Source organism: Sphingomonas oligophenolica (assembly GCF_039522915.1).
GTDB lineage: Bacteria > Pseudomonadota > Alphaproteobacteria > Sphingomonadales > Sphingomonadaceae > Sphingomonas > Sphingomonas oligophenolica.
Genome location: NZ_BAAAEH010000013.1, coordinates 56,139 through 109,713, shown reverse-complemented (window position 1 = coordinate 109,713; position 53,575 = coordinate 56,139). Strand labels below are relative to the sequence as shown.

General features: G+C 66.1%; 51 protein-coding genes and 1 pseudogene (1 of these 52 running past the window's edge). 36 read left to right on the top strand and 16 right to left on the bottom strand.

Annotated elements, in window-relative coordinates:
• Window positions 1-520 precede the first annotated feature (520 nt).
• Window positions 521-925, top strand: coding sequence for a PRC-barrel domain-containing protein (locus ABD050_RS08480; RefSeq protein ID WP_343888839.1), 405 nt, complete (start codon window positions 521-523; stop codon window positions 923-925).
• Between the two features lie 53 nt (window positions 926-978).
• Here the strand turns inward: ABD050_RS08480 and ABD050_RS08475 are convergent, their stop codons facing one another.
• The 5 genes from ABD050_RS08475 to ABD050_RS08455 all read right to left on the bottom strand — a co-directional run bounded on the left by ABD050_RS08475 (window position 979) and on the right by ABD050_RS08455 (window position 6,085).
• Entirely contained in the window at window positions 979-3,717 is a 2,739-nt protein-coding gene (locus ABD050_RS08475) for a xanthine dehydrogenase family protein molybdopterin-binding subunit (RefSeq protein ID WP_343888838.1), read from the bottom strand.
• Entirely contained in the window at window positions 3,714-4,187 is a 474-nt protein-coding gene (locus ABD050_RS08470; RefSeq protein WP_343888837.1) for a (2Fe-2S)-binding protein, read from the bottom strand. The genes ABD050_RS08475 and ABD050_RS08470 overlap by 4 nt, the downstream gene beginning before the upstream one ends.
• A complete protein-coding gene (locus tag ABD050_RS08465; protein WP_343888836.1) occupies window positions 4,184-5,053 on the bottom strand; it encodes an FAD binding domain-containing protein in 870 nt (289 codons plus the stop codon). Before ABD050_RS08465 ends, ABD050_RS08470 begins: the two co-directional genes overlap by 4 nt.
• Entirely contained in the window at window positions 5,050-5,700 is a 651-nt protein-coding gene (locus ABD050_RS08460; protein ID WP_343888835.1) for an SRPBCC family protein, read from the bottom strand. The genes ABD050_RS08465 and ABD050_RS08460 overlap by 4 nt, the downstream gene beginning before the upstream one ends.
• 106 nt (window positions 5,701-5,806) lie before the next feature.
• The gene (locus tag ABD050_RS08455; protein ID WP_343888834.1) at window positions 5,807-6,085 is read right to left on the bottom strand and encodes a hypothetical protein; all 279 of its coding nucleotides are present in this window, start codon (window positions 6,083-6,085) and stop codon (window positions 5,807-5,809) included.
• A gap of 238 nt (window positions 6,086-6,323) precedes the next feature.
• Here ABD050_RS08455 and ABD050_RS08450 point away from each other — a divergent pair, with 238 nt between their 5' ends.
• Together ABD050_RS08450 and ABD050_RS08445 are read left to right on the top strand one after the other, a co-directional pair.
• A complete protein-coding gene (locus ABD050_RS08450; protein ID WP_343888833.1) occupies window positions 6,324-6,620 on the top strand; it encodes a hypothetical protein in 297 nt (98 codons plus the stop codon).
• Window positions 6,621-6,622: 2 nt separating this feature from the next.
• Window positions 6,623-9,034 carry a PQQ-dependent dehydrogenase, methanol/ethanol family gene (locus tag ABD050_RS08445; RefSeq protein WP_343888844.1) on the top strand — a complete coding sequence of 804 codons (2,412 nt, stop codon included), beginning with the start codon at window positions 6,623-6,625 and terminating at the stop codon, window positions 9,032-9,034.
• A 188-nt stretch (window positions 9,035-9,222) separates the two neighbouring features.
• Here ABD050_RS08445 and ABD050_RS08440 read toward each other — a convergent pair whose 3' ends face one another.
• Window positions 9,223-11,580 carry a putative bifunctional diguanylate cyclase/phosphodiesterase gene (locus tag ABD050_RS08440; protein ID WP_343888831.1) on the bottom strand — a complete coding sequence of 786 codons (2,358 nt, stop codon included), beginning with the start codon at window positions 11,578-11,580 and terminating at the stop codon, window positions 9,223-9,225.
• A gap of 152 nt (window positions 11,581-11,732) precedes the next feature.
• Window positions 11,733-13,502, bottom strand: coding sequence for a fatty acyl-AMP ligase (locus ABD050_RS08435; RefSeq protein ID WP_343888830.1), 1,770 nt, complete (start codon window positions 13,500-13,502; stop codon window positions 11,733-11,735).
• A gap of 109 nt (window positions 13,503-13,611) precedes the next feature.
• On the opposite strand from ABD050_RS08435, the gene ABD050_RS08430 reads away from it, so the two are divergent.
• From ABD050_RS08430 to ABD050_RS08400, 7 genes and pseudogenes are all read left to right on the top strand, one after another.
• Window positions 13,612-14,172, top strand: a complete 561-nt coding sequence (locus tag ABD050_RS08430; protein ID WP_343888843.1) for a regulatory protein RecX — start codon at window positions 13,612-13,614, stop codon at window positions 14,170-14,172.
• A 68-nt stretch (window positions 14,173-14,240) separates the two neighbouring features.
• Window positions 14,241-14,840 (top strand): cold-shock protein, encoded by a 600-nt coding sequence (locus tag ABD050_RS08425; RefSeq protein ID WP_343888829.1) that lies wholly within the window; start codon window positions 14,241-14,243, stop codon window positions 14,838-14,840.
• 8 nt (window positions 14,841-14,848) lie between these two features.
• Window positions 14,849-15,364 (top strand): DUF192 domain-containing protein, encoded by a 516-nt coding sequence (locus ABD050_RS08420; RefSeq protein WP_343888828.1) that lies wholly within the window; start codon window positions 14,849-14,851, stop codon window positions 15,362-15,364.
• Between the two features lie 99 nt (window positions 15,365-15,463).
• The gene (locus tag ABD050_RS08415) at window positions 15,464-16,474 is read left to right on the top strand and encodes an alpha/beta hydrolase (RefSeq protein WP_343888827.1); all 1,011 of its coding nucleotides are present in this window, start codon (window positions 15,464-15,466) and stop codon (window positions 16,472-16,474) included.
• Between the two features lie 118 nt (window positions 16,475-16,592).
• Entirely contained in the window at window positions 16,593-17,096 is a 504-nt protein-coding gene (locus tag ABD050_RS08410) for a DUF2141 domain-containing protein (protein WP_343888826.1), read from the top strand.
• A gap of 113 nt (window positions 17,097-17,209) precedes the next feature.
• Window positions 17,210-17,602: an NADH:ubiquinone oxidoreductase subunit NDUFA12 gene (locus tag ABD050_RS08405; protein ID WP_343888824.1), complete on the top strand. Its 393-nt coding sequence runs from the start codon at window positions 17,210-17,212 to the stop codon at window positions 17,600-17,602.
• 68 nt (window positions 17,603-17,670) lie between these two features.
• A pseudogene (locus ABD050_RS08400) lies at window positions 17,671-18,048 on the top strand (DUF2155 domain-containing protein); the annotation flags it as partial.
• A 35-nt stretch (window positions 18,049-18,083) separates the two neighbouring features.
• Here ABD050_RS08400 and aat read toward each other — a convergent pair.
• From aat to ABD050_RS08365, 7 genes are all read right to left on the bottom strand, one after another.
• A complete protein-coding gene (aat, locus tag ABD050_RS08395; protein ID WP_343888823.1) occupies window positions 18,084-18,860 on the bottom strand; it encodes a leucyl/phenylalanyl-tRNA--protein transferase in 777 nt (258 codons plus the stop codon).
• 28 nt (window positions 18,861-18,888) lie between these two features.
• Window positions 18,889-19,602, bottom strand: a complete 714-nt coding sequence (locus ABD050_RS08390; protein ID WP_343888822.1) for a ParA family protein — start codon at window positions 19,600-19,602, stop codon at window positions 18,889-18,891.
• A gap of 128 nt (window positions 19,603-19,730) precedes the next feature.
• A complete protein-coding gene (locus ABD050_RS08385; RefSeq protein WP_343888821.1) occupies window positions 19,731-20,114 on the bottom strand; it encodes a hypothetical protein in 384 nt (127 codons plus the stop codon).
• A 115-nt stretch (window positions 20,115-20,229) separates the two neighbouring features.
• On the bottom strand, window positions 20,230-21,531 hold the full coding sequence (locus tag ABD050_RS08380) for a Y-family DNA polymerase (RefSeq protein WP_343888820.1): 1,302 nt from the start codon (window positions 21,529-21,531) through the stop codon (window positions 20,230-20,232).
• Window positions 21,532-21,747: 216 nt separating this feature from the next.
• Window positions 21,748-22,239 carry a DNA-deoxyinosine glycosylase gene (locus ABD050_RS08375; RefSeq protein ID WP_343888819.1) on the bottom strand — a complete coding sequence of 164 codons (492 nt, stop codon included), beginning with the start codon at window positions 22,237-22,239 and terminating at the stop codon, window positions 21,748-21,750.
• A 580-nt stretch (window positions 22,240-22,819) separates the two neighbouring features.
• Window positions 22,820-23,242 carry a hypothetical protein gene (locus ABD050_RS08370; protein ID WP_343888818.1) on the bottom strand — a complete coding sequence of 141 codons (423 nt, stop codon included), beginning with the start codon at window positions 23,240-23,242 and terminating at the stop codon, window positions 22,820-22,822.
• Window positions 23,242-23,748, bottom strand: coding sequence for a DUF1993 domain-containing protein (locus ABD050_RS08365; protein ID WP_343888817.1), 507 nt, complete (start codon window positions 23,746-23,748; stop codon window positions 23,242-23,244). The genes ABD050_RS08370 and ABD050_RS08365 overlap by 1 nt, the downstream gene beginning before the upstream one ends.
• A gap of 181 nt (window positions 23,749-23,929) precedes the next feature.
• Here ABD050_RS08365 and ABD050_RS08360 point away from each other — a divergent pair, with 181 nt between their 5' ends.
• The 3 genes from ABD050_RS08360 to ABD050_RS08350 all read left to right on the top strand — a co-directional run bounded on the left by ABD050_RS08360 (window position 23,930) and on the right by ABD050_RS08350 (window position 25,852).
• Window positions 23,930-24,211, top strand: a complete 282-nt coding sequence (locus ABD050_RS08360) for a type II toxin-antitoxin system RelE/ParE family toxin (RefSeq protein ID WP_343888816.1) — start codon at window positions 23,930-23,932, stop codon at window positions 24,209-24,211.
• Entirely contained in the window at window positions 24,208-24,495 is a 288-nt protein-coding gene (locus ABD050_RS08355; protein WP_343888815.1) for a helix-turn-helix domain-containing protein, read from the top strand. Before ABD050_RS08360 ends, ABD050_RS08355 begins: the two co-directional genes overlap by 4 nt.
• Before the next feature lie 169 nt (window positions 24,496-24,664).
• Window positions 24,665-25,852, top strand: a complete 1,188-nt coding sequence (locus ABD050_RS08350) for an alpha/beta hydrolase-fold protein (RefSeq protein WP_343888814.1) — start codon at window positions 24,665-24,667, stop codon at window positions 25,850-25,852.
• A 32-nt stretch (window positions 25,853-25,884) separates the two neighbouring features.
• Here ABD050_RS08350 and ABD050_RS08345 read toward each other — a convergent pair whose 3' ends face one another.
• Together ABD050_RS08345 and ABD050_RS08340 are read right to left on the bottom strand one after the other, a co-directional pair.
• Window positions 25,885-27,924: an ATP-dependent nuclease gene (locus ABD050_RS08345; protein ID WP_343888813.1), complete on the bottom strand. Its 2,040-nt coding sequence runs from the start codon at window positions 27,922-27,924 to the stop codon at window positions 25,885-25,887.
• A gap of 212 nt (window positions 27,925-28,136) precedes the next feature.
• Complete coding sequence (locus ABD050_RS08340; RefSeq protein WP_343888812.1) at window positions 28,137-29,729, bottom strand: vWA domain-containing protein; 1,593 nt, start codon at window positions 29,727-29,729, stop codon at window positions 28,137-28,139.
• 307 nt (window positions 29,730-30,036) lie between these two features.
• On the opposite strand from ABD050_RS08340, the gene ABD050_RS08335 reads away from it, so the two are divergent.
• The 23 genes from ABD050_RS08335 to ABD050_RS08225 form a co-directional block, all read left to right on the top strand.
• Complete coding sequence (locus ABD050_RS08335; protein WP_343888811.1) at window positions 30,037-30,372, top strand: hypothetical protein; 336 nt, start codon at window positions 30,037-30,039, stop codon at window positions 30,370-30,372.
• A gap of 63 nt (window positions 30,373-30,435) precedes the next feature.
• A complete protein-coding gene (locus ABD050_RS08330) occupies window positions 30,436-30,591 on the top strand; it encodes a hypothetical protein (RefSeq protein ID WP_343888810.1) in 156 nt (51 codons plus the stop codon).
• 210 nt (window positions 30,592-30,801) lie between these two features.
• Entirely contained in the window at window positions 30,802-31,131 is a 330-nt protein-coding gene (locus ABD050_RS08325) for an Mpo1-like protein (RefSeq protein ID WP_343888808.1), read from the top strand.
• Window positions 31,132-31,233: 102 nt separating this feature from the next.
• Window positions 31,234-32,226 (top strand): cysteine synthase A, encoded by a 993-nt coding sequence (locus tag ABD050_RS08320; RefSeq protein WP_343888807.1) that lies wholly within the window; start codon window positions 31,234-31,236, stop codon window positions 32,224-32,226.
• Window positions 32,227-32,309: 83 nt separating this feature from the next.
• Window positions 32,310-32,609 carry a hypothetical protein gene (locus tag ABD050_RS08315; RefSeq protein WP_343888806.1) on the top strand — a complete coding sequence of 100 codons (300 nt, stop codon included), beginning with the start codon at window positions 32,310-32,312 and terminating at the stop codon, window positions 32,607-32,609.
• 343 nt (window positions 32,610-32,952) lie between these two features.
• On the top strand, window positions 32,953-33,453 hold the full coding sequence (locus ABD050_RS08310; RefSeq protein WP_343888805.1) for a division/cell wall cluster transcriptional repressor MraZ: 501 nt from the start codon (window positions 32,953-32,955) through the stop codon (window positions 33,451-33,453).
• Entirely contained in the window at window positions 33,450-34,400 is a 951-nt protein-coding gene (rsmH, locus tag ABD050_RS08305) for a 16S rRNA (cytosine(1402)-N(4))-methyltransferase RsmH (protein WP_343888804.1), read from the top strand. Before ABD050_RS08310 ends, rsmH begins: the two co-directional genes overlap by 4 nt.
• A gap of 13 nt (window positions 34,401-34,413) precedes the next feature.
• Window positions 34,414-34,974, top strand: a complete 561-nt coding sequence (locus tag ABD050_RS08300) for a hypothetical protein (protein WP_343888803.1) — start codon at window positions 34,414-34,416, stop codon at window positions 34,972-34,974.
• Window positions 34,971-36,698, top strand: a complete 1,728-nt coding sequence (locus ABD050_RS08295; RefSeq protein ID WP_343888802.1) for a peptidoglycan D,D-transpeptidase FtsI family protein — start codon at window positions 34,971-34,973, stop codon at window positions 36,696-36,698. The genes ABD050_RS08300 and ABD050_RS08295 overlap by 4 nt, the downstream gene beginning before the upstream one ends.
• Window positions 36,695-38,110 (top strand): UDP-N-acetylmuramoyl-L-alanyl-D-glutamate--2,6-diaminopimelate ligase, encoded by a 1,416-nt coding sequence (locus ABD050_RS08290; protein WP_343888801.1) that lies wholly within the window; start codon window positions 36,695-36,697, stop codon window positions 38,108-38,110. The genes ABD050_RS08295 and ABD050_RS08290 overlap by 4 nt, the downstream gene beginning before the upstream one ends.
• Window positions 38,107-39,480, top strand: coding sequence for a UDP-N-acetylmuramoyl-tripeptide--D-alanyl-D-alanine ligase (locus ABD050_RS08285; protein WP_343888800.1), 1,374 nt, complete (start codon window positions 38,107-38,109; stop codon window positions 39,478-39,480). The genes ABD050_RS08290 and ABD050_RS08285 overlap by 4 nt, the downstream gene beginning before the upstream one ends.
• Window positions 39,480-40,550: a phospho-N-acetylmuramoyl-pentapeptide-transferase gene (gene mraY, locus ABD050_RS08280; protein WP_343888799.1), complete on the top strand. Its 1,071-nt coding sequence runs from the start codon at window positions 39,480-39,482 to the stop codon at window positions 40,548-40,550. Before ABD050_RS08285 ends, mraY begins: the two co-directional genes overlap by 1 nt.
• On the top strand, window positions 40,547-41,830 hold the full coding sequence (gene murD, locus ABD050_RS08275; protein ID WP_343888798.1) for a UDP-N-acetylmuramoyl-L-alanine--D-glutamate ligase: 1,284 nt from the start codon (window positions 40,547-40,549) through the stop codon (window positions 41,828-41,830). Before mraY ends, murD begins: the two co-directional genes overlap by 4 nt.
• Complete coding sequence (locus ABD050_RS08270) at window positions 41,827-43,053, top strand: peptidoglycan glycosyltransferase FtsW (RefSeq protein WP_343888797.1); 1,227 nt, start codon at window positions 41,827-41,829, stop codon at window positions 43,051-43,053. Before murD ends, ABD050_RS08270 begins: the two co-directional genes overlap by 4 nt.
• Window positions 43,050-44,210 (top strand): undecaprenyldiphospho-muramoylpentapeptide beta-N-acetylglucosaminyltransferase, encoded by a 1,161-nt coding sequence (gene murG, locus ABD050_RS08265; protein ID WP_343888796.1) that lies wholly within the window; start codon window positions 43,050-43,052, stop codon window positions 44,208-44,210. Before ABD050_RS08270 ends, murG begins: the two co-directional genes overlap by 4 nt.
• Complete coding sequence (gene murC / locus ABD050_RS08260; protein WP_343888795.1) at window positions 44,207-45,625, top strand: UDP-N-acetylmuramate--L-alanine ligase; 1,419 nt, start codon at window positions 44,207-44,209, stop codon at window positions 45,623-45,625. Before murG ends, murC begins: the two co-directional genes overlap by 4 nt.
• The gene (gene murB / locus ABD050_RS08255) at window positions 45,622-46,557 is read left to right on the top strand and encodes a UDP-N-acetylmuramate dehydrogenase (RefSeq protein ID WP_343888794.1); all 936 of its coding nucleotides are present in this window, start codon (window positions 45,622-45,624) and stop codon (window positions 46,555-46,557) included. The genes murC and murB overlap by 4 nt, the downstream gene beginning before the upstream one ends.
• Complete coding sequence (locus tag ABD050_RS08250; protein ID WP_343888793.1) at window positions 46,554-47,486, top strand: D-alanine--D-alanine ligase; 933 nt, start codon at window positions 46,554-46,556, stop codon at window positions 47,484-47,486. Before murB ends, ABD050_RS08250 begins: the two co-directional genes overlap by 4 nt.
• Window positions 47,483-48,433, top strand: coding sequence for a cell division protein FtsQ/DivIB (locus tag ABD050_RS08245; RefSeq protein WP_343888791.1), 951 nt, complete (start codon window positions 47,483-47,485; stop codon window positions 48,431-48,433). The genes ABD050_RS08250 and ABD050_RS08245 overlap by 4 nt, the downstream gene beginning before the upstream one ends.
• Window positions 48,434-48,437: 4 nt before the next feature.
• Complete coding sequence (ftsA, locus tag ABD050_RS08240) at window positions 48,438-49,700, top strand: cell division protein FtsA (protein ID WP_343888789.1); 1,263 nt, start codon at window positions 48,438-48,440, stop codon at window positions 49,698-49,700.
• A 114-nt stretch (window positions 49,701-49,814) separates the two neighbouring features.
• A complete protein-coding gene (ftsZ, locus tag ABD050_RS08235) occupies window positions 49,815-51,269 on the top strand; it encodes a cell division protein FtsZ (protein ID WP_343888787.1) in 1,455 nt (484 codons plus the stop codon).
• A gap of 111 nt (window positions 51,270-51,380) precedes the next feature.
• Entirely contained in the window at window positions 51,381-53,450 is a 2,070-nt protein-coding gene (locus ABD050_RS08230; protein WP_343888786.1) for an SPOR domain-containing protein, read from the top strand.
• On the top strand, window positions 53,447-53,575 hold the 5' portion of the coding sequence (locus tag ABD050_RS08225) for a deoxyguanosinetriphosphate triphosphohydrolase (protein WP_343888785.1). Its footprint extends 1,038 nt past the window's final position; 129 of the gene's 1,167 nt are visible here — the first part of the coding sequence; the start codon lies at window positions 53,447-53,449; the stop codon falls past the right edge of the window. The genes ABD050_RS08230 and ABD050_RS08225 overlap by 4 nt, the downstream gene beginning before the upstream one ends.

Sequence of the window (53,575 nt, the reverse complement as noted above, 5' to 3'; positions counted from 1 at the left end):
CTTCATCAGGGCCATGGCGGCGTAATGTTCAACCGTCCGCCCACACACGGAAATCCTGACAGTCCCGCGCTTCGCCGGACCTTGCCATTGCCGCCTCAGCGTACGTCTTGCCCGCGCGACATCCGCGCATTTCGATCGGGACGGTCAGTCGTCCCGCATGTAACGCTCACCGGCCGATCCGTACCGAACCAGTCAGTCTGGCCGGGTTTCGGAAACCGCCCGCGCCAGCCGGAGAGGTGGATCCGCACATCGACCTCCGCAACGGCCGACGCGAGCAACCGATCTATCCAGTAGCTATCTCCAGCCGATCACGTTACCACGACCCCAAGCTTACTGGACATCATGTTCGGCGCGATCGGCGGTACGATATCACTGTCTCTGATGGTGTCAGCGCACCACCGGCCGGTCCAGTCCGAGGCCGGCACTGGAACGGACGCTCAGGTCCAAGCGTTTTAAACCGCTACTTCGTCCCGGCGAACTGTCCTGATTGCCTCGCGCCGGTCCTGCGGGAGTATTGATCATGAACGAGACATCGGAAGAACTGATCGACCAGCCGGTCCGGTCGGATCACACGCTCATCCTTTCGAGCCGCGTCAACGGCACGCCGGTGTTCGATAGGGCGGGGGAACGAATCGGCCATGTCGACGACCTGTCGATCGCACGGGTCAGCGGCGAGGTGGTTTATGCAATCATGTCGTTTGGCGGCTTCCTCGGCATCGGCGAGAAATTCCATCCCTTGCCCTGGTCGCTACTGGAATATGACCCCGGACGCGGCGGCTATGTTGTCACGCTGGACAAGGCCATATTGAAAGATGCGCCCAATTATGACCGGCTCGAACTCGAGGCGCTCGGCGGCCCCAGCCGGGAGGTCTATGGCACACGGATCCTCGGCTATTACGAAGGCGGCTATGGAATCATTCCATAGGAAAGGCGCGAAAGAGCCGGGTCCAACGCTGCCGCCGCGCTTCCTCAACCCGCTTATAATCTCTCTCCCACCAGTTTGGCGGTGCCAAAGAAGCCCATCTTGACCTTGCCGGTCAGCTTGTCGCCGTTGATCTGCACATCGTATTTGAGCGTGAGCGGGAGCGGCTTAGTGACCTTGAGATCGAATTTGGCGTTGCCGTCTGCGACGGTGCCGGTGAAATCCTGGGGGTCCATCGTGCTGTAGAGCGTGCCGGTCAGCACCGCACCGTCGGTCACGAAATGGCCGGTGAACTCCTGGGGCCCGACCGGTGTGGAAAGCACCATCTTCCAGCGGCCGTCGACCACTGTCTGGGCGGCTGCGGCGTCGTTGTCGCGCGTGCTCTCCGTGCCGGGGAGCGTCGTGTCGCCGACCGGGGGCATCCCGTCGAATGATTCCCGAGCAGTTTCGGGGTCGGGCGCGTGGGGCTCGGCGTGACGGGCGATCGGTCGGCCCTTGATGAGCTCCAGCAGCCGCGCGGGTGACAGCGGCAGCGTGACCGGCACCTCGCCGAACGGCGCCAGCGCGTCGGCGATGGCGTTGACCAGGGTCGGCGGGCCGATGATCGCGCCGCCTTCGCCGACGCCGCGGAAGCCGCCTTCGGACTGGGAAGGGGTGCAGGCATGGACATATTCGACATCGGGCACGTCGCCTATCGCGGGAAGGAGATAGTCCTTGTAGGTGACAGCGGTCGGGTTGCCGCGCGCGTCGTACCCGATCTCCTCGAGCAGCACCGCGCCGATCGCCTGGGCGAGCCCCCCCGCGATCTGGCCCTCCACCACCGCGGGATTGATGATGTTCCCGCAATCCTCGCTGGAGATCCAGCGCCGGATCGTGACGAAGCCGGTCTCGGCATCGACCTCGACGATGCAGGCATGCGCGGCGCTGGTGAAGGTGACCGGCGGCGGGGTATAGCGATATTGCGCTTCGAGCCCCGCCTCCATGCCGGGCGGCAGCCGGTCGGGCTCGCCATAGGCGATTTCGGCGATCTGGCGGAGGCTTCTGCTCATCTCTTCGGCGCCCGCGACATGGATCATGCCGGCCTCGATCCGCACGTCGTCGGGCTGTGCGTTGAGCAGATGGGCGGAGACCCGGCGCACCTTGTCGGCAAGCAGCGCCGCGGCTTTCATCGAGGCACCGCCGCCCGCCACGCCCTGACGGCTGCCCGAAGCGCCGGGGCCGAAGGCGCCGCGGGCGCTGTCGCCCTCGAACACGGCGACATCCTCATAGGCGACGCCGAGCTGATCGGCGATCACCTGCGCCATCGTCGTCTGGGTGCCGTGGCCCTGCGAATGGGTGCTGAGCATCGCGGTGACCTTGCCGGTCGGCTCTATCCTGATCTGCGCGGTCTCGCCGGTCATCACGCCGATGCTGCCGGTCGCAGCGGTCGGCTCGATATAGGTGGCGATGCCCAGGCCGATATAACGGCCCTGCGCGCGCGCCGCCGTCTGCTCCTTGCGGAAGGCGGCGACGTCCAACGTTTGGAGCAACTTGTCGAGGCATTCCACCGGGGTGATGTCGTCGAGCTGGACGCCGAGCGCCGTCGTGCAGGGCTGGTCGGCGAGGTGGACCAGGTTGCGGCGGCGGATCTCGATCGGGTCGATCCCGATCTGCCTTGCGGCCTTGTCAAGCAGGGTCTCGCGCGCCAAGCTTTCCATGCCCCAAGGCCCGCGATAGGCGGCAAGGCCGGCGGTATTGGTGAACCAGCCCTTGGTATGGAAGCCGAAGCGCGGCATCTTGTAGGCCGCCCACATGAACATCTGCACCGCGATGTTGCAGTCGGCACCGTGCGGATAGGCGCCGTTGTTCATGTCGTAATCGGAATGCGAGGCGATCAGCCCGCCTTGGGCGTCGAAGGCGGCGCGGAGCGTAATCTGTTGCTCGCGCGCCTGATTGGCGGCGGTGAGGTTCTCGAGCCGGTCCTCAATCCATTTCACGGGCCGCCGCAACAGCAACGCGGCGGCGATGACGGCCAGCTCCTCGCGCCAGGGCTGGACCTTGAGGCCGAACGAGCCGCCGACATCCCTGGCCAGCACGCGGATGCTCATCTGCGGCAAGCCGAACGCCTGGGAGATATAGCGCGCGACGAGGTGGGGGCTTTGGCACGAGATATGGACGGTCAGCTCCTCGGCGCCTTCGGGCGAGGCGACGACGCCGCGCGTCTCCATCGGCGACTGGGCCAGACGCTGATGGAAGACCTCCTGCGTAACAAGATGCGGCGCGGCGGCGAGGATTTCCTCGAGTTCCTCGTCGTCCTCCTCGCCCATGGCGGCGGCGACGTTGGAGTCGGAATCGGGATGGACGCGCGGGCCGGTCTTGGCGTCGGCAAGGGTGATCACCGCCGGCTCCTCATCATAGTCGACCGTCACCAGCGCGGCGGCATCCTCCGCGAGATAGCGGTTCTGCGCCACGACCAACGCCACCGGATCGCCGACATGGGCGACGCGCCCTGTGGCAAGCAGCGGGATGGCGATCTCGGGCGAGGAGAAATAGAAGCTGAGCAGCGTCACGCCGAAATGCGCGAGGTCTTCGGAGAGGAGCACGGCGTGGACGCCGGGCATCTCACGCGCCATCGACAGGTCTATCGAGCGGATCCGCCCGCGCGCGACGGGGCTGCGGACGAAGGCGGCATGCAGCATGCCGGGCAGCACCACGTCGTCGACATATTGGCCGCGGCCGGTGAGCAGTCGCGCATCTTCCTTGCGCGCGACACGCTGGCCGACGAAGCGGGCGGCGCCGATTCCCGGAGGGTTCATGCCTCCTCTCCTGCCAGCCGGCGCGCGGCGGCGCGGATGCCCTGGTAGCCGGTGCAGCGGCAGACATGGCCGGACAACGCGTCGATCAGCGTATCGGCGTCGGGCCGCTCCGGCCCCGCGGTAAGCGCCGCGAGCGTCATAGCGATGCCCGGCGTGCAGAAGCCGCATTGCAGTCCGTGCGTGTCGCGCAGCGCCTGTTGGACAGGGTGGAGCGTGCCGTCGCTCGCGGCGAGGCCCTCGACGGTGGTGACCCTGGCACCGTCTGCTTGCACCGCCAGCATCAGGCAGGCGCGGACCGCGGCGCCATCGATCAGCACGGTGCATGCCCCGCAGACCCCGTGCTCGCAGCCGACATGCACACCGGTATAGCCAGCCTCTTCGCGTAGAAAATCGGCGAGGTTGAGCCGCGCCTCAACCGTCGCGGCATAGCCACGGCCATTGACGATCAAGTCGATGCGGTGCGCGCTCATGCCGCCGCCTTCAGGGCTAGCGCCTCGCCAAGAGTGCGGGCGAACAGGCTGCGGCCGACCGTGCGGCGATATTCGGCGCTGGTATGATGATCGTCGAATGGATCGGTATCGGCGACCGCGAGATCGGCGATGCCGCGCACGTCGAGCCCGGCAAGGTCGGCGCCGGCAAGCGCCGCCTCGGCTCGTAGCGCGCGCATCGGAGTCGGGCCCATGCCGAACCAGGCCAGCCGCGCGCGCGCGACCTTGCCCTCCGCCACGGTGACCGTGCCGACAAGCCCAATCAGGGCGAAGTCGCCTGGCCTCCGGGCGAGCTCGCGGAAAATCGGGATCGTGCCCTCGTCCCAGTCGGGAATCTCGATGCCGGTTACGATCTCTTCGGGCTCGAGCGCGGTGGCATAGGGCCCTAAATAGAATTGGCCCGCGCCGATCCGGCGCGTGCCGCGCACCGAGCAAACCTCGAGAGACGCGTCGAGTGCCACCGCCATCGCCGGCAGCTCGGCCGCGGGCTCGCCGAATGCGATCGAACCGCCGACGGTGCCGCGGTTGCGGGTTTGGTGGTGGCCGATATGGGCGACGACGGTGGCCAGCACCGGCAGGTGGCTGGCAATCGTGGCATCGGTGATCGCATCGCTCTGGCGCAGCATCGGGCCGATGCGGGTGGCGCCGACGGCGCGCGTCACGCCTCTCAGCGCGGCAACGCGACCGAGATCGACCAGGATGAAGGGCTGGCTCATGCGGAGAGCGAGCAACGGCATCAGCGTCTGGCCACCCGCCAGAATGGTCGCGCCGCCGCCGGCTTCGGCGAGAACGGCGCAGGCTTCCTCGATGCTCTCGGGTGCGACATAGTCGAACGGGGCGGGCTTCATCGGGCTGGCTCGGCGGCGATGCGCGTCAGCAGGTCGCGGTCGAGCACCACGACCGGTCCGGCAGTCTTCTGGCCCGCGACGAAGCCGAGCACAGCTGCCAGCGCCACCGCCAGCACCCAGGCGACCGGGAACCCCGCGCCGCCCGTGCGCATAGCCTGCGGGACCGCAGCGGGGGTGGGAACTGCAGCCGCCAGTGCCGGCGTCGGGCGGCCCTCGACGATGTCGCCGAACCTGGCGAAGAACCTGCCCGCGAGCTGCTTCGCCGTCGCATCGATGATCGGTCCGCCGAGCTGCGCCAGCCGCCCGCCAACTTCGGCGTCGACTGTATAGGACAGGAGCGTGCCGTCGCCGGTTTCGGCCAGCTTCACCTTGGCGTTGCCCTTGGCCATGCCGGCGATGCCGCCATTGCCCTCGCCCGACAGCGTGTAGCCGTTGGGCGGATCAAGGTTGGCGAGTTTGACCGACCCGTTGAAGCGCGCGCCGATCGGACCGATCTTGATTTCGACCGTGGCCTTGAAGCGATCCTCGCCTTGCTTTTCGAGCGACTGACAACCGGGAATGGCGGCGCGCAGAACGGCGGGATCGTTGAGCGCCTCCCACACCCGCTGGCGCGACGCGGCGATCCGCTGCTCCCCGACCAATTGCATCGCCTCATTCCTCCCGACTTTATGATATGTAGTGGCTCGCAACCTGCTCCGCCGCATTGCCGCAGGCAAGCCATGTCAGCCGGCGCGACAGCATTGTCATAGCTCATCAACGGCGCGCGCCAGCCGAGATCAAGCGCACGCTCCAGCTGAATGCCGGCATGCGCATCAGCGCATCGACGAAGACGCGCGTCTCATGCAGCGCCCCCCGCCAGCCCGGACACCTATGGTTGCCGTCGCCGAAGCTCGGGAACGAGCCGTTGCCATTTGCGCAGCGCGACCGATCGTGATCGATCGCATAGGGGCATTCACCCATCGCTCCGGGATCGATGCTGGCGCCGCGGATGTCGCGCGCGATGAGGCATGCACAAGCTGCGGTGGCCGACATACCCTCTCCAAATTGATACACAGTGTATCATAAATGCTTGGACACTTCGGTCAACAGCAAAAAATGCCTCTTTGACTTGGATCGTCGCGGGACTTATGAGCGAATGTAGATCATAAGTGCTCGGGGGGGTGCCATGCGGTTTATAGTGCTGACCTTCGCCACGCCGCTTGGGTCCGCCAGCCGCAAGGCGTGGGGCATATCGGCGTCACGAATGTCCACGCGGGCGAAGGACTGATTCATGTCGCGCCATGCACCGACGGGGCTGTTTCTCCAAAAATCTCCTTATGTCGGCGAATCTCCGGCGCGGCAGGGAACGGTACTGGTCGTCATCCCCGGCATCCCGGCCGAGGGCTTTGCTGCGCAGGGCGATCGCGATCGCGACCAGGCGAACTGCAATTTCATCGGTCTGCCGGCCAAGGGTGTCGGTTCCTCGAATGATGCGAGGACCAGGCCGCGGCACCGCAATTTGTCCGCGCGGCGTTCGATCATGGCGTCGCCGCAGCGTATCACCTTTCGGACGAGGAAATTCCTGTGAGTATGCTGCAAGATGCCGTCCGTGCCGTCCGTGCGATTGGTTTAGCCACGCTGGCGCTGACGCTTGTCTCGTGCGGCGTCAGGGACGCCGCGCCGCCCGAGCCGACGGCGCTGGTCGATGCCGATAATTGGCCCTCGTTCGGGCGTACGCCGGGCGAGCAGCATTACAGCCCGCTCGACCAGATCGATACCGGCAGTGTCGAAAAGCTGGGCCTCGCCTGGCACTACGACTTGCCGGCCGAGAACACGCTGACCGGCCCGATTGCGGCGGACGGCAAGGTCTTCGTCACCTCGGGCCATAGCTATATCCGCGCCTTCGACGCGGCGAGCGGCAAGCTGCTGTGGGAATATGACAGTAAGACCCGTGAGCGCGCCGGGCTTAATCTGCGTCTCGGCTGGGGTCCGAAGGGCATCGCCTATTGGGGCGGGCGAGTCTTCCTGGCGACGCAGGACGGGCATATCGTCTCGCTCGATGCCGATACCGGCAAGGTAGCATGGGACCAGACCGAGTTCGCACCCGGTGAACTGCGCTACATCAACGGCCCGCCGCGCGTGTTCGGCGGCAAGCTGATCATTGGCCATGGCGGCGCCGATGTCAGCGCGATCCGCGGTTATGTCACCGCCTATGACGCGATGACCGGCAAGCGGCTGTGGCGCTTTTATACGGTGCCGGGCAACCCGGCGGTGGACAAGGATGAGACCACCGCGATCGCCGCCAAGAGCTGGACTGGCGAATGGTGGAAGCAGGGCGGCGGCGGAACCGCCTGGAATGCCTTCAGCTATGATCCGGACCTCAAGCTCTTCTATATCGGCGTCGGCAACGGCTTCCCCTATAATCAAGCGCTGCGCAGCCCGGGCGGCGGCGACAATTTGTTCCTCGCCTCGATCGTGGCGGTGCACGCCGAAACCGGCAAATATGCCTGGCACTATCAGGTGTGCCCCGGCGAGCAGTGGGATTGCAACGCGACGCAAGACATGAGTCTCGCGACGCTCACCATCGACGGCAAGCCGCGCAAGGTGTTGATTCAGGCGCCCAAGAACGGCTTTCTCTACGTGCTCGACCGCGCGACCGGCGAACTGCTCTCGGCCAAGCCCTTTGCCGACAAGGTCACCTGGGCGAGCAGCATCGATATCAAGACAGGCCGGCCGGTGGAGAATCCCGGCATCCGCTATCACGGCAAGCCGGGGCTGTTCGAACTGTGGCCGGGTGTGCGCGGCGCGCATAGCTGGCTGCCGCAATCCTTCAGCCCACGCACGGGCCTGGTCTATATCCCGGTGATCGAGGGCGCCGCCTATATCGGCGACGAGGGTGTCGATTTCGGCAAGCAGCCCAAGATCGGCGGCATGGCGGTAAATGTGTTGCCCGACCCCGAGCTCGAGGGCGCACACAAGAGCTTCCTCAAGGCCTGGGATCCGGTGACGCAGACCGAAAAGTGGCGCGTCGAGCTGCCGGGCAACTGGCCGGGCGGCACGATGGCGACGGCGGGGAACCTCGTCTTCCAGGGTCGAATCGACGGCCAGCTCGTCGCCTATGACGCGCGCGACGGCAAGCAATTGTGGAGCTTTGCCACGGGCGCGCCGGTCGTGGCACCGCCGATCACCTACCGTGTCGGCAGCAAGCAATATGTCACGGTGATCACCGGCAGCGGCGCTTCGGGCGGCGGCATCTTCTCGAGCGGCAATGCCAATTACCGTACCGATTACCGCATGCCGCGCCGGGTGCTGACCTTTGCTCTCGACGGCAAGGATCAGCTCCCCAGGGACACAGCCGAGCCGCTCAAGGCGCCCGATGATCCGGGCTACAAGCGCGACCCGGCGCTCGAAACCAAGGGCGCGGTCGCGTTCGGAATGAAGGGCTGCCTAGTGTGCCACGGCTGGAACGCGGTCGGCGGCGGATCGGCACCCGACCTGCGCGGGTCGCCCTATCCGAGCAATGCTGACGGCTTCCGTAAGGTGCTGAAGGACGGCGCGCTGGTCAACTCCGGCATGCCGGCCTTCCCGGACCTGTCCAATTCCGACATCGAGGCGATCCGCCAATATCTGCGCGCCCGAGGGCGGCAACTCACTGACGAGGCCGAGGCGGCAAAGGTCGCGCCGACAAAGGGTCCGTCAGCGAACGCGACTTTCGCCGGCACCTGGGAGGTGGTGATCGATTCCCCCACCGGCAAGCAGCCGGCTATCGGTGTCTATGCGGTGCAGGGCAACGCGATCTCCGGCAAGCAATCGTCCCCGCAAGGCTCGCTCGACGTGACGGGGAGTGTAAGTGGCACGCGCGCGACATGGTCGGGCAAGGCCTATATTCCCTTTCCCGTTACCCTGAGTTTCGAGGTGACGCTACAGAGCGACACGAGCTTCTCGGGCACAGTGAAGAGCGTGTTCGGGACGTTCCCGGTGACGGGGGTGCGAAAAAAATAGGATGCGCGGCGCCTATGGTTTCAGCGAGGAGACCGACGGTGTTCCGGCCGACCGGAAAGCGATTTTAGCGTGTCGTCAGCGGTATCATTATCAGGTTCGAGCATCGCGGCCGCCTGTCCAATCTCATCTTCGTGCCGCCGCGGCAGCCACCAGGAGAGTATCCGTGCCGGGCGCCAACGGGCAAGACGCTATGCCGCTGCCGCCTTGTTCCAGTTGCGGTTTGCGATCGCGCGCGCCTCCTCGACCGGCAATGGCCGGCCGAAATAATAGCCCTGGACCTTGGTACAGCCGAGATCCTGGACCATGCGGTGTTCCTCCTCGGTCTCGACTCCCTCGGCGGTCGTCGCCATGCCAAGGCTCTGCGCCAGCGCGACGACGGCGCGGATGATCGCGATCGCTTCTGGCACGCCCTTGGACGCACCCTGCACGAAGCTGCGGTCGATCTTGATCGACGAGAAGCGTGTCCGGCTGAGATAGCCGAGTGAGGAATAGCCGGTGCCGAAATCGTCGAGGCTGAGCCGGACGCCGAGATCGAGGATTCGCTCGAGTACCTTGGTCGCTCCGGTGCCTTCACGCATGAACACGCTTTCCGTCACTTCGAGCTCGAGCCGTTCGGGCGGCAGGCCGCTGTTCGCCAGCGCCGAGGCGACGACCGAGACGAAGGCCGGATTGTGAAGCTGATCCGGGGAAACATTGACCGCCACACGAACCGGCGAGCTCCAGCGTGCCGCCTCGTCACAGGCAGTCCGCAGCACCCATTCGCCGATCGGCGCGATCAGCCTGGCATCCTCTGCCAGGGGGATGAACTTGACCGGCGAAATATTGCCGAGGACCGGGTGGGTCCAGCGCAGCAGCGCCTCGAAACCGGTCAGGTCGCCGGTGTCGGCCGAGACGACCGGCTGATAGTGCAGGTGCATCTCGTTGTTCTGCACCGCTTTGCGCAGAGCCATCTCGAGCACGCGGCGCTCCTCGGCATCGACATGGAGCTGTGGCTCGTAGCTGCGGAAGGTGCCGCCGCCCGCATCCTTCGAACGGTAAAGCGCCAGATCAGCCGAGCGGATCAGCATCTCGGCAGTGCGCCCGTCGCGCGGCCCCGTCGCGACGCCGACGCTTGCCCCGACATAGAGGGTATGCTGATCGAGATCATAGGGATGCGACAGCGCATCGATGATCGTCTGCGCCAGCTTCTCGACTCGCGCGGTGTCGCTCGCGTCGCGTATCACGACAGCGAACTCGTCCCCGCCGAGCCGGCCGATCACTTCATTGTCAGTCATCAACTGGCCGAGCCGTTCCGAAACCCGGCCGAGCAGCCGGTCGCCGATCTGGTGCCCGAGGGTGTCGTTGACTGCCTTGAAGCGATCGAGATCGATCATCATGAAGGCGCAGCGGCTTCCCCATTTATCGGCATCGACCATTGCCTGGGCGAGCGCCTCGTTGATCAGCAGGCGGTTGGGCAGGCCGGTCAATGTATCGTAGCGCGCCATGCGGTTGATCTTGTCGGCCGAGACGCGCTGTTCGGTCACGTCGGAGCCGACGCCGCGAAAGCCGACAAACACGCCGCGCTCGTCGAAACGAGGGTTGGCGGCGATTTCCCACCAATGTTCCTTGCCGTTCACCTCGACGGGCAGGAGCAGGTCGCGAAAGCCCTCGCGGCTCTTCAGCTTGGCGGCCAGCGTGCGCAGCGCAGCGGAGAAATTGCCGGCCTCCCAGGTCGGGCCGGCGAGCACCTGGAGGAAGGGCATGCCGTTTACCGCAAGCGGATCGAGCCCGACTGAATGCGCGAAGCGCGGCGAGGCGCGGACGATTCGCCGGTTTGCGTCGGTTTCCCACAGCCAGTCGGCGCTGTGATCCTCGAATTCGCGAAGCAGCAGGCTGACCGTCTCGTCGCGTTCCGAGAGCGCGATCTCGCCGGCGCGAATCACGACCAGCGCCTTGCCGCGCATGAAGCAGCCGATCATCAGCAAGGTGGTGAACAGCAGCGCAGTCGAGGCCATCAACGGGCCGCCGACGAAGAACAGCATGATGCTGACCGCCGACCCGAGGATTCCGAGGAACACGAGGGTCGCGAGCGGCAGCGCCGCCATCGCGACCGCCGAGGCGGTCATCAGCAGCGAGACGATGATCCACAAGCCAAAGGCAATGGTCACATCGCTTCTGATCCCGAAGGCAAGTGGCGGCACCGACCAGACCGCGGCAAGTGCGATCCCTTCGAGCACCGTATCGCGGACATCGCGCAATGTTGCGGTCTGCGCGGTGCGCTGGCGCGCGGCAAGCCGACGGAAGGTGATGCTGGCGGCCACAGCCGCGACGACCGAACCCCAGCTCGCCAGCGCCCAGAGCGGCGCGACGGGCTCAAGCACCAGGGCAACGAGCATTGCGCCGACGACATTGGCGCCGAGCAGGAACAAGGCGAGCTGCCCCCCGGCGTTGAGCTGTGCCGCGCGGATCGGCGCCCAATCAGTCGTATCGGCCGGATCGTACAGGCCGAGAAGCGCGCGCACGTCAAGTCGTGGCTTGGCGAATTGGGAGGATGGTTCGATGCTCACATCCCGGCAATAACCCGCCGTTGGTTAGCGGATGGTTAGGCGCAGACCGGATTCAGCTGCCTTTTTTAGCGGATTTCGGCTTCGGCGAGCCAGAAACCCTCTTTTCAAGAGGGAAGAGCCAATCTCAGGCGAATCGTCCGCCGCCGGCCGTCCTAGGCCGCGATGTCGTAAGGCTTGATCTCGCCGTTGAGATAGAGGTTGCGGGCCTTGGCGCGGCTGAGCTTGCCCGAGCTGGTGCGGGGCAGGGTGCGCGGCGGGATCAGTTCGATCACGCAGTTCATGCCCGTGACCGACCGGACGCGCTCGCGGATCTCCTCGCGCAGCCGCACCCGCTCGGCGTCGTCGGAGCTGCGGCACTGGACCAGTACGGCAGGTGTTTCCTCGCCGCCGGGCGTGGTGATCGCGAAGGCGGCGATGTCGCCGGCCTTGAAGCCGGGCAGCTGCTCGACCGCCCATTCTATATCCTGCGGCCAGTGATTGCGGCCGTTGATGATGATCATGTCCTTCGCCCGGCCGACGATATAGACATAGCCGTCCGACAGATATCCCATGTCGCCGGTATCGAGCCAGCCATCGACCATGCAGGCGGCGGTTGCATCGGGATCGCGGAAATAGCCGACCATCACCGAGGGGCCCGAGCACCACAGCTTGCCGATCGCGCGTTCAGGCAGTGGCGTGCCGTCTTCCTCGCGAATCTCGACCTTCATGTCGCGTACCGGCTTGCCGCAATTGACGATCGCGCGGTAGCGCTGCGGGCGGTCGCGCCCGGCGGCGACGCCCGAGAGCTGCGTTTCCTCGACCAGCTCGACTCGGATGCCCTCGCCCGGCGGCATGATCGACACCGCAAGCGTCGCTTCGGCGAGCCCGTAGCTCGGCAGGAAGGCAGTCGCCTTGAAGCCGGCGTCGGCAAAGGCGTCGACGAAATTCTGCATCACATCGGGACGGATCATGTCGGCGCCGTTGCCGGCGACGCGCCAGCGCGACAGGTCGAAGCGGTCGCTCGCCTTGGTCTGGCTCGACATGCGGCGCGCGCAGATATCATAGCCGAAGGTGGGCGAATAGGAGAGGGTGGTGCCCTGGTTGCGGCTGATCATATCGAGCCAGGCGAGCGGGCGCCGCGCGAAATCCTCGGTCTTGAGATAGTCGGTCGAGACCTGGTTCGCGACCGGCGACAGGAAGCAGCCGACCAGCCCCATGTCGTGATACCAGGGGAGCCAGGAGACGCAGCGGTCGCTCGGCTGAAGCTTCATGCCATGGCCATGCGCGGCGAGATTGTTGAGCAGCGCGTGGTGGGTGATCGCGACGCCGTGCGGGAAGCGAGTCGAGCCGCTCGAATATTGCAGATAGGCGATGTCGCTGCCCTTGGCCGTGGGCAGGGCGACCCTGGCGGCGGGGCGTGCGATCAGTTCGTCCCAGGCAAGGCCCGCCGTCCCGACGATCCGCGCCGCCTCGCCCGCCATCTGGGCGAGCTCGGGCGGATAGATCAGCATCGTCGGGTCGCAGCTGCCGAGCTGGACGCGAAGCTGCTCGATATAGGAATCGCGGCCGCCGAACGAGGTCGGCAGCGGCAACGGCACCGGCCAGGCGCCGGCATAGATCACGCCGAAGAACAGGCTCGCGAATTCAGCGCTTGTCTCGGCGACGAGCGCGATCCGGTCTTCGGGCTTCACGCCCGCCGCGACCAGGCGATAGGCCATGGCCAGCGCATCCTCGCGCAGCTCGCTGAAGGGATAGGGGCGCACCAGCGCACCGCGTGCGTCGTGGAAATTCAGGCCACGAGCGCCGCTCGCCGCATAATCCAGGGCTTCGCCCAATGTCTCGAAATCAGCGAAACGACGGGCGAGATCATCGCCGGTTGCCGTCGCGGTGGGCACGACCCTGTCGGCCAGCAGCCCTCCCGATTCCAGAACGTCACTTCCCATCTTCTTCTTGCGCCCTTGATAGCGGGCTTTCCCCAAAGCCCGCTTCGTATGAAGCCTGCATCTCTGCCGCTTGCAAGCGTTCAAAATCCGTTCCGAGTGTGGCACAATGATGGCCATGCCCTCCACCCGGCCCAGCCGCGACCGGCGCCCACCGCCGCCGCTCGATCAATCGTCGCTCGAGCGGCTTGCGCTGCGCTATGTCGAGCGCTTCGCGACGACCCGCGCTCGGTTGGTGACGTATCTGCGGCGTAAGGTCCGCGAGCGGGGCTGGGAGGGCGATGCCGCCGATCCGACCGACCTTGCCGAGCGGATGGCCGAGCTTGGCTATATCGATGATCGCGCCTTTGGCGAGGCGCGGGCGAGCGCCATGGCGCGCCGGGGGCTCGGCAAAAGGCGGGTGACCGGGGTCTTCCATCAGGTGGGGATCGGCGCCGAGGATGCCGAGGCCCTCGCGCCGGCAATCGAGGCGCGGGCGTTCGAGGCAGCGCTGACCTTCGCCCGGAAGCGCCGGATCGGCCCATTCGCCGATGTCGCGCCGGATCGGCCAGGGCGCGAGAAGCAGATCGCGGCGATGATTCGGGGCGGCCATGATTTCGGGCTCGCCCGTCGGATCGCGGCGATGGCGCCCGGCGAGGATCCCGGTGAGGATTGGGACCAATTCGAGCGATAATCGGTGCAAGTCGCTTTTGTCCTAGGCGCGAAGCCGTGCTACCATGCCACCCGGGGGACTTGTTGGTTATGCGTAACGATCCGCGACCGGCATTTGATGGCCGGACATGGGACGAGGGGGCGTCCGATCTCGCTGCAGCCGGGGAATCGGCTGAATCCGGCGCGCGCCTCGTGTCCGGCACGCTCAAATGGTTCGACGTCACGCGCGGGTTCGGCTTCCTCGTCGGTGACGATCCCGAGGTCGGCGATATCCTCGTCCACTTCTCGATTCTCCAGCCGCATGGCCGGCGCAGCCTGCCTGAAGGCGCCCGGGTCGAGTGTCTTGCGGTCAAGCGCACGCGGGGGATGCAGGCGTGCGAGATCCTGTCGATCGACCTGAGCGACGCGATCGAGCCCGAGGCGCGGCACCGCTCGGGTAGCGACCGGATCGATCCTGCTGCGCTGGTCGAGGGTGCGGGTCCGTTCGAGCCGGTGACGGTCAAATGGTTCAACCGCCTCAAGGGCTATGGATTCCTGGTGCGCGATGCCGATTCAGCCGATATATTCATCCATATGGAAACGCTGCGGCGTGCCGGTATCGCGGAGGTTGAGCCCGATCAGCCGTTGCGGGCGCGCATCGTCGAGGGCCGCAAGGGGCCGCTCGCGGTGGTGGTCGAAGAGGAAGGCTGAATTCCGTCATGCTGTCGAAGGGTCTCGCGGCCGCACTTGCGGTCATCGCGCTCGCTGGCGCCGGCTATACCGGCTACAGCGTCTACACCGGGGGCAAGACTGACGCTTCTCTCGCCAGGGAGGCAGCGAAGACGATCCCGCTGACCGTCACGAGCGCGAACGGCGCACATGATTTCACCGTCGAGGTCGCGAAGACCGCAGCCGAGCAGGAGCGCGGGCTGATGTACCGCACCGACATCCCCAAGGACGGCGGCATGATCTTCGCGCCCTATCCGCCCGAGGGCGGACCCCCGCGCGAAGCGACCTTCTGGATGAAGAACACGCCGAGCGCGCTCGACATCATCTTCATCCGCGCCGACGGCACGATCGCCCGCATCGCCGACAATGCGGTGCCCTATTCGGAAGCGCGAATCCCGTCGGGCGAGCCGATCGCGGCGGTGCTCGAGATCAATGGCGGCCGCGCGGCCGAACTCGGGATCGCGGAGGGCGACAAGGTCGCCTGGGCGGGACACGGCAGGAACTGATCCTCGCCGTCGGACGGGGGCATGGGCGCGGCATCTTGCCCGCGCCGGGATGATGATATAATGATGATATCATCATTTTCGAGGATCCGGAGAAGAGGGATGAATCGCAATGGGTTGGCTTGGGCCGGATTGGCGAGTCGCGGCGCAGTCGGCCTGGCGGCGGTGGTAACCGCCATGTCCGGCCCGGCAGCGATCGCGCAGGAGCGCGGGGAGGAGGTGGCGATCGAGGCGCCGGGACCGCAAGGTCCGCTCGCCGGCACCATGACGAGCGGTGGCGCCGGCGCGCCGATCGTGATCATCATCCCCGGCTCCGGCCCGACCGATCGCAACGGCGACAATCCGCTCGGCGTCAGCGGCGGCATCTACCGGCAGCTGGCGGCCGGGCTCGCGGCGCGGGGCATCGCCAGCGTCCGGATCGACAAGCGCGGCATGTTCGGCAGCCGCGCCGCGGTGCCTGACCCGAACAAGGTGAAGATCGCCGACTATGCCGGCGACGTACGCAGCTGGATCGGCGTGATCCGCAAGCGCACCGGCGCGCCCTGCGTGTGGGTGCTCGGGCACAGCGAGGGCGGGCTGGTCGCGCTGGTCGCGGCGCAGTCGGCACCCGATATCTGCGGGCTGCTGCTCGTCTCGGCGATGGGGCGGCGCGCGGCCGATGTGATGCGCGCTCAGTTCAGGGCGAATCCGGCGAACGCGCCGGTGCTCGATCAGGCGCTGACGGCGATCGATTCGCTCGAGGCCGGCAGGACATTCGATCCGGCGGGGCTCCACCCGGCGCTCGCCGCGCTGTTCGCGGCCAAGGTGCAGCCCTATCTGATCGACATGTTCAGCTATGATCCGGCCAGGCTCGCCGCTGCCTGGAAAGGGCCGATGCTGGTGCTCCAGGGCGCGCTGGATCTCCAGGTAAGCCTCGAGGACGCGTCGATCCTGAAGAACGCCGATCTCTCGGCGAAGCTGGTGACGATCCCCGGCGTCAACCATGTCCTGAAGCCGGTCGCGGGCGAGGGGAGGGCGGCCAATGTCGCGACCTATCGCGACGCGAGTATCGCGATCGATCCGGCGGTGGTTGACGGCATCGCGACCATGGTGCTGGCGGCGCCCCGCAAATGATGCACTGATAACCGCAACGCATCCCAACCGTAATTTCGACGTATTTTCCGACAAGAGGCGATCGCGCCGGCCGGACTTCCTCCACCGACAGCGCCGGTTACCTGAAGGATCATCGTACGTGTCACCGAAATCGCGGACCCTTTTTCTCGCCGGCATCGCCATGGCGGCGACGCTCACGAGCGGGAGCCTGGGCGCCGCCGCGCGGCCGGCAGCGCAGGACGGGGAGGGCGCGTGCACCGGCACGCCTTCAGCCACGCGGCTCTATGTCACGGTGCAGGGCGTGCGGTCGAGCCAGGGGCTGATCGCCGTCACTCTTTATGCCGATGATCCGAAGCGCTTCCTGGTCAAGCACGGCTCGCTCTATGTCGGCCGGGTCGCCGCCACCGCGCCCACGACGCGGGTGTGCATCCATCTCCCGGCGCCGGGGACTTATGCAATCGCCGTCTATCACGACATCAACGGCAACCAGAAGTTCGACCGCAACATGCTTGGGCTGCCGAAGGAGGCCTATGGTTTTTCGAACAACGCCTCGACCTTTTTCGGGCTGCCGTCGTTCAGCTCGGTGCGCATCGCGGTTCCGCATAATGACATGGCGATCAGTGTGAAGCTCAAATATCCCTGAGGGTGTGGGTCGCGACAATGCCATAACGGCGTCAGCGTTGAATCGGGAGTTCGCGCAGCCACCCACGCACGAGCCGGTTGCCCGCCCGCCAGCCACCCTGTAAGCGGCTGAGCATGAGCGTTCTCGGCACAATCTTCACCTGGTGGAACGGCGCCACCTTCGGCACCACTCTCGGCCTAGCCGGCAAGAAGCGCGTCGGCGCCGATGGGCTGGGCAATGTCTATTATGAGGGCGGGACCGACCCCAATGGCATCACCCGCCGCTGGGTGATCTATGCCGGCGCGAACGATGCCAGCCGGGTCGAGCCCGAATGGTTCGGCTGGCTGCACCACCAGGTCGACGACATTCCCGAGCGGTCGCTGCCCAAGCCGCGCGCCTGGGAGAAGCCGGCGGTGCCCAACCTGACCGGAACTGCGCTTGCCTATCGCCCGCCCGGCGCGCTCGAGAAGGGCGGCCGCCGTGCCGCCGCGACGGGCGACTATGAAGCCTGGGTGCCCGAAGGGTGATTCCGGCGATCGCCGGACGGGGCGTGATCCGCGGGCTACTGGGTGGCGCAGCGATCGCGGCGCTGCTCATGACCGCGGGCTGCGGCAAGAAGGACCAGGCGCCGGCGACCAAGCCGACCCCGCACACGGCGCTCGACGAGGAGCCGACCCCGTCCGACGTGGTGACGGTCGACCTGCCGAGCAGCGTCGACCCGTCGCAGGGCGCGACGCCGATGGCGCAGCGCGTCGCCGTGCTCGGCCTGCTCAACAAGCGCAACGGGGTCGCCCGCGAGATCAAGCTCAAGCCGGGCGAAGCGACGCGCGTCGGCGATGTCATCATCCGGCTGCGCGCTTGCGAGCAGACCGCGCCCTGGGAGCAGGAGCATTACACCGGCGCCTTCGTCCAGATGGACGTGCAGCAGCTCGACAAGACCTGGCGGCGGGTCTTTTCGGGGTGGCTGTACAAGGAACGGCCGTCGCTGAACGTCGTCCAGCACCCGGTCTATGATGTGTGGACCAAGAGCTGCGCGATGACCTTCCCGGTCGGCGGGCCCGATTCAGTCGCGGTCGGCGGCGGCAGCGAGGGCCATGACGCCGCGGCGCCACGATCGAGCGCGAAGAAGTCGCCGGACGCGGCCGCACCGGCCGCCGACGCACCGGCGCCGACCGCGCCATCGACCGCGGCCGACAGCAACGCGAGATAGGCGCTACGCGGGATCTCGACGGCGCCGAGCGACGCGAGGTGATCGGTCATGAACTGGCAGTCGAGCAGGGTGAAGCCGCCGACCTTCATCCGCGCCACCAGCCAGGCCATTGCGACCTTCGAGGCATCGCGCGCGCGGCTGACCATCGACTCGCCGAAGAAGGCGCGGCCGAGCGCGATGCCATAGAGGCCGCCGGCGAGGCGGTCGCCCTCCCACACCTCGATCGAATGGGCGAAGCCGAGGCGGTGGAGCTCGATCGAGGCGCGTTCGATCTGGGGGTTGATCCAGGTATCGGGGCGATCGTCGGCTGACTCGGCGCAGAGCGCGATGACCTGCTCGAAGGCAGTGTCGGCGGTGACGCGGAAGCGATCCGAGACGAGCGTCTTGCGCAGCGAGTGGGAGAGGTGGAAGCGGTCGAGCGGGAGGATCGCGCGTTCGTTGGGCTCGACCCAATAGACGCTGCCGGCATCGCGCGAGTCGGCCATCGGGAAGACGCCGACCGCATAGGCGCCGAGCACCAGCTGCGGATCGAGCGGCGCGAAGCCGGCTGCATCCTCGAGCGGGCCGATCCTCATGGCCCTCCCATCCTCCTGTGGCGCCCGCTCATTTCGCCAGCCGGCGCTCGATCGCCTGCCAGAGCTGGGCGAAGGCCTGGCCGCCCGGCGACTTGCCGGCAAAGGCGCCGACCGGCGCGCGGCGGGCGGCCATTGACTCGACCACGCTCGCCATCGGGATGACCGGCCAGTCCGGGTGGCGGGCGAGCGCCTCGGCGTGGAGCTTGCGGCGGCGATCGACCATCGAGTGGACCGGCAGCACCTGCGACTTGCCGCCGAGATGCTTGACGACCTCGGCATAGGCACGCTCGGACAGCGGCGAGGGGATGACGGGCACGACGATCAGGTCAGCGGCGCGCATCACCTGGTCGCTCGTCTCGGTGAGGCCGGGCGGGCAATCGAGCAGGACGCGGTCATAGGGCTTGGCGAGGCCGGTGAGGAGCTTCTGCAGGCGCTTCTTCTTGTCGAGCTCGTGGAAGAGCAGGTCGAGGCCGCGGAGCGACTCGTCGGCGGCGATGAGGTCGAGGCGCGGGACGGCGGTGTGGTGGACGAGCTTGGCCGGCTCGACATCCTTGGAGAAGACCGACTGGGCCTGGTCCTTCGACTTGTGGCCCGACAGGAGGAAGCTGCTCGCGGCCTGGGGATCGAGATCCCATAACAGGGTGCGGCGGGCCGAGAGGGTGGCCGAGCACCAGGCGAGGTTGACCGCCAGCGTCGTCTTCCCGACGCCGCCCTTGAGGCTGTAGATCGCGATCGTGGCCACGCGCGCTCCTTACACTGGTGAGGACGGCGCATCGTGCCGGAGAGCGCGGGGCGAGGCAACCTGTTGGAGATATGAAAACGGCCGGCGGATCGCTCCGCCGGCCGCGATGAAGGGGAAGACGAAGAGGCTCAGCTCTTGCAGGTGAGCGTGCCCTTGCCCGGCTGGGTGAGGGTGACGTTCTTCGAATTGCCGGTGAGCGAATAGCCTTCGGCCTTGAGCGGATCGCCGGCCTTGGCGGCAGTCAGCGTGACCGGGCTCGCGTCCTTGGACGGCTTGACCACGACCTGCTTGTCGCCCGCAAAGAAGGTGACATAGACGAGGCTGTTGTCCTTGCAGCGCATCGTGACGTCAGCAGTGATCGCCGGCGGCAGCTCGATCGGCGCCGCGTTGCGCAGTGCAGCAGCCTGGGGATCGTCGGCGACCGAGGTCACCTCCTGGGCTTTCTGCGAGTTGTTACAGGCCGAAAGCGCGAGCAGCGCGATGGCGGCGATGGGGAGGGTGCGGAGGATCATAGCGCGCGGTGCTTTGCCTACCGCAACCCCGACGTCAAGAGGGTGACGCCATATCCTGTCGCGAACTGCCACATTTTTATTGCATCGCAACAAAAGTGTCATTTTCCGTGACCGATCATTCGTGAAACTCGCTCAGCTCGGGGATGCGGCCAAAGGCGATTTTCGTGCCGACGCGATCGATTCGCCCACCATGCAGCGGACCGACGCTGACCGCGTTGCGGCCGAAGCGCTCATTGATTCGGTCCATCGCGCGGCTGAGCGACAAGGTGCGAGTCTCGCGGGCGAGCGGATCGTCGGGATCGAGCAGGGCGAAGAGCGACGGCTGCTCGCCCGCGACCGGCTCGATCTCGGCCAGGGTGACGCCGACCATGCGGATCTGGAAATCGCCCGGCCGGGTGCGGCCCGCCGCGACCAGCCGCGGATAGAGCGCATCGAGGGCTGCGAGCACCACGAAACTGTCCTGGGTGGCGGGGAGCCTGATGCTGGCGCGCCAGACCGACTTGTCGTCCTCGAAGCGGGCATGGAGGACGAGTAGGCGGCTGCGATAGCTTTTGCGGCGCAGCCGGCTCGTCGCCTTCAGGGCGAGGCGGCGGGCGGTGAGGCGGACCGGCTCGACCCCGCGTTTGCCGGGCGAGAGGACATGGCTGTGGCCGATCGAGCGGCTCTGGGTGGCCTTTTCGGGGAGGTCGACGCCGTGGAGCAGATACCAGAGCCGATCGCCATTGGTGCCGCCCCAGGCCGTGCCGGCGTCGCGCGGGCGGCGCTCGCAGAGCTGGCGGATATCGTTGATGCCGTCGCGGGCGAGGCGGCGCTCCATCTTCGCGCCGATGCCGGCAATGTCGCGCAGCGGCATGTCGTAGAGGCGTTGCGGCAGCTGCTCGGCGGGGAGGATGACGAGGCCGTCGGGCTTCTGCATGTCCGAGGCGAGCTTGGCGAGGAGGCGGTTGGGGGCGATGCCGACCGAGCTCGTCAGGCACTCCCCGACATGGGCGCGGATGCCGGCCTTGATGCGGTGGGCAAGCGCGGTGGCGGCCTCGACGCTGTTCTCGTTGTCGAGCAGGCGGCAGGCGACCTCGTCGATCGAGCATACGCGGGTGACGGGGATGTGCTTCCAGATCTCGGCGATGATGGCGTCGTGGAACTCGACATATTTTTCGTGGCGGGCAGGCGTGACGATCAGATCGCGGCAGAGGCGTTTGGCTTCCCAGACGGGGGTGCCGGTGGAGATGCCATAGCGTTTCGCCTCGACCGAGGCGGCGATGGCGACGGTGGTGTCGCTGTCGACGGGCGCGACGAGGACGGGCTTGCCGCGCAGTTCCGGCTGGAGCTGCTGTTCGACGCTGGCGAAATAGCTGTTCAGATCGAGGAACAGCCAGCGCAGCGGGCGTGGGGGCAGGAGGGGTTGGGGTTCCGGCACAGGGGGAACATAGCATGAACTTTGGGGCGGGGCGACTCCGGTGAGCATTGGGGGTGGGGTAAGTGAAGTGAGGGGAGAGTTGAATCGAGGTGCGCGGGCCTGGTTACTGCGTCACCCCGGACCTGTTCCGGGGTCCACTGGGCCGCAAAGCGATGGGCCGTTGTGTTTGCGGGACGGTGGATGCCGGAACTAGTCCGGCATGACGGAAAGTGGGCGTCACTCCAGAAACTCCCGCAGCGCGTCCCAGGCGGGTTGCTTGGCGGCGGCGCCCACGGTGTGGAGGGGGCTGCTCGAGGGGAGGGCGACAAGCGCGATGCCGGCCACGCCCTCAAGCTGCTTCGATCCGTGGCGGAAGGCGGTGGCGCCGTTGAAGGCGACCGCGCGGAGATCGGGCAGCGCGGCGACAAGGGCGGGGAGATCGTTGCCGACATGGTCGCGGATCGCGGCATCGCTGCTGCCCTCGCGGCGGGCGCTGGCGACGACGTCCCACAGGCCGACCCGCGCCGCGCCAAGGACGGCGAGGCGGGCTTCGTAGTCGAGCGGCACGAGATCGCGGCCGATGACGCCCGACATCAGGCGCCAGAACTGGTTCTGCGGGTGAGCGTAATAACGCTGCGCGGCGAGCGAGCGGTCTCCGGGGAGGCTGCCGAGGAGCAGCAGGCGGGCATCGGGGCTGACGATCGGGGGGAAGGAGCGTTTCTCGGGCATGGCGTCCCCTGCCTTAGCGATGGCGGGGCGCTTGTCTAAGCCGGCCCTTTTCCCCGCTGTTCTTGCTGTTATTCGGAAAATCAAATTTTCCCCGCTGTTATGTTGGAAATTCCGGCTGAATTCCTGAAGCATTATCAACGCTTTGCGGGAAATCCCGCTGTTATCGAAGAACAGCGGGATAACAGCGGCGGAACAGCGGGAATAACAGCGGGAATATCAGCGGAGGAACAGCGGGCTGTCGGGCAGAACAGCGGCGGCCGTCTTCGGGCTAAAATCGGTCATGTCAAAGAGCGGGCCAGAGCCGTGGTGGCATGCGGTCCTGCTCCGTCGTTCCATAGTCGGCCCCGTGGTTGAATCGGCGCGTCGACCATGAGCGCTTCGGTGACCGTGCAGGGAGAATGTTCACGCGAAGGCGCGAAGGCGCGAAGAGGTTTGGGAATGACGCTGTGGCTCCCATTTTCGCTTCGGGCACCGCGTTTCCGAAGGAGCAAAAGTGCGCGTTGCGCGAGTCTCTTCGCGGCTTCGCGCCTTCGCGTGAATCAAGGAAGGATTGTCGCGCAGTTCCGGTGGAGCGCACTGATCAGGCCTTGGGCAGGCAGGGGGCCTTGGCGGCGCGGAAGCGGAGGCAATCCCACATCATGTCGTCATTGCCGGCCGCATGGGCGACATAGCGCACGGCGAGCGTGGCATAATGCCGATCATCGAGGGGCACGCCGTGCGCGGCGGCGGCGGCCTCCGTCCAGCCATAGATGGTGCAGCTCGGCCGCTCGTCGCACTGCTTGTGGAAGGCGGCCTCGGTCTTCGGGACATTGGCGTCCGGCGCGATGACGACCGCGAAGACGTCCGGCGCGATCGGCGTGAACGCCAGGCCGCCCGGGCCGCGGGCCTTGTCGCCGTTGCCGCCGCACCCGGAGAGCAGAGGGGCGAGCAGCAGGACGGCAGCCAGCGCCGCGGCCTGCATGGCGCCGGCGATCGGCCGGGGCGCGGCGTGGTTCACCGGCATCAGATCCCGCCGAGGAAATCCATCTTGCCGATCGGCACGCCCTTGTGGCGGAGCAGGGCATAGGCGGTCGTCATGTGGAAATAGAAGTTCGGCAGGACGAAATTGAGCACATAGGAACGGCCGGTGAAATCGAACGAGCCGCGCGGGGTGGTGAGCGTGACGGGCGCATCCTCCTTGCCGTCGATCGCCTCGCGCGGGGCCGCGTTCAGGAAGGCGACCGTCCTGGCGATGCGTGCCTGGAGATCAGCGAAGCTGGCTTCCTCATCGGGCATCGCGACATTCTCGATGCCGCCGATGCGGACGACGGTGAACTTCGCCGAATCGCTGGCGCGCTGCACCTGGCCGGTGAGCGGCGCCATATCCTCGATCAGCCGGGCGTTCAGCAGCTCGGCGGGATCAAGGCCCTTCTCGGCGGCAAAGGCTTCGCCCTTGGCGAGGAAGCCGGACATGGCGTGGAAGCCCCGAAGGAAGACGGGGACGGTGAGATCGTAGAGGGCTGTCGTCATGCGGCGGGGGTTTAGCGGGGAGGGGTGGGGGTGTCGATGGGGGCTTTGCGCAAGCCTATGCGTTTCGACTGAATTTTCATGTGTCATTGACCTATGTGCCACTGGCACATATATGATGGCGATGACCAGCCTGCAGACCGTGGTGGAGCTGCCCGAGTTTCTGCGGCGGGCCTAGGCGATCATGTCCGAGGATGAACGTGTCGCGCTGGTGGATTTCATTGCCGCCAACCCCGAGGCAGGCGTCTCGCTCGGTGGCGGGCTGCGCAAGGTCCGCGTCGCCCGCGAGGGTGGCGGCAAAAGCGGGGGCTACCGGACCGTCTTCGTGTTCGGCGGCACGTATATACCCATCTTCCTGGTGACCGTGTTCGCCAAGAACGAGAAGGATAATCTGGGCAGGGCCGAACAGGCGGAACTGATCGCCATGAGCAAGGCCTTGCTCGCACATTATGGAGACCGGACATGAGCGCTTACGAAAGCATCAGGCAGGGGTTGAATGAGGCGCTGGCTTTCGCTGAAGGCCGGGAGACCGGCGCGCGCGTTCATCAGGTGGAAGTGCCCGCCGTTGATGTTGCCGCGATCCGGGCCAGCACCGGCCTGTCGCAGGGTGCCTTTGCCCGGAGCATCGGCGTGGCCAAGGGCACGTTGCTCAACTGGGAACACGGCCGCCGCCGCCCGACCGGGCCTGCCCAGGTGCTGCTCGCGATGATCGCGAAGAAGCCATCGCTGGTGAGTGAATTGCTGCGTTAGCTTCGCCCGGTTCCTCTTCGGTTGAATGCGGTGGGTGTGCAGCCTCTATGGGAAGCGGCAGGTTCCGAAGGCCATCTTGCAGCGCCCCTGAAGTCTTGCAATAGTCTGAGTAATTGATTCGACCGCGAACCGCGGAGCGGACGTGGCATTTGCTTGGGGAGGCTGCCCGATGAAACGATCCATTGCCATTATGCTGGCCGCGGCCACCGCAGCGACTGCCGCCATCGCCCCGATCGGCGCCGCGGCGGCGCAGACCGCCGCGCCGGAGGTCACCGAGGATTTTAAGCCCTCCTCGGTCAACCAGCCCGGCCAGGAATATCCGCAGGTCAATTCGCAAGGGCGCGCCCGCTTCCGCATTGTTGCGCCCGAGGCGCAGAGCGTGAAGGTGAGCCTCGGCCTGGGCGGACGCGGAGGCACGGTGCTGACCAAGGCGGCGGACGGCACCTGGGTGGGCACCACGGCGGGCCCGCTCGACGAGGGCTTTCATTATTACCACCTGACCATCGACGGCGGCACCTTCAACGACCCGGGAACGCTGAATTTCTACGGCTCGACGCGCTGGGAAAGCGGGATCGAAATTCCGGCGCATGACGCGGATTTCTACGCGCTGAGGGACGTTCCCCATGGTCGCGTGGAACAGGTGCTGTTCCCGTCGGCAAGCACCCATGCTCAGCGCCGCGCCTTTGTCTACACGCCGCCGGGATATGACCGGAACCAGCGCGAGCGCTATCCGGTCCTGTACCTGCAGCATGGCTGGGGCGAGGACGAGACCGCATGGTCCAACCAGGGCCATGCCAACCTGATCATGGATAACCTGATCGCCGCCGGCAAGGCACGGCCATTCATCATCGTGATGACCTATGGCATGACCAACGACGTGCGGCCGGGCGGCCTCGCCAGCTTCGACATCAAGCCGTTCCAGACCGTGCTCGTCAACGAGCTGATCCCCTATATCGACGCCAATTTCCGCACGCTTGCCGACCCGCGCCACCGCGCGATGGCGGGCCTTTCGATGGGCGGCTTCGAAACCAAGCTGATCGCGCCGGCAAACCTCGACACCTTCGCCTATATCGGCCTGTTGAGCGGCGGCACCTTCTCGCTCGACGACGTGAACCGGACGCCGGGGTTCAGGGACAAGGTCAAGCTGGTGTTCGTCAGCTTCGGCAGCCGGGAGCTCGACGGCGGCGGCATGGCCGGCCCGCCGGGCGCCCCGCGCGCGGACCCGCGGGCGAACGCCGAGGCGCTGAAGCGCGCGGGGATCAACAGCGTGTTTTATGTGTCGCCCAATACGGCGCATGAATTTCTGTCCTGGCGGCGGAGCCTGCGCGAATTCGCGCCGCTGCTGTTTCGGGAGTGAGCGGAACGACCTCCCCGACCAATCGGCCTTGTTCAGCAGCTAGGGGGGTGGGGGATGTGTCTGGTTTCCGCCCAATTACCGTCATTGCCGGCGGCAGCGCCGTCGCTACCCGATACCGCGTTTGTCTTCGCCGCGACAGCCGCGTTGGGTGCAATGGAATCTAAGATCCAATCGACAATGATCTTGAGCTCGTCCCGACCCTCGTCCGGAAGCCGATCAAAGAAATCATCCGCGTTCACCAGTGTAATCAGCTTCTCCATATCCTTGCGGCGGTATCCATCCGGCAGATAGGCTTCAAGCGCACCATTGCTAAGAATACTCACGCCTTCCGAGCGCTTCGCTTCGACAAAGTTAGTCAGCGCTTGTAGCTCTCCGTCGGATAGCTCAGACTTCAGCTTGATCCGGCGAGACTTGATGTATTCCCATGTAGCGACGGCGTCCCCCCAGCTATTGGACGCCATCGCCTCCTCTACGCGGTCAATGAGGCTCGCGCCGTCCGTGCTGCCGGGATCAGCGATAACCCGTTTCGCAATTTCGATCTTGTTGACGGTGAAGAGCCCCTTGATCTCAGGGGTGCCCACCTGCTCGACATAATCCAGGTCGGCGATCACGAGCGAGCGGACCTTACAGGCATCCAACAGCTTTTGGTACTGCGAGAACAGGCCCTTTCCGCCCACGCTTACCACCTCCAAAGTGGTGTTCAGCTTTGCGAGTCTGTCCTGTCCGCGCAATTGAATAAGCTTCTCGAAGAAAATGCGGTCTGAAATGCCTTCCACGAGCAGGACGCAGTCGGCGAAAAAAATTCTTTCGTTGTTCTGGCTGTTGACGACGTTAAAGAGGTGCTTATGGGCGGGAAGATCGTTGGATTTCAGGCGCACAATTTTGCTGCGCTGTTTTTCGCTATAGACCCGCGAAACATACTGAATTGAATCGGGCGACACGAAGGTGGGTGAGTGGGTCGCCATTACGAACTGATTGCCGGTTTCTTTCTCAAGCTTGCGGAAGAGCATGAGCAGCGATGCCTGCCAGCGCGGGTGAAGATGCAATTCCGGCTCATCAATCAAGATGAGCGCGTCCCTTACGTTGAGCGCATGAATCGCGAATAGATAGGTAAGAAGTTCTCGTTCTCCTGACGAAGCACTCGATACCAGGAAGGATGAGCCCTGTTTCGTCAGCTCTATATCATAGGAGTTGCTCATGAAATTGGTGGTTTTCAACTCCCAATCATAGCCGAGAGTGCGTAGATCGGCGGTGAGAGATTTGATCTGTGGGTCATTCAAAAAGGCCGTTCGTGCATCCACGTTCGATTGCTCTTGGAGCGAGCGAAATTTCTTGGCAATTTCGCCGACCGCCATCGGAACGTAGATCGTACCTGACCGTGAACTGGTAACGTCCGCGCCCTGCCGCTGTGCATTGTAGTCGAAACCATTTAGCGTAACGCTGGCCGTAAAGGCGTTGGAGCCTCGGTGAACAGGGAGGTACATCATCGGCATCTGCACAGCGGTCAGCTTTTGATCGCTGCGTATACGGTTATCGAGTTCAAATAGCCGGAGGTACTCGAGATACATGTTCGCGGCTTGCCCATTGGCGGGCTCCAAATGCACACCATTCCAGATATAGGTGAATCGCTGGCCAGCTTGAATTTGACCGAGGTCCCAGTGCTTGCAAGCATCCCATGGGTCGGATTGGAGGCGGTGCTTCAACCCCTTTTTCAGCTTCTCTGCATCGGCAGCGATTGCTTTCATGCTGGCTAGATCGCTGGCGGTGGCTTCCAGCTCCACCTCAACACGTTGAGGAGTTTCAAGTTTGGCTGCGCTGTGTCTGTCGAGTTCAAGCTGATTGAGGTTGCCATTGTCTTGGATCGTCCAGACTATTTCGTTGTTTATGTTGCCTTGAGTTAAGAATCGGCCCGCCAGTATATAGCGTCGCAATATGGTGATCGCGGTGTCGAGCAAATTAGTTTTGCCGCCGCCATTAGGCCCGATAATGATCGAGATTTGGCCGTCTAAGTCTAGCTCCTGCCGTTCCAGAAAGCTGCGGACGTTTTCGATTGCCAATTTTCGGAGACGCATTTCTGACCTTCCTTTGCGCGTACTTTGGCACGGCTGGGCAGGTGAAGGCTAGCGTGAGCTTTGGTCTATCCTCAATCCAAAGCAATCGAGCAGCTAACGGCCATAGATCACCATCGGAAATGAGAGCCCTGCCCCCAAAAAAAGAGCGACCGGGGCTGGACGAAATCCCCGGCCGCTCCCTGCCACGGCATCGCAATGGAATTGGATCGTTCCTAGTCGATCCCGCCCCCTTGCGGCGCCGCATGCGCCTGTCCGGCCTCGGCGAGCTCGGTCAGCTTGACGAACTCCTGCCGCCAATAGCCTGATTGGCTGCCCGCCAGCCGCCGGATATCCGCATAGCCGATGTCGCCGAGCCGCGTGTCGCCGCGCAGCTTCTGGCCGAAGGCGGCGACCGCGGTCGCGAAGGCCATGTCGCCCTGGGGCGGGGCCTGGGTGTTCAGCAGGGTCGCTGCGATCGGCCGCTCGATCAGGCGCGAGGTGTCGCCTTCGGGCAATTTGTAGCGCAGGCGGACATAGGCCATTTCGCCATTCTGCCTGTCGCCGGCCAATGCGCGGCGGGTGTTGGCGGTGAAGTGGCGATCGGGCAGCCAGCCCTTGCTGCCCGCCGGCACGACCTCGTAGATCGCGGTCACCTGGTGGCCGGCGCCGATATCGCCGGCGTCGACCTTGTCGTTGGCGAAATCCTGCTCGGCCAGCGCGCGGTTCTCGTATCCGATCAGGCGGTACTGGCTGACATAGGCCGGGTTGAACTCGACCTGGACCTTCACGTCCTTGGCGATGGTGAAGAGGGTCGAGGAGAGTTCCTCGGACAGGACCTTCCTCGCCTCCATCGCGCTGTCGATATAGGCGTAATTGCCGTTGCCGAGATCGGCCATGGATTCCATCAGCGCATCGTTGAAATTGCCCTGGCCGAAGCCGAGCGTGGTGAGGGTGATGCCGTCGTCGCGCTCCTTCTCGATGAGCTGCTCGAGCTGGCGCTGATCGGTCACGCCGACATTGAAATCGCCGTCGGTGGCGATCAGGATCCGGTTGATGCCGCCCTTGATGAAGCTGGCGCGGGCAGTGTCATAAGCGAGCTTGATGCCTTCGCCGCCCGCGGTCGAGCCGCCGGCGCTGAGCTGGTCTAGCGCCGCCTTGATTTGGGTCGCGTCGCTGGTCGGCTCGAGCACGACCCCGGCGGCGCCCGCATAGACGACGATGCCGACCTTGTCCCGCGGCTGGAGATTGTCGGCGACGAGCGAGAGCGCCGCCTTGACGAGGGGGAGCTTGTCGGGCTCGTCCATCGAGCCCGAGACGTCGACCAGGAAGACGAGGTTGGCGGGCGGGCGCTTCGCATAGCTCAGGTCATAGCCGCGCAGGCCGATGCGGAGCAGCTTCGTGTCGTGGTTCCAGGGGGTCTGCGCGACGTCAGTGGTGACGCTGAAGGGGGCGGCGCGATCGGCGGGGAGGGGATAATCATAGCGGAAATAGTTGATCATCTCCTCGGTGCGGACCGCGTCCTTCGGGGGGAGCTGGCCTGCGTTGAGGAAGCGGCGGACATTGGCATAGGCGCCGGTGTCGACATCGACCGCGAAGGTGGAAACCGGCGCGTCGGCGACGGCGTGGACCGGGGAGATGTCGTTGGGCTTGTATTTCTCGCCCGAGGGGTCGGCGACGGGGGAAGCCATGTCGCTCGAGCTCTCGGCGAGGCTGGTGCTTTCGGCGTTGTTGTTGGCGTTGTGCCGCGCCTTGTCACAGCCGGCGAGGAGGAGCGCGCCGGTGGCGACGCAGGCCAGGGCTTTGGTTCGGATCGAGGTTGCCTTCATTGGGACTCTCCTTTGCCACATTTACGCCTTATTTCTGCCGTGTTTGTGACACGGCTTTTTCGAGGTGGCAAGGGTTTTCCTATCGGGTTGGGGGATATTGAATGTCGGGCGGCGTGGCGGGCTCTGCACAGGCGCGAGCCGGGGGCCGGCGGCATCGCGCCTCGAGAGGATGATGATTAACCTAGATTTAGGCATTTGCTGACACGCAGGGGCGGGGGCCCTATGAGCGAATCCGGATGACGATTCGAAAATGACAGATCCGGCAATGCCTCACTGGATTCCCGTGGCGGAAAACGGGGCGCGCGCAATGATGATAAGGACGGATCCGCTGCTCGATGGAGTGCGGGAATCGCTCGGCATAGACCATGTCCTGTTTCGCGCGGAGATAGGGCGGGAAACCTATGTGATGGCCGATTCGGGCTCGCTGGCGGTCGTCAGGGACCTGTTGCCGCTGCTCGAGGCCACGGCTCCGAAAGCGTTCGGCTTCGACTTTCAGGTCATCGTCCGCGCAAGCGGCAGCGAGGGCGGATCGGGGCAGCTTGCGCTTATCCGGCGCGCGCCGAAATCCTGGCCGGAGGCGGCGCGCCGCGAATCGCAGCGGATCGCCGAGCAGCTGATGTCGCGCCTATATGAGATGATCTGACGGGGGCTCCCGGATCAGCCTTTCTCCCTTGACCGACAGGGAGGCCGTGACGAAGGCCGGGGGATGAATGCCGTCGCGGACGAACTGTTCGTAGAGGATCAGTCCCTCGTCCCTGAGCGCCTCTACCGCGTCGATGAAATCGCCATCGTCGCCGAAATCCGCAAATTTTCCGGAATCGATATCGACGCTGTCGGGAAATTGGCCGAACAAATAATATAGGATTTGTCGTCCCGCTCGGCTTACATGGCCGGATCGAAGGAGATCATCAAGACTCCGCATGACAGATCCAACTGGTGTTGCAGCGATATCTTCAATATCTCTATTATGCTTTGTGGGTAACGAAGAGTAAATGTCGATAGTTAAAGAATGGTTAACGCTGCGCGCGACAGCATTGCGTCGCGCCGGGGCGGCGGAGTAGGATCGCCGGCGATGGCCAAGCCGATCACCACCTATGCCGCCTTCTGGCCCTTCTATCTGCGCGAGCATGCGAAGGCGGAGACTCGGCGGCTGCATTATGCCGGGACGGCGCTGACCTTCCTGTTCCTGGCGCTCGCGCTGATGCGGGGCGGGTGGTGGTGGGCGCTGGTGCCGCTTGCCGGATACGGCTTTGCCTGGGGCGCGCATTTCGGGGTGGAGAAGAACCGGCCGGCGACCTTCACCTATCCGCTCTGGTCCCTGGCGAGCGATTACCGGATGTTCTTCCTGTGGCTCAGCGGGCGGCTCGGGCCGCATCTGCGGGCGGCGGGGGTTTCCGGCTGAATCTTCCCGGGAAACGATATCGGATAGGCAAGCAGCCGAACTTTGCCGCGCCCAACACGGGCTAGCTTGCCCGGCGGGGCGCACTCGCCCTATCTCTCCCGCATGACCATCACCCCCAATACGCTCGCGCTCATCGGCAACACTCCGCTCGTCAGGCTCAAGGGGCCGAGCGAGGCTTCGGGGTGCGATATTTACGGGAAGTGCGAATTCACCAATCCGGGCGCCTCGGTGAAGGACCGCGCGGCTTTGTTCATCGTCGAGGACGCCGAGGAGCGGGACGCGATCCGGCCGGGCGGGACGATCGTCGAGGGGACGGCGGGGAATACCGGGATCGGGCTTGCGCTGGTCGCCAATGCCAAGGGCTATCGGACGATCATCGTGATGCCCGAGACCCAGAGCCGCGAGAAGATGGATACGCTGCGCGCATTGGGCGCCGAGCTGGTGCTGGTGCCGGCGGCGCCTTATTCGAACCCGGGCCATTTCGTGCACACTTCGCGGCGGATCGCCGAGGAGACGCCGAATGCGATCTGGGCCAACCAGTTCGACAATATCGCCAACCGCCGCGCGCATATCGTCGGCACGGCGGAGGAGATCTGGGAGCAGATGGAGGGGCGGATCGACGGGTTCACCTGCTCGGTCGGCACCGGGGGGACTCTCGCCGGGGTCGGGCTCGGGCTGAAGGCGAAGGACGAGACCGTCTGCATCGCGCTGAGCGACCCCTATGGCGCGGCGCTCTACGATTATTATGCGCATGGCGAATTGCGCTCGGAAGGATCGTCGGTCGCCGAGGGGATCGGGCAGGGGCGGATCACCGCCAATCTCGAGGGCGCGCCGGTCGATACCCAGTTCCGCGTTTCGGATGCCGAGGGGATGGAATGGGTGACCCGGCTGCTCGGCGAGGAGGGGCTGTGCCTGGGGCTGTCCTCGGGAATCAATGTGGCGGGCGCGGTCGCGCTCGGGCGGCAGCTCGGGCCGGGAAAGCGGATCGTGACGATCCTGTGCGATACCGGGTTCCGCTATCTGTCGACGCTGTACAACCGGGCATGGCTCGAGTCGAAGGGGCTGGCCGTGCCGCCCTGGCTCGCCCGGGATTAGAGGTTTTTGCGCGCGCCGCTTCACCAGCGACGAGCCGTGCCATCGACAAGACGCTTTTCATGCGTTACATTTATGCCACAGGCATGAAAATTATCGCTCAGGATCCGGCGCAGACGTCGCAGCGAGTGAGGGTCGGGATGATCGGCCTCGCCGCCGTCCTGCTTCTCATCGGGCTGGCCGCTGCCATCTTCAGCACAGCGAGCAAGGAACGCCCGCTGAGCGTGGTGGGCGGCGCGCGGCCCGATGTCGTCGCCAACATGGCAGCCGGCAACAGCGCCCTGCCGAACGGGGCGGCGACCAGCGAGCCGCTCGCCGAGCTCGGGGTCGCGCCGAGCACTGCGACCGAAGACAATGCGGCCGGCGCATCGGGCAAGCGCAAATAACGATGGCGCGCGCTTCATCCGGCGGCCGGATTCCCCGGGGAGAACCGGGGAAAACATGGCGCCGGGCCGGGGACGGCCGGGGAATTTCCACCATTTTGCGTGAGTCGTTCAGAACACACCGGGAACGGGTTGAAATGTTTCAGAAAAAATCCCCGTAGAATCGAACCGGATAGAGTGATTTTCCGGCTTTTCCCCGGGTTTCCCCTTGAATCCCCGGTAATCCCGAGTTAACCCTTGTTTATAACAGGGTAGACTTATTTCGCTTGCGCGGAACGCGCTGGGGAGCGGCATCGTGTCGCTTTCGAGCTCGGAGAAGTCATGCCTGAAAAGGGTTCGGGCAGGCGTGACAGATCGGATCGACTATCAGGGAGACGGTCTTGGCCTTGTCGATGACAAGGGCAGGGTAGCCATTCCTGCGTCGCTTCGGGCAGTGCTTGCGGCGAACAGCCCGCGCGCCGACGGCAAGGATGGCGGCACCGTCATCATCGGCGTGCACGAGAGCAGCCCGTGCCTGATCGCCTATGATCCCGGCTTCCTGCCGATCCTGAAGGCCCAGCTCGACGAGCGCGAGGCGAATTTCCGGCTCGACCAGGGCGCGCGCAACCCCAATTTCAAGCGCCAGGCGGCGGTGGGCGAGGCAGTGCCGTTCGACGGCAGCGGGCGCTTCATCATGCCGGGCTTCCCGCGCTTCCATGCGAAGATCGGCGCGAACGCGTTCTTCTACGGGACGTTCGATTATATCGAGATCTGGGACCCGAAGACGCTGATGGAAGCCGAGGGCGTGCCCGAGGTGCAGAAATCCTGCGCGCGCTATCATTGCGCGCTGAAGGGGATCGAGCTGTGAGCGACCTCCCCGCCCAGACCCAGCCCCATACCCCCGTGCTGCTCGACGAAGTCGTGCTGGCGCTCGCGATCAGCCCTGGCGAGCGGCATGTCGATGCGACGTTCGGCGCCGGGGGATATACGCGGGCGCTGCTCGCCCGCGGCGCCCGCGTGTTCGCCTTCGACCGCGACCCCGATGCGATCGCGGCCGGGCGCGCGCTCGAGGCGGAGTCGGGCGGCGCGCTGACCCTGGTGCCGGCCACGTTCTCGGCGCTCGAATCCGAGCTCGAGGCGCGCGGCGCCGTGCCGGTCGACGGGGTGACGATGGATATCGGCGTCTCCTCAATGCAGCTCGACCAGGCCGAGCGCGGCTTCTCGTTCCAATATGACGGGCCGCTCGACATGCGGATGAGCCAGGAGGGCGAGACGGCGGCCGATTTCGTCAACACCGCCGACGAGGCGGTGATCGCCGATGTGCTCCATGAATATGGCGAGGAGCCGCGGGCGCGGCGGGTGGCGCGGGCGATCGTGATGGCGCGGCCGATCACCCGGACGGGCGAGCTGGCGCGGGTGGTGCGGCGCGCGCTCGGCTACAAGCCGCACGACAAGAAGGATCCCGCGACGCGGACCTTCCAGGCGATCCGCATCCATCTCAACCGCGAGCTCGGCGAACTGGCCGACGGGCTGGCCGCGGCCGAGCGGGTGCTGAAGCCCGGCGGGCGGCTGGCGGTGGTGACATTCCACTCGCTCGAGGACCGGATGGTGAAGCGATTCCTGCGCGAGCGGAGCGGGGGGATGCCGGGCGGATCGCGGCATCTTCCTGAGTTGCAGGTTAACCATAAGCCGAGCTTTGAGAGTGTCGGACGCGCGGTGCGCGCCGACGAGGCCGAGATCGCCCGCAACCCGCGGGCGCGATCGGCGACGTTAAGAACGGCGCGGCGAACGAGTGCCGCGGCGTGGACCGCGTAAAAGGAGCGATGTGATGCTTGGGTATGCGTGGAAAACTCTCGGTTGGTTCCTGGCCAGCGTGGCCGTGGCGCTCGGCTTTTTGCTGGTGCCGCTTCAGGTGGCGGCCGAACGCAAGAAGCTCGACCGGACGGTGAGCCAGATTGCTGAGGCGCACCGCGACATCCGCGCGTTGGAGACCGAGTTCGACACCCGCGCCAATCTCGCCCAGCTCGAGAAATGGAATGGCGACACGCTGCGCCTGACCGCGCCGGTCGCGGCGCAGTTCGTGCCGGATACGGGCGCGCTCGCCTCGCTCGACGTGCATCAGGGCGCGTCGATTCAGATGGCGTCGCTGGTCGTGCCGTCGCTGCCTGACGCGGGGATGAAGCCCGCAGCGCCCGTGGTACCGGCGGCGACCGCGCCGGTCGCGGCAGCGGCGCCGACCATGACGGCAGCGGTGGCGCCGGTGCGCGACCATGCGATCGCGCGCGGCAAGGCGCAGGCGATCGCGCTGCTCGATCGCAAGCTGATGAGCGATTCCACGATCGGCGACCTGCTGGGCGGCACGCGGGCGGAAGCAGGCGGCGCGCATTGACCGCACTCGTCGCCCGGCCCCTGCCGCCGCGGCGGATGACCGGCCAGCGCCACGCGCTGGTCGCGACCGCGCATGTGCGGCTGATGATCCTGATGCTGATGATCGCCGCCGGCTTCGCCCTGGTGATCGCGAAGATCGCAATGCTCGGCCTGCTCACCACCCCGGCCAGCGCGCAGGGGCCGAATTTCGGATCGCTGATGCGCGGCGATATCCTCGATCGCAACGGCGAGCCGCTTGCGCGGACGATCGAGGCCTGGACGATCGGCGTCCATCCGTCGCAACTGATCGGCGACCGTCACGACATTGCCGACAAGCTCGCTCAGGCGATGCCCGAACATGACGCGGCTTATTATTACAGCCGACTGACATTGCCGGTGAATTTCACCTATCTCGAGCGCCATGCGTCGCCGGCCCTGGTCAACCAGATCCACGCGATCGGCGAGCCTGCCCTCGTGTTCGCGCAGGAGCCCGAGCGGCTTTATCCGCAGACGACGATGGCGGCGCATGTGCTCGGTTATATCGGGCCGACGGCGAAGGACCCGCGGATCATGGGCCGGGCCGGGATCGAGCGCGCGTTCGAGGAGCGGCTGACCAACCCGGCGCAGCGCGGCACGCCGATCACGCTGTCGATCGATTCACGCGTCCAGGCAGCGATGGAGAGCGAACTCGGCCACGCGATGACCTCGTTCCAGGCAAAGGCGGCAACCGGGGTCGTGCTCGACGTGAACACCGGCGAAGTGATCGCGATGGTCTCGCTGCCGGTCTACAACCCCAACAAGCTCGCGGGCACCGGCATCGACGCGCTGCGCAACAATGTGACTCAGAGCGTGTACGAGCTCGGATCGACCTTCAAGCCGATCACCATGGCGACAGCGATCGAGTCAGGCGTCGTCACCTCGATGTCGAAACGCTTCGATGCGACCGAGCCGCTCCATATCGGCGGCTTCACCATCCATGACGACCATGCGCAGAAACGCTTCCTCGATATTCCCGAGACGCTGGTCCATTCCTCGAACATCGCGACCGCGCGGATCGCCGACGAGATCGGCAAGGACCGGCTCGCGGCGATGTTCACGGCCATGGGATTCGGCGAACGGCCGACGATCGAGCTGCGCGAGCGGGCGGGGCCGATCTGGCCGGTCTTCTGGGCGCGGACAACGGTGATGACCGCCGGCTATGGCCACGGCATCGCGGTGACGCCGCTTCACCTCGCCAATGCCTATGCGACTCTGGTCAATGGCGGCATCTGGCGGCCGACGACCTTGATGAAACTGGCCCCGGGCGCGGCGCCGGCGGGGCGCCGGGTGCTGTCGGAAGCGACCAGCGCGCGGATGCGGCAATTGCTGCGCCTGGTCGTCACGCAGGGCACCGGCCGCAAGGGCGAGGCACCGGGCTACCGCGTGGGCGGTAAGACCGGCACCGCCGAGATTGCCGGCGCCGGAGGCTATTCGAAGAAGTCCAACGTCTCGACCTTTGCCGCTGCCTTCCCGATGGATGCCCCGCGCTATGTCGTCGTCGCGATGCTCGATGCGCCGATCGCCAACGCTGAATCGGCCGGCCAGACGACCGCCGCCTGGACCGTGGCGCCGGTCGTCAGCCGGGTGATTTCGCGCACCGGCGCGATGCTCGGCGTGCTGCCGAGCACCACCCGCGACGTCGACGTTTCCGAATTGCTGCCCCTGTTGTGGCACGCGCCGGGCGAAGACTCGGCCGATCCGGAATGAAGCTCGGTGCGCTGACCGGCGGCCTCGAGGACGCGACCGTCACCAGCTTCGCGATCGACCATCGCAAGGTGGCACCGGGCACGATCTTCGGTGCCTTCGAGGGCGCTCAGGTGAATGGCGAGGATTTCATTCCAGCGGCGATAGCCGGCGGCGCGATTGCCGTGGTGGCGCGGCCCGAGGCGCGGGTCGAGGGCGTGGTGCACATTGCCGACGCCAATCCGCGCAAGCGTTTCGCCCGGCTTGCCGCGCGCTATTTCGCGCCGTTCCCGGAGACGGCGGTGGCGGTGACAGGGACCAACGGCAAGACCTCGACTGTCGAGATGACCCGCCAATTGTGGCGGATGGCGGGGCATCATGCCGCGTCGATCGGCACGCTCGGCGTGACGACCGCAGACGACCAGGTTTCGACCGGGTTGACCACCCCGGACATCGTCACCTTCCTCTCCAACGTCGCCGGACTGGCGCGCGAGGGGGTGAGCCATGTCGCGTTCGAGGCGTCGAGCCACGGCCTGTCGCAATATCGCACCGAGGGGCTGCCGGTGCGGGCGGCCGCCTTCACCAACCTCAGCCGCGATCATCTCGATTATCACGGCACGATGGAGGCCTATTTCGAGGCCAAGCTGCGGCTGTTCTCCGAGGTGGTCGATCGCGACGGTGCGGCGGTGGTCTGGGTTGACGATCCAGCGTCGGCGCGGGTGATCGAAGTGGCGCGGGCGCGTGGCATCCGGGTGATCACGGTCGGCACGCGTGGCGAGACGTTGCGACTGATGTCGCGCGACCCGACCCTGCTCGGCCAGGGCCTGGTGATCGCGGCCGAGGGCAAGGCGCACAAGGTGATGCTGCCGCTGATCGGCGCCTATCAGGCGGCGAACGCGCTGACCGCGGCGGGGCTGGTGATCGCCACGGGGGGAGATGTCGCGGCGACGCTGGCGGCGCTGGCGCGGCTACAGCCGGTGCGCGGGCGGCTCGAACGCGCGGTGATCGCGCGGACCGGAGCGCCGGTCTATGTTGATTACGCGCACACGCCCGACGCGCTCGAGGCGGCGATCGCTGCGCTCAAGCCGCATGCCGCCGGGCGGCTGATCGTGGTGATCGGGGCTGGCGGCGACCGCGACCAGGGCAAGCGCGAAGCGATGGGGGCAATTGCGGCGACGATGGCCGACCGCGTGATCGTGACTGACGACAATCCGCGTTCGGAGGATCCCGCGGCCATCCGCGCGATGGTGATGGCTGGCGCGCCGGAGGCGACGGAGATCGGATCGCGGCGCGATGCGATTGGGGCCGCGGTCGGCGAGGCGGGTCCGCGGGATATCGTGCTGATTGCGGGCAAGGGGCATGAGCAGGGACAGATTGTCGGAGATATGGTGCTGCCGTTCGATGATGTGAACGTAGCCCGGGAGATGGCGGCGTGACGCTCTGGACCTCAGCCGAGATTGCGGCCGCCACCGGCGGTATTGCGTCCACCGATTTCACCGTCACCGGCGTCACCTTCGACTCCCGCGAAGTGGTCCCTGGCGACCTGTTCGTCGCGCTGAAGGGCGAGGCGAGTGACGGGCATCAATTTCTGGATCAAAGCTCCGAGCGGGGAGCGTCGGGTGCGGTTGTCAGTGTAACGACACCGCACCCGCATGTTTTGGTCGCCGATACGATGGCGGCACTGGAGGATCTGGCGCGCGCGGCGCGCGCGCGCACCGCCGCCAGGATCATCGGCGTCACCGGATCGGTCGGCAAGACCGGCACCAAGGAGGCCTTGTTCGCAGCGCTCGACCGGTGCGCGCCGGGCGCGGTACATCGCTCGGTGAAAAGCTACAATAACCATACCGGCGTGCCGCTGAGCCTCGCGCGGATGCCCGCTGCCAGCCGCTTCGGCATCTTCGAGATGGGGATGAATCACGCCGGCGAGCTCGCGCATCTGACCAGCCTGGTCCGCCCGCATGTCGCGATGGTGACGGCGATCGCGCCGGCGCACACCGCCTTTTTCCCCGACGAGAGCGCAATCGCCGATGCCAAGGGCGAGATCTTCGCCGGGCTCGAGCCGGGCGGCATCGCGATCGTGCCCTTCGACAGCCCCTATCGCGACCGGCTCATCGCCGCCGCCCGACCTTATGCGGCACGGATCGTCACCTTCGGGGTCGACGACGGCGCCGATGTCCAGGCGATCGAGACGATGCGCAGCGCCAGCGGCGGCACCTTCGTCACCGCTCGGCTCGGCGATCAGGAATTGAGTTTCACCGTGTCGCAGCCCGGAATGCACTGGGTATCGAATGCGCTCGCGGTGCTGGCAGCGGTCGACGCGGTCGGCGGCGACCTTGCCCTGGCCGGTCTCGCCCTCGCCGAGCTTGGCGGGCTTGCCGGGCGCGGCGCGCGGCTGACCGTGCCGGTTGCCGGCGGCGACGCGCTGGTGATCGACGAAAGCTACAACGCCAATCCTTCGTCGATGCGCGCGACCCTCGCGGTGCTGGCGGCTGAGCCGGCAGTCCGCAAGCTCGCGGTGCTTGGCGAGATGCGCGAACTCGGCGAGAGAAGCGACGCCTATCACGCCGATCTGGCCGGCCCGATCCTCGCTGCGGGGGTCGAACGGGTCATCCTGGTCGGTGAAGCGATGGCGGCGCTCGCAAACGCGCTTGAGGGCAAGATCGATTTCGTCCATGTGGCCGATGCGGCCGCGGCGCGCGATCGCCTTCAGGCGATCCTGGCACCCGGCGACGCGGTTCTCATCAAGGGTTCGAACGGAGTCGGGCTTGCGGCGGTTGTCGCTGGCCTGGCGGGCGGGATGACTTAATGCTCTATTTGATTGCCAAATATCTTGGCTTCCCGGGGTTATTGAACCTCGTTCGATACCAGAGCTTCCGCACCGGCGCGGCAGTGGCGACGGCGTTGTTCATCGGCCTGCTGATCGGGCCGCGCTTCATCGGATGGCTGCGAGTCCGCCAGGGAAAGGGTCAGCCGATCCGCAGCGACGGGCCGCAAAGCCATCTTGCCAAGCGCGGCACGCCGACCATGGGCGGGCTGATGATCCTCACCTCGCTGATCGTCTCGATGCTGTTGTGGATGGACCTGACCAACCCGTTCGTCTGGGCCTGCGCCTTTGTGACGCTTGGCTTTGGCATGATCGGTTTCCTCGACGATTACGACAAGGTGACCAAGGCAAGCCACAAGGGTGTCTCGGGCCGTATCCGCCTGATCGGCGAATTCGTGATCGCTGGAATTGCGAGCGCGATCATCGTTCATGAGAATGGCACGCATCTCTATTTGCCGTTCACCACCGGGATATCGATCGATCTCGGCTATTTCTACATCGCCTTTGCCGCCTTCACGATCGTTGCATTCGGCAATGCGGTGAACCTGACCGACGGGCTCGACGGCCTTGCGACGATGCCGGTGATCATCGCTTCGGTCGCGTTCATGATCATCGTCTACCTGGCCGGCAACGCGAAGTTCGCCACCTATCTCGGCATTCCGCACGTGCCGCATGCCGGCGAACTCGCGATCTTCTGCGGCGGGATGGTCGGGGCGGGGCTTGCGTTCCTGTGGTTCAACGCGCCGCCGGCGGCTGTGTTTATGGGCGATACCGGCAGCCTTGCGCTTGGCGGGGCGCTCGGCGCGATCGCGGTCGTGGCGCATCACGAGATCGTGCTCGGCATCATCGGCGGCCTGTTCGTGATCGAGGCCCTCTCGGTGATCATCCAGGTGTTCTTCTACAAGCGTACCGGCAAGCGCGTGTTCAAGATGGCGCCGATCCACCATCATTTCGAGCAGCTCGGCTGGAGCGAGCCGACCGTCGTGATCCGTTTCTGGATCATCGCGCTTGTGCTCGCGCTTGCCGGCCTGTCGACCCTGAAGCTCAGGTGATCACCAGCCCCCTCTGGCGCGGCAAACGCTTCGCTGTGCTGGGGCTCGCGCGCTCGGGCGCGGCAACGGTGCGTGCGCTGGTAGCAAGTGGGGCCGAGGTTGCGGCGTGGGATTCGAGCGAGGCTGCGCGGGCGGGGTTTTCCGGCGCGACCATCGCCGATCCCGAGACGATCGACCTCACCGGTTTTGACGGCCTTGTCGTTTCGCCGGGCGTCCCGATCAATCGCCATCCGGTCGCCGCAAAGGCGCGCGCGGCGAACGTGCCTGTCATCGGCGATATCGAGTTGTTCGCCCAGGCCCGAGCGTCGCTGCCGCCGCACAAGGTCGTCGGCATCACCGGCACCAACGGCAAATCCACCACCACCGCGCTGATCCACCACATCCTCGAAACCGCCGGCGTCCCGGCGCGGCTCGGCGGCAATATCGGCAAGCCGATCCTCGGCGAGGAGCCGCTTCCCGGCGGCGGCGTCTATGTGCTCGAGCTGTCGAGCTACCAGATCGACCTGACCTTCACGCTCGACTGCGAGGTCGCGATCCTGCTCAACATCACGCCCGATCATCTCGATCGCTATGACGGGTTCGAGGGCTATGCCGCTTCCAAGGCGCGGTTGTTCGCGATGCAGTCGGCACGCCATGCCGCGATCATCGGCATCGGGGATACCGCCTCGGCGCAGATCGCGCGGAGCCTCTCGGCACGGGCTGAGCACCTCACCAAGATCGCGCCTGGCGTGTGCATGGACCAGTCGCGCTGGCCCTCGCTTCAGGGCCCGCACAATGCGCAGAACGCGCTTGCGGCAATCGGCGCCTGCCAGGCGCTCGGCGTTTCCGAAGCGGCGATCGATCGCGGGCTCGAGAGCTTCAAGGGCCTGCCGCACCGGATGGAGCTGGTCCGCACGCTGAACGGCGTCGGCTTCGTCAACGACAGCAAGGCGACCAATCCGGAATCGACCGCGCCGGCGCTGGCTGCCTTCCCGCGCATTCACTGGATTCTCGGCGGCCAGGCCAAATCCGACGACCTCGATGCCTGCGCTCCGCATTTCGGGCATATCGTGCGCGCCTATACGATCGGCGAGGCCGGGCCGCGCTTCGCGGCGATCCTCAAGCCGCTCATGCCGGTCGTGGAAAGCGGAACGCTCGACGCAGCGGTGACCGACGCCGCGGCCGGCGCGCATGCCGGCGAGACCGTTCTGCTCTCCCCGGCCTGCGCCTCGTTCGACCAGTTTCGCGATTTCGAGGATCGTGGCGATCGTTTCCGCGCCGCAGTCGAGGCGTTGCGATGAACGCCGCCCGCCCCGGCACGCTGACGCTCTGGAACCGGATGAAGGGCCAGGGCGGGCGCGGCGACAGGTCTCCGCTCGGCATGTGGTTCTGGGATATCGACCGGGTGTTGCTGCTCCTCGCCCTGCTGCTGATGGCGGTCGGGCTGGTCGCCGTCGGCGCTGCGTCCCCGGCGGCGGCGGCGCGCTATTCGGACGACAAGCACCATGTGCCGCCGCTCTTCTACCTCTGGTGGCAGCTCGCCTGGGTTGGGGTGTCGCTGCCGGTGCTGTTCATCGTCTCGATGCTGCCGATCACGATCGCGCGGCGGATCGCGTTGATCGGGACGGCGGTGTGCGTGGTGATGCTGATCGCGGTTCCCTTTATCGGCGTCGAGCGGAACGGCGCGACGCGCTGGCTCAATTTCAGCGTCTCGCTGATCCAGCCGTCCGAATTCCTGAAGCCCTTCTTCATCGTCACCTGCGCCTGGCTCCTGTCGATGAAAGCGAAGGACGATACGCTGCCCGTGGTCGTCATCACCGGCGCGATGACCGTGCTGGTCGGCGTGCTGCTGATGCTGCAGCCCGATTTCGGGCAGACCATGGTGTTCGCCGCGGTCTGGCTCGCCCTGCTGATGATCGCCGGCACCTCGCCCAAGGTCATGGCCGGGCTGATCGGCTGCGTGCCGGCGGGCGTGCTTGCCGCCTATCTGTTCTACGGCACCGCGCGCACCCGGATCGACGCCTATCTCTTTCCGAACAGCGGCGGCGCCGAGGGCGGCTCCGACCATTTCCAGACCGATGCTGCGCGCGCCACCATCACAGCGGGCGGCTGGCGCGGCACCGGGCCCGGCGGCGGGACGATGAAGTTTCGTCTTCCCGAGGGACATACCGACTATATCTTCTCGGTGATCGGCGAGGAATTCGGGCTGGTCGCCTGCGCGATCATCGCGCTGCTGTTCCTCGTGATCGTTATCCGGGTGTTCGTGAAGCTGCTCGACGAGACGGACGAATTCCGGCTTTATGCAGCCGCGGGCCTCGCCACGCAGTTCGGCGCGCAGGCGCTGATCAGTATGGCGGTCAATACGGGACTCGCACCCTCAAAAGGAATGACTTTGCCCTTCATCAGCTATGGTGGATCGTCCATGGTCGCGCTGTCGATCGGCATGGGCTTGCTGCTTGCCTTCACCCGGCGCAATCCGTTCGTGACGCGTTCCCCCTATATCGCGCGATGGAGCGGCGAATGAGCATTGCACGGCACTTCGTTCTCGCGGCCGGCGGCACCGGCGGCCATATGGTGCCCGCAGCGGCGCTCGCCGCCGAGCTGATGCGGCGCGGCCATCATGTCGCGTTGATCAGCGACGAACGCGGGGTGCGCTTTCCGGGGTTGTTCGAGGGCGTGCAGACTCATGTGTTGCCGGCCGGCCGGCTCGCCGGCGGACCGATCGGCTGGATGCGCGCCGCCTCGAGCATGATCAAGGCGCGGTCAATGGCGATCGAGCTGTATCGGGCCTTCAAGCCGGCCGCGGTGATCGGCTTTGGCGGCTATCCCGCGCTGCCCGCGCTGCTGGCCGCCTTCAACCTCAAGATCCCGACCGCGATCCATGAGCAGAATGCAGTGCTCGGGCGGGTCAACCGGCTCGTCGCGAGCCGGGTGAGCGCGATCGCAACCTCCTATGCCGATGTGGCGCGGCTCAAGGATGCCTATCGCGGCAAGACTCATCTGGTCGGCAATCCGGTACGTGATTCAGTGCTCGCGCTGCGCGCCAAACCCTATCCGCTGCTCGAGGAGGATGGCATTTTCCGTGTGCTCGTTACCGGCGGCAGCCAGGGCGCGAGCGTGCTGAGCAAGGTCGTGCCCGACGGGCTGTCGCTGCTGCCGATCAGCTTCCGCCGCCGGTTGCAGGTGACTCACCAGGCGCGAATCGAGGATATCGACGCGGCGCGGGCCAAATATGCCGAGCTGTCGATCGCAGCCGATCTCGCGACCTACCTGCCCGATCTGCCCGAACAGCTCGCATGGGCGCATATCGTGATTGCCCGAGCAGGCGCCTCGACACTTGCCGAGCTGACCGTTGCCGGGCGGCCGGCGATCCTGGTGCCGCTGCCCTCTGCGACCGACGATCACCAGACCGCCAATGCGCGCGAGATGACTGCGGCGGGCGGCGCGCGGACGATCGAGCAACGCAATTTCACGCCGGTCGAGCTTGCCAAGCAGATGCAGAAGCTCGGGCTCGATCCCACCGCGCTGCAGAATGCCGCGGCACGGGCGCGGAGCTGCGGCCGGCCGGACGCGGCGCGCGATCTTGCCGATCTCGTCGAGAGCCTCGAGGATACGCATGGTGATATGCCGATCGGCGAGGCGCGCCCGATCAAGTTCGGCGATCAGGCGGTTTTCGCATGAGGGGCGTCGCAACCGACATCGGCACGATCCATTTCGTCGGCATCGGCGGCATCGGCATGTCCGGTATTGCCGAGGTGATGCACAATCTCGGCTACAAGGTGCAGGGCTCGGATGTCGGCGAAAGCTATGTCGTCGAGGGGCTTCGCAAGCTCGGCATCCCGATCAGTATCGGCCATGCCGCCGAGAATCTCGGTGATGCCGCGGTGGTGGTCACCTCGACTGCGATCAAGCGCGACAATGTCGAGGTGAATGCTGCGCTCGAGCGCCGCATCCCGGTCGTCCGGCGGGCGGAAATGCTGGCCGAATTGATGCGGCTCAAATCGACCGTCGCGGTCGCGGGGACTCACGGCAAGACGACGACGACGTCGATGATCGCAGCCTTGCTTGACGCAGGCGGGGTCGATCCGACGGTGATCAACGGTGGGATCATCAACAGCTACGGCTCGAACGCCCGGCTCGGCGCGAGCGACTGGATGGTGGTCGAGGCAGACGAAAGCGACGGCAGCTTCCTCAGGCTCGACGGGACGATCGCTGTCGTCACCAATATCGATCCCGAGCATCTCGACCATTATGGCTCGTTCGACGCCGTGAAGGACGCCTTTGTCGAGTTCGTCGAGAATGTGCCTTTCTATGGCGCGGCGCTGCTGTGCCTCGACCATCCGGAGGTTCAGGGGATCATCCCGCGCGTCCGCGACCGGCGCGTCGTGACCTATGGCTTCTCCGCCCAGGCCGATGTGCGTGGCGTGAACGTGACGCCGATCCCGGGCGGCAATCGCTTCGAGGCGGTGGTGCGCAGCCGTGACGGCTCGACCCGCTCGATCGAGGGGATCGAGATGCCGATGCCGGGGCGCCACAATGTTCAGAACGCGCTCGCCGCGATCGGCGTGGCGCTCGAGCTCGGCATCGACGATGCGACGATCCAGCAGGGCTTTGCCAAGTTCGGCGGGGTGAAGCGGCGCTTCACCAAGGTCGGCGAAGTCCCGGTCGAGGGTGGGGGCGTCGTGACGATCATCGACGATTATGGGCATCACCCGGTCGAGATTCGTGCCGTGCTGTCGGCCGCGCGCGAGGGCGTCGAGAACCGTGTGATCGCCGTCGTCCAGCCGCACCGTTATTCGCGGCTCGGCAATCTGATGGAGGAATTCCAGCAGGCCTTCAACGATGCGGACATGGTGCTGGTCGCACCGGTTTACCCCGCGGGCGAAGCGCCGGTGGAGGGTGTCGATGCCGACGCGCTGGTCGAGGGGCTGAAGCGGCGCGGGCATCGCTCGGCGGCGACCGTGGCTGATGCCGATGCGCTGGCGAAGGCGCTGGTCGGCATGGCGCAGCCGGGCGACATGGTCGTCTGTCTCGGTGCCGGGGATATTACGAAATGGGCGGCAGGCCTCGCCGGTGCGATCGAGGCGCTGCGATGAGCAATGTCTGTTACGCCCTCCCGCCTTTGCAGGGCACCGCTGAACATCAGGGGAGCCTCGCCGACTTCATCTGGTTCCGCACCGGCGGCCCGGCCGAATGGCTGGTGCGGCCGAAGGACGTGCATGACTTGTCGGTGTTTCTTGCCGGGCTCGATCCTCGAACGCCGGTGCTGCCCGTCGGGGTCGGGTCGAATTTGATCGTGCGCGATGGCGGCGTGCCGGGTGTCGTGGTGCGGCTGCCCAAGGCGATGGCGAAGGTCGCGATCGAGCCGGAGAACAGGGTTCGTGCCGGGGGTGCGGCGATGGGGATCAGCGTCGCGAGCGCCGCGCGCGATGCCGGCATTGCCGGGCTGGAATTTCTGCGCGGGATCCCCGGCACCGTGGGCGGCGCCGTCAAGATGAACGCGGGCGCCTATGGGCGCGACACCTCGGACATATTGATCGAGGCGACTGTGGTCACGCGATCCGGTGATGTCGAGACATGGCCGGCGGCGCGGTTCGGCTACACCTATCGCCACTCGGATCTGCCGGCGGGCGCGGTGGTGGTCGAGGCGGTGTTCGAGGGCGTGCCTGGTGACCCCAAGGTGATCGGTGCCGAGATGGACCGGATCGCGGCGGAGCGTGAGGCATCGCAGCCATTGCGCTCGCGCACCGGCGGATCGACCTTCAAGAATCCCGACGGCGACAAGGCCTGGGCGCTGATCGATGCGGCCGGGTGTCGCGGGTTGACGCGCGGCGATGCGCAGGTTTCCGAGAAGCACTGCAACTTCCTTCTCAATCTCGGGAGCGCGACGAGCGCCGATATCGAGGCTTTGGGCGAGGAAGTTCGCGCAAAGGTAAAGGCGCATTCGGGGGTCGAGCTGGAATGGGAGATACAGCGTGTCGGAGTGTTCTCCGACGACGCCAGCAAGAAACGGGTGGGCGTGAAATGAGGCTGCATGTCGCCGTCCTGATGGGTGGGTGGTCCGCCGAGCGCGAGGTGTCGTTGATGTCGGGCGCGGGCGTCGCCGAGGCGCTCGAGACGCTTGGCCACCGCGTCACCCGGATCGACATGGACCGCGATGTGGCGGTGAAGCTTGCCGAGACGGCGCCGGATATCGTGTTCAACGCGCTCCACGGCACCCCGGGCGAAGACGGGACGGTGCAGGGCATGCTCGACCTGATGGGCCTCAAATATACTCATTCGGGCATGGTCACCTCGGTGATCGCGATCGACAAATTGCTGACCAAGCAGGCGCTGGTGCCGCACGGCATTCCGATGCCCGGCGGTCGGATCGTGAAGAGCGAGAGCCTGTACGAAGGCGATCCGCTGCCGCGGCCCTATGTGCTGAAGCCGGTCAATGAGGGATCGTCGGTCGGCGTCGCGATCGTCACTGACGAGGGCAATTACGGCAACCCGATCGCGCGCGGCGTCAAAGGCCCCTGGGGCGAATTCGAGGAGCTGCTCGCCGAGCCCTATATCCGCGGGCGCGAGCTGACGACCGCTGTGCTCGGCGGCGAGGCGCTGGGCGTGACCGAGCTCAAGCCCAAGAGCGGCTGGTATGATTATGACGCGAAATATACCGACGGGCTGACCGAGCATATCTGTCCGGCGGACATTCCCGACGAGATTGCCGCCGCCTGCAAGAGCATCGCGCTCGAGGCGCACAAATTGCTCGGCTGCAAGGGTGCGTCGCGTTCCGATTTCCGCTGGGACGACAGCCAGGGCGCTGACGGGCTGTTCCTGCTCGAGGTGAATACGCAGCCGGGCATGACACCGCTCAGCCTTGTACCCGAACAGGCACGGCATATCGGGATGAGCTATGCCGAGCTCGTCCAAAAGATCGTCGAGGAGGCCCTGAGCCCGGAGAAGGCAACGTGAGCCGCACCCTCAAACGCGGATCGCCGCCGCGCCGCCCGGTTCAGAAGGGGCGCCGCCAGCCGCCCAAGCCGTCGATCATCGACCGGATCGTCGCTGCGCTGCCGATCAGCGAGCAGGCCCTGCACCGGATCACGACCTGGTCGATCTTCACTCTGGTGTGCGCGGCGATCCTCGCCGCGGCGACCTGGTTCGGCATTCCGAGCGCGATCGGCGTTCAGCTGGCCGAGGGGATCGGTCGGGCGGGGTTCCGGGTCGAGCAGGTCGAGGTCACCGGCCTCAGCCGGATGGACCGGATGACCGTCTATGCCGTCGCGCTCGATCAGCGCTCGCGGGCGATGCCGCTCGTCAATCTCGAGGATGTCCGGCAGAAGCTGCTCGCTTATGGCTGGATCGCCGACGCCCATGTCTCGCGTCGGCTGCCCGATACCTTGCTCGTCCATATCGTCGAGCGGCAGCCGACCGCAGTGTGGCAGGATCACGGCAAGCTGTCGCTGATCGCGGCTGACGGCGTGTGGCTGGAGCCGGTCAAGGCCGAGGCGATGCCCGATCTGCCTTTGGTCATCGGCCCTGGCGCCAATGCCCAGGAAGCTGCCTATCAGAAGCTGCTCGATGCGGCGCCGGCGATCCGCCCGCTGGTCAAGGCGGCGACCTGGGTCGGCAACCGGCGCTGGAACCTGTTGTTCGAATCGGGCGAGACGCTGGCACTGCCCGAAGGCGAGGGCGACGCGGCCCGCGCGCTCGTCAAGTTCGCTCAGATGGACGGGCTCAAGCCGTTGCTCGGCAGGGGCTGGGTCAGGTTCGACATGCGCGATCCGACCAAGTTCATCGCGCGCAAGCCCGGACAGGTGAGCAATCGCGAGCTCACTGACCCCAATGATGTCAATGCGCCGGTGCGGCCGGCGCTGATTGAAGCAAAGCACGCCGCTCCAAATAGCAGTCAGGGATAATATCATGGCGAAGGCAGCACCCGAGGGATTGATCACGGCGCTCGATATCGGATCGTCAAAGGTCTCCGCGTTGATCGCACAAAAGGGCGATGGCGGTGAGCTGATCGTGCTCGGCACCGGCCAGCGCGAGAGCCGGGGCGTCAAGCGCGGCTATATCGCCGATGCCGCCGCGACCGAGCTCGCTGTGCGCGAGGCGGTCGAGCAGGCGGAACGGATCGCGGGCACCAATATCGAGAATGTGTGGGTCAGTTTCTCCGCGGGTGGTCTCGTTTCCGATGTGGCGTCGATCGAGTTCGAGCTTGGCGGTCACCGGGTCGAGCAGTCCGATATCGATGCGCTGCTCCAGGCGGGGCGCGATTCAATCGATCCGGCCGGGCGGATGGTGCTTCATGCCCAGCCAGCGCTGTACACGCTCGACGGGTTGACGGGGGTCAAGCGGCCGCTCGGTCTGCACGCCGACCGGCTCGGTGTTCATATCCATGTGGTCGCCGCCGACGGGTCGCCGGTGCGCAACCTCGGGCTGTGCGTCGCCAACGCGCATCTCGAGGTGAAGGCAATCATCGCCTCTCCGGTCGCTACCGGCATGGCCTGCCTGTCGGAGGAGGAGCGCGAGCTCGGCGTTGCGCTGGTCGAGCTTGGCGCCGGGATCACCAATGTCTCGCTGTTCGCCGGCGGAATGCTGGTCGGGCTGACCTCGATTCCGATCGGGGCGGCCGACATCACTGACGATATCGCCTCGGCCTTTGGCACGAGGCGGGCCCAGGCGGAGCGGATGAAGTGCTTCTATGGCTCGGCCAATGCTTCCCCGCGCGACAATCACGACATGATCGACGTGGCACCCATCTCGGCCGAGGACGATGCCAGCGAGAGCAGCCGAATCACCCGCGCGCAGCTGATCGCGGTGATCCGCCAGCGGCTCGAGCATCTGATGGGCGAGGTGCAGAAGGCGCTGGTCGACCTGAAGTTCGAAGGACCGGTCGGGCGCCAGGTCGTGCTGACCGGCGGCGGTGCCGAATTGAAGGGCATCGCTGATTATGCGCAGCAGGCGCTCGGCCGCTCGGTGCGGATCGGCCGGCCGCGCGGGTTGACCGCTTTGCCCGAAGCCCATGGCGGACCGGCGTTTGCGACGCTAGCGGGCCTTGCATTCTATGCCGCCGCCGACCCTGTCGACCTGCGCTCATTGTCGGGCGCGCACCAGATCGTGCATCGGCCAAAGGGACTTGCGATCTTCAAGCGGCTGATGGCGGCCGCCCGGGCGAATTATTAAAGAAATACGACAAGATTTAGCTGTTCGTGCTGGAGTCACCGCAAGCGATGGTGCAGAACGAACAATATCATTGAAAAAACGCCCCGATGTTTGGGGTGGTGCGGAGACAGGGCGATGAGCATCGAATTTCTTCCTCCCGACGTTGACGAGCTGACGCCGCGGATTGCGGTGATCGGCGTAGGCGGCGCCGGCGGCAACGCGATCGCGAACATGATGCGTGCCGAGGTGCAGGGGGTCGATTTCCTTGTCGCCAACACGGATTCGCAGGCGCTCAAGCAATCGAGCGCACCGCATCGGATCCAGCTCGGCGCAAAGATCACGCAGGGGCTGGGCGCCGGCTCGCGTCCCGAAATCGGACGCGCCGCAGCCGAGGAGACCATCGAGCAGGTCACCAAGATGCTCGAGGGCGCGCATATGTGCTTCATCGCCGCCGGCATGGGCGGCGGGACCGGCACCGGTGCCGCCCCGGTCATCGCCAAGGCGGCGCGCGACATGGGCATCCTCACCGTCGGCGTCGTCACCAAGCCGTTCGCCTTCGAAGGCAATCGCCGCGCCAAGGCAGCTGAAGCCGGCATCGAAGAGCTTCAGAAGTACGTCGATACGCTGATCGTCATCCCCAACCAGAATCTGTTCCTCGTCGCCAATGCGAACACGACCTTCAAGGAAGCGTTCCAGATGGCGGACGAAGTGCTGCAGCAGGGCGTGCGCGGCATTACCGATCTGATGGTCATGCCCGGCCTCATCAACCTCGATTTCGCCGATGTCCGCTCGGTGATGCAGGAGATGGGCAAGGCGATGATGGGCACCGGCGAAGCCTCGGGCGACAATCGCGCGATCGAGGCGGCGTCCAAGGCGATCGCCAATCCGCTGCTCGACGGCGTCAGCATGAAGGGCGCCAAGGGCGTGATCGTCTCGATCACCGGCGGCGACGACATGCGCCTGCTCGAGGTCGACGAAGCCGCGAACCATATCCGCGAGCTGGTCGACGAAGATGCGAACATCATCTGGGGTTCGGCGTTCAATCCCGATCTCGAGGGCAAGATCCGCGTGTCGGTCGTCGCGACCGGCATCGAGGCCGAGGCCCGTCCCGCCAGCGCGGCGCCGCCGGTGTCGCGCGCCTTCACCTTCTCGGCGCCGAAAAAGGCCGAAGAGCCGGCGCCGGTCGCCGCAGCGCCCGTTGAGGCGCCGGTGGTTTCCGAGCCCGAATCGCCCGAGCCCCTTGCCGAAACCGCTGAGGCCGAGAGCGATGAACTGGTGCTGGGCAGCGAAACCCAGGTGTCGGACATCCCCACCTTCGGCGACGAGCCCGAAACCGAGGAAGTTGCCGAGGCTGCGCCCGAGCCCAGCCTGCGCCGTCGCTGGCTGTCGCCAGGTGCGGCTGCATCGGCCGCTGCCGAAGAGGCACCGGTGGAGCCGAGCGAGCCAGCAGCGCCCGCGCCGCGCGTCAAGCTCGGCGGCACCTTGTTCGAGCGCATGTCGAGCGTTTCGCGCGGTGCGGCCCGCGAGGACGAGCCCGAAAAGGATCCGGTCGATATCCCGCGCTTCCTGCATCGCCAGAACAATCAGTGAGGTGACGCCACGCGGCGCGCCCGGTTCATCGCCGGGTCGCGTCGCTCTGGCGCGCACCGCACGCGGCGGACATTGCCGGTTCAGCTGGACTGGGCTCTAGACTGGAGTCCGATGCGCGTTTCCCGCTTTGCCCCGCTTGTCCTGTTCGCTATCGCAACGCCGCTCGCGGCTATGGGCGGGACGGCGCAGATGCAGGTGCCGATGGTGCAGCCGCTCAACCCGGATGCGGATGAGCTCGCCGCCCAGATGCGGCTGTTGGCGGTCAATCCACAGGATGTCGGCGCGCTGGTGCGGGCGGGCGAGCTTACCCTGAAGCTCGACGACGATACCGCCGCCTCGACCTTCTTTGCCCGGGCCGAGCGGATCGATCCGCGCAATCCGCGGGTCAAGGCGGGGTTGGGCAGCCTGCTTGTCCAGGCGGAAAAGCCGGGCGAGGCGCTTCGCCGTTTCGGCGAGGCGGAGGCGCTTGGCCTCGACCCGCAGCGTTTCGCATCGGATCGCGGCCTCGCTTACGATCTGATCGGCGAGCAGGAGCGAGCCCAGCGCGATTACCGGCTGGCGCTGAAAAGCGGACCCAATGATGAAACGGTGCGGCGTTACGCGCTTTCGCTCGGCATTTCCGGCAAGGGCGATCTCGCCTACAAGCAGCTTGAGCCGCTGCTGCGCCGGAGCGATCGCGGCGCGTGGCGGGCGCGGGCCTTCATCCTTGCGATGACCGGCGACAATGCCGGCGCCGAGCGGATCGCGACCAACATGATGCCGCCCGGACTCGCCCAGGGTCTTCAGCCCTTTTTCGATCGGCTGGCGTCGCTTGGCCCGGTCGATCGCGCCTTCGCGGTGCATTTCGGCGAATTGCGGGCGACGCCGGAACGGGCCGCCGATGCCCGGCTGGTCCCCGCGCTCGCGCCGCTCGCGCCCGAATCCGGGACGACGCCGGTTGCCGTCGCGCAGAACGTGGCGAAGCCCGTGCGGCAGGACGATCGCCGCAGCCGCGACAAAAGAAAGAAAGGCCGGCCGGAGCCGATCCAGGTCATCAATACGCCGCCACCCGTGCCGTTGCCGCAGCCGCCGGCCTATGTCGCGAGCGTCGAACCACCGGTGGAGCAGCCCTATGCGCCGCCAGCTGCGCCGCGGCAGAGCATGACGCTCAGCCCCGCGCGCCCGATCGTCACGACGCAGACGCCGCAACCCGCGCGCGTGAGCCCGCCGGTCGCCGGCGGGCCCGTTCCGATGCGATCGGTTGCCGCGCCGGCGACCATGCCGGCCATGCCACCGGCGCAGGTCGTGACGACGCCCCCCAGGCCAGCCGCGATTGCGCCAGCGCCCGCTCAACATGGCGAAGTCGCTTCGCTGCCGCCACGCACAACGCCGCAACCCGGGCGCGCGAGTGCGCCGATCGAGGCTGATACCCGTATTCCTGGCAGTGCTCCGACGCCTTTGGCGCCGATTTCGACCGCACCACCGCGACAAACCGCAGCGGCGCCCGCTGTCCTCGCTGCCTCGACTGTCGCACCAGGATTTATCGCAGCGGCGCCCGTGCGCGTCGAAACGCCGCCTGCCTCGATCTCGTCGACTCCGCCGCCCATGCCGGCCCCGGTGCGAAACGAGGATTCGATTCTCGCCAATATCATCGCCAGCGTCGCGACGCCTGATCCGGGTGCCGAGCCGGCGCCGGTCGAGGTCGCGCCGCCACCGGCTGCAGCGCCCGCGCCGGTGAAGGCCGAACCCGCGCCGGTCGATACCGCCGCGGAGGCGAACGCGGCGGCCGAGAAGAAGGCGCTGGCCGACAAGAAAGCGCTGGCTGACAAAAAGGCGGCCGACGCCAGGAAGCTGGCCGATGCGAAGAAGCTCGCCGATGCCAAAAAGGCGGCCGAACTGAAAAAGAAGAACGACCCCAAGATCCTCGAGCCGGCGCGCATCTGGGTACAGGTGGCGGGCGGTGCCAACGAAGGGACCCTGCCCAAGGAATGGGCGAAGGTCCGCGACAAGGCGCCCGCGATCTTCAAGGGCAAATCGGGCTGGACGACTCCGCTCCGCGCCACGAACCGCGTGCTGGCCGGTCCGTTCAAGACCAATGAGGAGGCGCGCGCCTTCGTCAACGCACTGGCCAAGGAAGGTGTCTCGGCCTTCACCTTCACCAGCGAGGCGGGCCAGAAGATCACCAAGCTGCCGGCGAAGTGAGCGCGCTTGTGCCCTGGGCGTCTGACCCGGGACTGAGCCGGGGGCGCCTCCACAGCGAACAGAATGAGACCGTTCGTGGCCCACGCGACGCCTTTCAGCGTGATCGCGACCGGATCGTCCACTCG

Excerpts from the sequence above, each read along its gene's own strand:
- ABD050_RS08350 (WP_343888814.1), top strand. The coding sequence starts at position 24,665 with ATGAAACGATCCATTGCCATTATGCTGGCCGCGGCCACCGCAGCGACT.
- ABD050_RS08445 (WP_343888844.1), top strand. The coding sequence starts at position 6,623 with ATGCTGCAAGATGCCGTCCGTGCCGTCCGTGCGATTGGTTTAGCCACG.
- ABD050_RS08250 (WP_343888793.1), top strand. The coding sequence starts at position 46,554 with ATGAGGCTGCATGTCGCCGTCCTGATGGGTGGGTGGTCCGCCGAGCGC.
- ABD050_RS08455 (WP_343888834.1), bottom strand. The coding sequence starts at position 6,085 with ATGTCGGCCACCGCAGCTTGTGCATGCCTCATCGCGCGCGACATCCGC.
- ABD050_RS08360 (WP_343888816.1), top strand. The coding sequence starts at position 23,930 with ATGTCCGAGGATGAACGTGTCGCGCTGGTGGATTTCATTGCCGCCAAC.
- ABD050_RS08480 (WP_343888839.1), top strand. The coding sequence starts at position 521 with ATGAACGAGACATCGGAAGAACTGATCGACCAGCCGGTCCGGTCGGAT.
- ABD050_RS08300 (WP_343888803.1), top strand. The coding sequence starts at position 34,414 with ATGCTTGGGTATGCGTGGAAAACTCTCGGTTGGTTCCTGGCCAGCGTG.
- murC (WP_343888795.1), top strand. The coding sequence starts at position 44,207 with ATGAGGGGCGTCGCAACCGACATCGGCACGATCCATTTCGTCGGCATC.
- ABD050_RS08465 (WP_343888836.1), bottom strand. The coding sequence starts at position 5,053 with ATGAAGCCCGCCCCGTTCGACTATGTCGCACCCGAGAGCATCGAGGAA.
- aat (WP_343888823.1), bottom strand. The coding sequence starts at position 18,860 with ATGAGGATCGGCCCGCTCGAGGATGCAGCCGGCTTCGCGCCGCTCGAT.
- ABD050_RS08475 (WP_343888838.1), bottom strand. The coding sequence starts at position 3,717 with ATGAACCCTCCGGGAATCGGCGCCGCCCGCTTCGTCGGCCAGCGTGTC.
- ABD050_RS08385 (WP_343888821.1), bottom strand. The coding sequence starts at position 20,114 with ATGATCCTCCGCACCCTCCCCATCGCCGCCATCGCGCTGCTCGCGCTT.
- ftsZ (WP_343888787.1), top strand. The coding sequence starts at position 49,815 with ATGAGCATCGAATTTCTTCCTCCCGACGTTGACGAGCTGACGCCGCGG.
- ABD050_RS08355 (WP_343888815.1), top strand. The coding sequence starts at position 24,208 with ATGAGCGCTTACGAAAGCATCAGGCAGGGGTTGAATGAGGCGCTGGCT.
- ABD050_RS08345 (WP_343888813.1), bottom strand. The coding sequence starts at position 27,924 with ATGCGTCTCCGAAAATTGGCAATCGAAAACGTCCGCAGCTTTCTGGAA.
- ABD050_RS08230 (WP_343888786.1), top strand. The coding sequence starts at position 51,381 with ATGCGCGTTTCCCGCTTTGCCCCGCTTGTCCTGTTCGCTATCGCAACG.
- mraY (WP_343888799.1), top strand. The coding sequence starts at position 39,480 with ATGCTCTATTTGATTGCCAAATATCTTGGCTTCCCGGGGTTATTGAAC.
- ABD050_RS08320 (WP_343888807.1), top strand. The coding sequence starts at position 31,234 with ATGACCATCACCCCCAATACGCTCGCGCTCATCGGCAACACTCCGCTC.
- ABD050_RS08415 (WP_343888827.1), top strand. The coding sequence starts at position 15,464 with ATGAATCGCAATGGGTTGGCTTGGGCCGGATTGGCGAGTCGCGGCGCA.
- ABD050_RS08330 (WP_343888810.1), top strand. The coding sequence starts at position 30,436 with ATGAATGCCGTCGCGGACGAACTGTTCGTAGAGGATCAGTCCCTCGTC.
- murB (WP_343888794.1), top strand. The coding sequence starts at position 45,622 with ATGAGCAATGTCTGTTACGCCCTCCCGCCTTTGCAGGGCACCGCTGAA.
- ABD050_RS08470 (WP_343888837.1), bottom strand. The coding sequence starts at position 4,187 with ATGAGCGCGCACCGCATCGACTTGATCGTCAATGGCCGTGGCTATGCC.
- ABD050_RS08335 (WP_343888811.1), top strand. The coding sequence starts at position 30,037 with ATGATGATAAGGACGGATCCGCTGCTCGATGGAGTGCGGGAATCGCTC.
- ABD050_RS08325 (WP_343888808.1), top strand. The coding sequence starts at position 30,802 with ATGGCCAAGCCGATCACCACCTATGCCGCCTTCTGGCCCTTCTATCTG.
- ABD050_RS08430 (WP_343888843.1), top strand. The coding sequence starts at position 13,612 with ATGGCCATGCCCTCCACCCGGCCCAGCCGCGACCGGCGCCCACCGCCG.
- ABD050_RS08270 (WP_343888797.1), top strand. The coding sequence starts at position 41,827 with ATGAACGCCGCCCGCCCCGGCACGCTGACGCTCTGGAACCGGATGAAG.
- ABD050_RS08315 (WP_343888806.1), top strand. The coding sequence starts at position 32,310 with ATGAAAATTATCGCTCAGGATCCGGCGCAGACGTCGCAGCGAGTGAGG.
- ABD050_RS08425 (WP_343888829.1), top strand. The coding sequence starts at position 14,241 with ATGCGTAACGATCCGCGACCGGCATTTGATGGCCGGACATGGGACGAG.
- ABD050_RS08340 (WP_343888812.1), bottom strand. The coding sequence starts at position 29,729 with ATGAAGGCAACCTCGATCCGAACCAAAGCCCTGGCCTGCGTCGCCACC.
- ABD050_RS08460 (WP_343888835.1), bottom strand. The coding sequence starts at position 5,700 with ATGCAATTGGTCGGGGAGCAGCGGATCGCCGCGTCGCGCCAGCGGGTG.
- ABD050_RS08365 (WP_343888817.1), bottom strand. The coding sequence starts at position 23,748 with ATGACGACAGCCCTCTACGATCTCACCGTCCCCGTCTTCCTTCGGGGC.
- ABD050_RS08290 (WP_343888801.1), top strand. The coding sequence starts at position 36,695 with ATGAAGCTCGGTGCGCTGACCGGCGGCCTCGAGGACGCGACCGTCACC.
- ABD050_RS08405 (WP_343888824.1), top strand. The coding sequence starts at position 17,210 with ATGAGCGTTCTCGGCACAATCTTCACCTGGTGGAACGGCGCCACCTTC.
- ABD050_RS08420 (WP_343888828.1), top strand. The coding sequence starts at position 14,849 with ATGCTGTCGAAGGGTCTCGCGGCCGCACTTGCGGTCATCGCGCTCGCT.
- ftsA (WP_343888789.1), top strand. The coding sequence starts at position 48,438 with ATGGCGAAGGCAGCACCCGAGGGATTGATCACGGCGCTCGATATCGGA.
- ABD050_RS08370 (WP_343888818.1), bottom strand. The coding sequence starts at position 23,242 with ATGCCGGTGAACCACGCCGCGCCCCGGCCGATCGCCGGCGCCATGCAG.
- ABD050_RS08375 (WP_343888819.1), bottom strand. The coding sequence starts at position 22,239 with ATGCCCGAGAAACGCTCCTTCCCCCCGATCGTCAGCCCCGATGCCCGC.
- ABD050_RS08450 (WP_343888833.1), top strand. The coding sequence starts at position 6,324 with ATGTCGCGCCATGCACCGACGGGGCTGTTTCTCCAAAAATCTCCTTAT.
- murG (WP_343888796.1), top strand. The coding sequence starts at position 43,050 with ATGAGCATTGCACGGCACTTCGTTCTCGCGGCCGGCGGCACCGGCGGC.
- ABD050_RS08435 (WP_343888830.1), bottom strand. The coding sequence starts at position 13,502 with ATGGGAAGTGACGTTCTGGAATCGGGAGGGCTGCTGGCCGACAGGGTC.